This window comes from Azospirillum agricola (assembly GCF_020005195.1).
Lineage (GTDB): Bacteria > Pseudomonadota > Alphaproteobacteria > Azospirillales > Azospirillaceae > Azospirillum > Azospirillum agricola.
Window position 1 is genome coordinate 733,123 of record NZ_JAIFZR010000002.1, and the last position, 57,175, is coordinate 790,297.

General features: G+C 69.0%; 50 protein-coding genes and 3 pseudogenes (2 of these 53 running past the window's edge). 20 read left to right on the plus strand and 33 right to left on the minus strand.

Translation table 11 applies throughout. The features are described 5' to 3' along the window. The 6 genes from JN22_RS06200 to JN22_RS34790 all read right to left on the minus strand — a co-directional run. Positions 1-1,124, minus strand: the start of a protein-coding gene (locus JN22_RS06200) for a multidrug efflux RND transporter permease subunit (protein ID WP_085553076.1). Its footprint begins 1,951 nt before the window's first position; 1,124 of the gene's 3,075 nt are visible here — the first part of the coding sequence; the start codon lies at positions 1,122-1,124; its stop codon lies off the left edge, out of view. Between the two features lie 10 nt (positions 1,125-1,134). Then, the gene (locus JN22_RS06205) at positions 1,135-2,379 is read right to left on the minus strand and encodes an efflux RND transporter periplasmic adaptor subunit (protein ID WP_223677595.1); all 1,245 of its coding nucleotides are present in this window, start codon (positions 2,377-2,379) and stop codon (positions 1,135-1,137) included. 6 nt (positions 2,380-2,385) lie between these two features. After that, positions 2,386-3,105 (minus strand): TetR/AcrR family transcriptional regulator, encoded by a 720-nt coding sequence (locus tag JN22_RS06210; RefSeq protein WP_085553077.1) that lies wholly within the window; start codon positions 3,103-3,105, stop codon positions 2,386-2,388. A gap of 1,354 nt (positions 3,106-4,459) precedes the next feature. Continuing rightward, a complete protein-coding gene (locus JN22_RS06215) occupies positions 4,460-5,383 on the minus strand; it encodes a YsnF/AvaK domain-containing protein (RefSeq protein ID WP_211099581.1) in 924 nt (307 codons plus the stop codon). A gap of 4 nt (positions 5,384-5,387) precedes the next feature. Continuing rightward, entirely contained in the window at positions 5,388-5,816 is a 429-nt protein-coding gene (locus tag JN22_RS06220; protein WP_085553078.1) for a YsnF/AvaK domain-containing protein, read from the minus strand. A 9-nt stretch (positions 5,817-5,825) separates the two neighbouring features. After that, a complete protein-coding gene (locus tag JN22_RS34790; protein WP_263300732.1) occupies positions 5,826-5,954 on the minus strand; it encodes a hypothetical protein in 129 nt (42 codons plus the stop codon). A gap of 326 nt (positions 5,955-6,280) precedes the next feature. Between JN22_RS34790 and JN22_RS06225 the strand changes: the two genes are divergently transcribed. The 3 genes from JN22_RS06225 (at position 6,281) to JN22_RS06235 (ending at position 14,203) form a co-directional block, all read left to right on the plus strand. Next, positions 6,281-8,158 (plus strand): AI-2E family transporter, encoded by a 1,878-nt coding sequence (locus JN22_RS06225; protein WP_085553079.1) that lies wholly within the window; start codon positions 6,281-6,283, stop codon positions 8,156-8,158. A 384-nt stretch (positions 8,159-8,542) separates the two neighbouring features. Next, a complete protein-coding gene (locus JN22_RS06230) occupies positions 8,543-13,153 on the plus strand; it encodes a chemotaxis protein CheB (protein WP_223677596.1) in 4,611 nt (1,536 codons plus the stop codon). 240 nt (positions 13,154-13,393) lie between these two features. Continuing rightward, complete coding sequence (locus JN22_RS06235) at positions 13,394-14,203, plus strand: transglutaminase-like domain-containing protein (RefSeq protein WP_085553080.1); 810 nt, start codon at positions 13,394-13,396, stop codon at positions 14,201-14,203. Between the two features lie 451 nt (positions 14,204-14,654). Here JN22_RS06235 and JN22_RS06240 read toward each other — a convergent pair whose 3' ends face one another. From JN22_RS06240 to JN22_RS06280, 9 genes are all read right to left on the minus strand, one after another. Further along, positions 14,655-14,978, minus strand: coding sequence for a hypothetical protein (locus JN22_RS06240; RefSeq protein WP_085553083.1), 324 nt, complete (start codon positions 14,976-14,978; stop codon positions 14,655-14,657). Between the two features lie 675 nt (positions 14,979-15,653). Continuing rightward, positions 15,654-16,820 carry a sensor histidine kinase gene (locus JN22_RS06245; RefSeq protein WP_179166055.1) on the minus strand — a complete coding sequence of 389 codons (1,167 nt, stop codon included), beginning with the start codon at positions 16,818-16,820 and terminating at the stop codon, positions 15,654-15,656. Positions 16,821-17,029: 209 nt separating this feature from the next. Next, complete coding sequence (locus JN22_RS06250) at positions 17,030-17,404, minus strand: response regulator (RefSeq protein WP_179166056.1); 375 nt, start codon at positions 17,402-17,404, stop codon at positions 17,030-17,032. A 219-nt stretch (positions 17,405-17,623) separates the two neighbouring features. After that, the gene (locus JN22_RS06255; protein ID WP_085553086.1) at positions 17,624-19,837 is read right to left on the minus strand and encodes a response regulator; all 2,214 of its coding nucleotides are present in this window, start codon (positions 19,835-19,837) and stop codon (positions 17,624-17,626) included. Between the two features lie 2 nt (positions 19,838-19,839). Then, a complete protein-coding gene (locus JN22_RS06260; RefSeq protein ID WP_085553087.1) occupies positions 19,840-20,172 on the minus strand; it encodes a circadian clock KaiB family protein in 333 nt (110 codons plus the stop codon). Next, entirely contained in the window at positions 20,169-20,528 is a 360-nt protein-coding gene (locus JN22_RS06265; protein ID WP_085553088.1) for a circadian clock KaiB family protein, read from the minus strand. Before JN22_RS06265 ends, JN22_RS06260 begins: the two co-directional genes overlap by 4 nt. Then, positions 20,525-22,228: a circadian clock protein KaiC gene (gene kaiC, locus JN22_RS06270; protein ID WP_085553089.1), complete on the minus strand. Its 1,704-nt coding sequence runs from the start codon at positions 22,226-22,228 to the stop codon at positions 20,525-20,527. Before kaiC ends, JN22_RS06265 begins: the two co-directional genes overlap by 4 nt. Continuing rightward, positions 22,225-22,413: a hypothetical protein gene (locus tag JN22_RS06275; protein WP_143268158.1), complete on the minus strand. Its 189-nt coding sequence runs from the start codon at positions 22,411-22,413 to the stop codon at positions 22,225-22,227. The genes kaiC and JN22_RS06275 overlap by 4 nt, the downstream gene beginning before the upstream one ends. Before the next feature lie 249 nt (positions 22,414-22,662). Beyond that, the gene (locus tag JN22_RS06280) at positions 22,663-23,310 is read right to left on the minus strand and encodes a LuxR C-terminal-related transcriptional regulator (protein WP_085553090.1); all 648 of its coding nucleotides are present in this window, start codon (positions 23,308-23,310) and stop codon (positions 22,663-22,665) included. A 613-nt stretch (positions 23,311-23,923) separates the two neighbouring features. On the opposite strand from JN22_RS06280, the gene JN22_RS06285 reads away from it, so the two are divergent. The 6 genes and pseudogenes from JN22_RS06285 to JN22_RS06305 all read left to right on the plus strand — a co-directional run bounded on the left by JN22_RS06285 (position 23,924) and on the right by JN22_RS06305 (position 26,354). After that, on the plus strand, positions 23,924-24,136 hold the full coding sequence (locus JN22_RS06285; protein ID WP_085553091.1) for a cold-shock protein: 213 nt from the start codon (positions 23,924-23,926) through the stop codon (positions 24,134-24,136). A gap of 149 nt (positions 24,137-24,285) precedes the next feature. After that, entirely contained in the window at positions 24,286-24,423 is a 138-nt protein-coding gene (locus JN22_RS06290) for a hypothetical protein (RefSeq protein ID WP_179166083.1), read from the plus strand. A 167-nt stretch (positions 24,424-24,590) separates the two neighbouring features. After that, positions 24,591-24,779: pseudogene (locus JN22_RS34795) on the plus strand (cation:proton antiporter domain-containing protein); the annotation flags it as partial. A 109-nt stretch (positions 24,780-24,888) separates the two neighbouring features. Beyond that, positions 24,889-25,245, plus strand: a complete 357-nt coding sequence (locus JN22_RS34800; RefSeq protein WP_282183167.1) for a hypothetical protein — start codon at positions 24,889-24,891, stop codon at positions 25,243-25,245. A 20-nt stretch (positions 25,246-25,265) separates the two neighbouring features. Next, the gene (locus JN22_RS06300) at positions 25,266-25,736 is read left to right on the plus strand and encodes an NAD-binding protein (protein ID WP_247877486.1); all 471 of its coding nucleotides are present in this window, start codon (positions 25,266-25,268) and stop codon (positions 25,734-25,736) included. 144 nt (positions 25,737-25,880) lie between these two features. Continuing rightward, positions 25,881-26,354 carry a hypothetical protein gene (locus JN22_RS06305; protein WP_085553092.1) on the plus strand — a complete coding sequence of 158 codons (474 nt, stop codon included), beginning with the start codon at positions 25,881-25,883 and terminating at the stop codon, positions 26,352-26,354. A gap of 42 nt (positions 26,355-26,396) precedes the next feature. Here the strand turns inward: JN22_RS06305 and JN22_RS06310 are convergent, their stop codons facing one another. Next, complete coding sequence (locus JN22_RS06310) at positions 26,397-26,999, minus strand: class I poly(R)-hydroxyalkanoic acid synthase (protein WP_211099582.1); 603 nt, start codon at positions 26,997-26,999, stop codon at positions 26,397-26,399. A gap of 254 nt (positions 27,000-27,253) precedes the next feature. Continuing rightward, positions 27,254-27,517, minus strand: coding sequence for a hypothetical protein (locus JN22_RS06315; protein WP_085553093.1), 264 nt, complete (start codon positions 27,515-27,517; stop codon positions 27,254-27,256). 413 nt (positions 27,518-27,930) lie between these two features. On the opposite strand from JN22_RS06315, the pseudogene JN22_RS06320 reads away from it, so the two are divergent. After that, positions 27,931-28,672: pseudogene (locus JN22_RS06320) on the plus strand (IS5 family transposase). Between the two features lie 218 nt (positions 28,673-28,890). Beyond that, positions 28,891-29,406: pseudogene (locus tag JN22_RS06325) on the plus strand (oxidoreductase); the annotation flags it as partial. Positions 29,407-29,426: 20 nt separating this feature from the next. Here the strand turns inward: JN22_RS06325 and JN22_RS06330 are convergent. The 4 genes from JN22_RS06330 to JN22_RS06345 all read right to left on the minus strand — a co-directional run bounded on the left by JN22_RS06330 (position 29,427) and on the right by JN22_RS06345 (position 33,451). Further along, the gene (locus JN22_RS06330) at positions 29,427-30,644 is read right to left on the minus strand and encodes an ABC transporter substrate-binding protein (RefSeq protein WP_085553095.1); all 1,218 of its coding nucleotides are present in this window, start codon (positions 30,642-30,644) and stop codon (positions 29,427-29,429) included. Positions 30,645-30,665: 21 nt separating this feature from the next. Next, entirely contained in the window at positions 30,666-31,679 is a 1,014-nt protein-coding gene (locus JN22_RS06335) for an NAD(P)H-quinone oxidoreductase (protein ID WP_085553096.1), read from the minus strand. Between the two features lie 17 nt (positions 31,680-31,696). Continuing rightward, positions 31,697-32,473 carry an SDR family NAD(P)-dependent oxidoreductase gene (locus JN22_RS06340; protein ID WP_143268160.1) on the minus strand — a complete coding sequence of 259 codons (777 nt, stop codon included), beginning with the start codon at positions 32,471-32,473 and terminating at the stop codon, positions 31,697-31,699. Positions 32,474-32,758: 285 nt separating this feature from the next. After that, a complete protein-coding gene (locus JN22_RS06345) occupies positions 32,759-33,451 on the minus strand; it encodes a TetR/AcrR family transcriptional regulator (protein WP_179166058.1) in 693 nt (230 codons plus the stop codon). A 239-nt stretch (positions 33,452-33,690) separates the two neighbouring features. Here JN22_RS06345 and JN22_RS06350 point away from each other — a divergent pair, with 239 nt between their 5' ends. Continuing rightward, positions 33,691-35,685, plus strand: a complete 1,995-nt coding sequence (locus JN22_RS06350) for an oxidoreductase (RefSeq protein WP_085553098.1) — start codon at positions 33,691-33,693, stop codon at positions 35,683-35,685. Here JN22_RS06350 and JN22_RS06355 read toward each other — a convergent pair whose 3' ends face one another. Further along, positions 35,686-36,585 carry an IclR family transcriptional regulator gene (locus tag JN22_RS06355; RefSeq protein WP_143268161.1) on the minus strand — a complete coding sequence of 300 codons (900 nt, stop codon included), beginning with the start codon at positions 36,583-36,585 and terminating at the stop codon, positions 35,686-35,688. It abuts the gene before it with no gap. 209 nt (positions 36,586-36,794) lie between these two features. Here JN22_RS06355 and JN22_RS06360 point away from each other — a divergent pair, with 209 nt between their 5' ends. From JN22_RS06360 to JN22_RS06390, 7 genes are read left to right on the plus strand one after another with little or no spacing between them, the layout of a single operon-like run. Continuing rightward, a complete protein-coding gene (locus JN22_RS06360; RefSeq protein ID WP_085553100.1) occupies positions 36,795-37,631 on the plus strand; it encodes an enoyl-CoA hydratase/isomerase family protein in 837 nt (278 codons plus the stop codon). A gap of 18 nt (positions 37,632-37,649) precedes the next feature. Continuing rightward, complete coding sequence (locus tag JN22_RS06365) at positions 37,650-38,573, plus strand: 3-hydroxyacyl-CoA dehydrogenase (protein ID WP_085553101.1); 924 nt, start codon at positions 37,650-37,652, stop codon at positions 38,571-38,573. A 2-nt stretch (positions 38,574-38,575) separates the two neighbouring features. Continuing rightward, positions 38,576-39,763 (plus strand): thiolase family protein, encoded by a 1,188-nt coding sequence (locus JN22_RS06370; RefSeq protein WP_085553102.1) that lies wholly within the window; start codon positions 38,576-38,578, stop codon positions 39,761-39,763. Positions 39,764-39,791: 28 nt separating this feature from the next. Continuing rightward, entirely contained in the window at positions 39,792-40,985 is a 1,194-nt protein-coding gene (locus JN22_RS06375) for an acyl-CoA dehydrogenase family protein (protein ID WP_085553103.1), read from the plus strand. Further along, complete coding sequence (locus JN22_RS06380; RefSeq protein ID WP_085553104.1) at positions 40,982-42,085, plus strand: acyl-CoA dehydrogenase family protein; 1,104 nt, start codon at positions 40,982-40,984, stop codon at positions 42,083-42,085. Before JN22_RS06375 ends, JN22_RS06380 begins: the two co-directional genes overlap by 4 nt. Before the next feature lie 31 nt (positions 42,086-42,116). Then, a complete protein-coding gene (locus JN22_RS06385; RefSeq protein WP_085553105.1) occupies positions 42,117-43,265 on the plus strand; it encodes an acyl-CoA dehydrogenase family protein in 1,149 nt (382 codons plus the stop codon). A gap of 26 nt (positions 43,266-43,291) precedes the next feature. Continuing rightward, the gene (locus tag JN22_RS06390) at positions 43,292-44,092 is read left to right on the plus strand and encodes a crotonase/enoyl-CoA hydratase family protein (RefSeq protein WP_085553106.1); all 801 of its coding nucleotides are present in this window, start codon (positions 43,292-43,294) and stop codon (positions 44,090-44,092) included. 3 nt (positions 44,093-44,095) lie between these two features. Here the strand turns inward: JN22_RS06390 and JN22_RS06395 are convergent, their stop codons facing one another. The 10 genes from JN22_RS06395 to JN22_RS06440 all read right to left on the minus strand — a co-directional run bounded on the left by JN22_RS06395 (position 44,096) and on the right by JN22_RS06440 (position 55,853). Next, entirely contained in the window at positions 44,096-45,154 is a 1,059-nt protein-coding gene (locus JN22_RS06395; protein ID WP_085553107.1) for a cation diffusion facilitator family transporter, read from the minus strand. Positions 45,155-45,427: 273 nt separating this feature from the next. Next, a complete protein-coding gene (locus JN22_RS06400) occupies positions 45,428-47,842 on the minus strand; it encodes a TonB-dependent siderophore receptor (RefSeq protein WP_085553108.1) in 2,415 nt (804 codons plus the stop codon). 180 nt (positions 47,843-48,022) lie between these two features. Then, complete coding sequence (locus tag JN22_RS06405; protein ID WP_085553109.1) at positions 48,023-49,000, minus strand: FecR family protein; 978 nt, start codon at positions 48,998-49,000, stop codon at positions 48,023-48,025. 78 nt (positions 49,001-49,078) lie between these two features. Continuing rightward, entirely contained in the window at positions 49,079-49,642 is a 564-nt protein-coding gene (locus JN22_RS06410) for an RNA polymerase sigma factor (protein WP_085553110.1), read from the minus strand. Between the two features lie 271 nt (positions 49,643-49,913). Beyond that, the gene (locus JN22_RS06415) at positions 49,914-50,795 is read right to left on the minus strand and encodes a GNAT family N-acetyltransferase (protein ID WP_223677597.1); all 882 of its coding nucleotides are present in this window, start codon (positions 50,793-50,795) and stop codon (positions 49,914-49,916) included. A 15-nt stretch (positions 50,796-50,810) separates the two neighbouring features. Next, on the minus strand, positions 50,811-51,587 hold the full coding sequence (locus JN22_RS06420) for an aspartate/glutamate racemase family protein (protein ID WP_085553111.1): 777 nt from the start codon (positions 51,585-51,587) through the stop codon (positions 50,811-50,813). A 13-nt stretch (positions 51,588-51,600) separates the two neighbouring features. Next, positions 51,601-52,449 (minus strand): ABC transporter permease, encoded by an 849-nt coding sequence (locus JN22_RS06425; protein WP_085553112.1) that lies wholly within the window; start codon positions 52,447-52,449, stop codon positions 51,601-51,603. A 4-nt stretch (positions 52,450-52,453) separates the two neighbouring features. Continuing rightward, the gene (locus JN22_RS06430) at positions 52,454-53,380 is read right to left on the minus strand and encodes an ABC transporter permease (protein ID WP_179166059.1); all 927 of its coding nucleotides are present in this window, start codon (positions 53,378-53,380) and stop codon (positions 52,454-52,456) included. Between the two features lie 75 nt (positions 53,381-53,455). Beyond that, positions 53,456-54,760: an ABC transporter substrate-binding protein gene (locus tag JN22_RS06435; protein WP_085553113.1), complete on the minus strand. Its 1,305-nt coding sequence runs from the start codon at positions 54,758-54,760 to the stop codon at positions 53,456-53,458. A gap of 58 nt (positions 54,761-54,818) precedes the next feature. Further along, positions 54,819-55,853 (minus strand): ABC transporter ATP-binding protein, encoded by a 1,035-nt coding sequence (locus tag JN22_RS06440; protein ID WP_179166060.1) that lies wholly within the window; start codon positions 55,851-55,853, stop codon positions 54,819-54,821. Positions 55,854-56,134: 281 nt separating this feature from the next. On the opposite strand from JN22_RS06440, the gene JN22_RS06445 reads away from it, so the two are divergent. Further along, positions 56,135-56,932 (plus strand): GntR family transcriptional regulator, encoded by a 798-nt coding sequence (locus tag JN22_RS06445; protein WP_085553114.1) that lies wholly within the window; start codon positions 56,135-56,137, stop codon positions 56,930-56,932. Positions 56,933-56,938: 6 nt separating this feature from the next. Here the strand turns inward: JN22_RS06445 and JN22_RS06450 are convergent, their stop codons facing one another. Beyond that, positions 56,939-57,175, minus strand: the 3' end of a protein-coding gene (locus tag JN22_RS06450) for a hypothetical protein (RefSeq protein ID WP_085553115.1). The gene runs 288 nt beyond the window's last position; only the last 237 of its 525 coding nucleotides appear in the window; the start codon falls outside the window, past its right edge — the gene reads right to left on this strand; the stop codon is at positions 56,939-56,941.

Below are 57,175 nucleotides of genomic sequence, written 5' to 3' on the forward strand. Positions count from 1 at the left end.
AAGGTGCAGGCGCCGACGATGGAGAGCGGGATCGTCACCACCGGGATCAGCACCGAGCGGAAGGATCCCAGGAACAGGAAGATGACGACGATGACGATGGCGACCGCCTCGACCAGCGTCTTCACCACCTCGTCGATCGAGGATTGGATGAAGCGGGTGCTGTCGTAGACGATCTCCATCACCATGTCGGGCGGCAGGTTGCGCCGCAGCTCCGGCTCCATCTTGCGGATGTCGGCGACGATGTTCAGCGGGTTGCCGGTCGGCGTCGAATCGACGCCGATGAAGATGGCCTGCTGGCCGTTCATCGCCACGCTGGCGTTGAAGCTCTGGGCGCCCAGCTCGACGCTGCCGATGTCGCGCAGGCGCACCAGCGCGCCGTCCTTGGCCTTGACCACCATGTCGCGGAACTGCTCGACGTCGGTCAGCCCGGTGTTGGCGGTGATGTTGGTGATGACGAAGACGCCCTTGGTCTGGCCCGGCGCCGACTGGTAGTTGTTCGCCGTGATCGCCGCCGAGACGTCGGCCGGCGAGATGCCGCGCGCCGCCATCTTCACCGGGTCGAGCCACAGCCGCATGGCGAAGGTCTGGCCGCCGAGGATCTGGGCGCGCGCCACCCCCTCCACCGTCGACAGGTTGGGCTGGACGACGCGGGTCAGGTAGTCGGAGATCGCCGCCCCGGACAGCTCCGGGCTGGAGAAGCCGATGTAGAGGATCGAGGTCGTCTCGCCGGTCGATTTCAGGATGACCGGGTCGTTGGCCTCCCGCGGCAGCTGGTACTTCACCTGCTGCACCTTGGCCATCACGTCGGTCATCGCGACGTTGGGGTCGAAGTTCAGGCGGATGTAGGCGGTGACGACGCTCTGCCCCTGGGTCGAGGAGGAGGTCAGATAGTCGATGCCCTCGGCCGAGGACACCGCCTGCTCGATCGGCGTGGCGATGAAGCCCTGCATCAGGTCGGGCGAGGCGCCGGGGTAGGCGGTGGTGATGGTGATGACGGTGTTCTGGAGCTGCGGGTACTGCCGGATCGGCATTTCCAGCAGCGCCCGCAGGCCGACCAGCAGGATCAGCAGGCTGACCACGACGGACAGCACCGGCCGGCGGATGAAGATGTCGGTGAAGGTCATGACGCCGGCCTCAGTTCTGCGGCAGGGTTTTCGGCGGGGTCAGCGGGTTGCTCTCGGCCGGGACCACGGCGGCGTCGTTGGACAGCTTGAGCTGGCCCGACACCACCACGCGGTCGCCGGGCTTCAGCCCCTCGCGGATCTCCACCTTGTTCTCGGTGCGGTCGCCGACCTTGACCGGCTGGCGCTTGACGGTGAGCTGCTCCTTGCCCTCCGCGTCCTTGCCGTTGACGGCGACGAAGACGCTGTCGCCGTAGACGGTGTAGTCGACCGCCGTCTCCGGGATGGTGAGCGTGTTGGGCTGCGGCGGCAGCACGACGCGGACGTTGGCGAACATGCCGGGCCGCAACGCCCGCCCGCGGTTGTCGAGCGTCGCCTGCACCTTGATGGCGCGGGTGTCGGCGGTGATCTGCGGCTCGATCGTGGTGATGGTCGCCTCGAAATCGCGGCCGGGGTTGGCGTCGGTGTTGATCAGCACCTTCTGGCCGACCGACAGCTTGGTCAGGGTCTGCTCGGGCAGCGAGAAGTTGACGTAGAGCTGCGACAGGTCGGTCAGGGTGACGATGGTCGCCCCGGTGTTGACGTAGTCGCCGACGTTGATCTGGCGGATGCCGAGCTCGCCGTCGAAGGGCGCCTTGATCAGCTTCTGGGCGATCAGCGCCTGGGTGCGCTTCATGTTGGCGTTGGTCTCGTCGAGCTGCGCCTGGTACTGGTCGACGTTGCTCTGCGGCGTCGCCTGGCTGCGGCGCAGGTCGCGGTAGCGTTCCAGGTTCAGCTCGGCCAGCCGCGCCTGGGCGCGCAGCGCCAGCAGGTCGGCCTGCTCGGTGGCGTCGTTGAGCTGGACCAGCGGGTCGCCGGCCTTGACCGTGGCGCCCGACTCGAAGGGGATCTGGACGACGCGGCCGGCGACCTCGGGGGCGACGGTGAGCTGGCGGGCCGCCGCCACCGTGCCGATGGCGGTCAGGTATTTCGGCACCGTCTGCACCGTCGCCTCGGCCAGCGCCACCGGGGTGGGCGGCGGCTTGTTGTTGGCGAAGAAGTCGGAGATCGCCTTCGCCCGGAAGCTGTTGAAGCCGTAGAGGGCGGCGCCCAGCAGGGCCAGGATGATCACGGTGATCACCAGCCGGACGATCAGCCGGCCGCGGGTGACCGGCTTGCGCGGCGGGCCCGGCGGCTGGCCGTGCGGCGTCTGGTGGCCCGGAGCGGCCGCCGGATGGCCGAACGACGTCTCGGTCTTGGGGGGAGGGTCCAGGGTCACGATCGGCTACTCCGGAAAAGCTTGGTGTGGATTTGGCAGAGAATTGGTATCGAAAGGAACATAAGGAAAACGCGAGGCCCCCTCCTGGGCAGCGATAGCCTCGTCGCGCAGGCCGAGGCCGCGCAGGATGAACCAGATGGTCTGGCGGGCCAGCTCCGGCCGGCCGCAGGGATAGGGAACGACCGATTGGCCGGACAGGCAGACCGAAGCCATCATCGTGCAGAGATGGTCGGCCATCCACAGACCATTCTCCGCCCCCACAGGCCCGGCCACGAGGTCCCCGCCAGCAGCCGCTGCATGGACGGCGGCGGTGAAGGTTGGCAGGAAACGTTTGCGCACGCTGTCATAGACGTGGCGCATGAACTCCCCGTCCTCCAGCAGGCTGATCAGGGTCAGGCGGTGGCGCGACCGCTCCTTGGCGTTGGCCGGAACTTCGACCACGAGGTACAACACCAAACCCTGTACCATCTGTACCAACGCGGTGGTGGACGGCGGCAGCGAGAGGAGCCGGGAATATTCCGGATCGTCGTCGATACAGGTCAGGAAGATCGCCTCATAAAGCGAGGTCTTGGTCGGAAAATGCTTGAAGATCAGAGCTTCCGACACACCCGCCGCCTGAGCGATCTCCTTGGTTGTCGTCGCCGCGAACCCCTTCCGCGCGAACAGCGGCAAAGCGGCATCGAGAATGCTCCGTCGGCGAGCAGCGCTATCGAGACGCGGTGCCATGGATGATCCGTCTGAATATTTTTGACCCATATGCCGAGTGAGGCCTCACTCACCTTCCTTGCGGTGTATAATCCAGTTGCGGCACTCTGTCCAACCTCTTCAGCATGAGGCTTCAATGATGGAATGAGAGATAACGCCACGTCGGCATCAGTTTTACGACAGATTTACACGCACGATTTCAAATAATAAGGAAAGCTTATCGCCTTATACATGAATAAATCTCACCCATGCATGCGTGTCATTAGACAAGTTAAACTGTAGTATTTGCGATATATTTTGTTTGTCACTTTAGAAAATGAGTGATTCTAAAACAACTTCGGCACTCTCGGAGTAATGGAGCGAACTTGCGCCTGTCATGGGACTGAACCGAGAGTTTGGCCGGAAGCGTTCATGTTGGACGTGCGAGACTGGGAAAGCGAGCTTTCGGACTGGCTGGAGCTGTTTCTGGAGGTGTTGGACGCGCAGCGCGGCGGCGCTGGGCACCGGTCTACCTGTGCGGAGGCTGTTCGGGCGGACGGAGCGTAAGAGCATCCAGCCGATGGCGGCCGACCTGACGCCGGACGACTACGACCAACTCCACCACTTCATCGCCAGCCGCTTCTGAGACAACGTCGCGCTGGAGACGGTCCTGGCCGCCAAGTCCGATGCCCTGGTCGGCGGCCCGGACGCCATACTCATCATTGACGACGCCGCGCTGCCCAAGAAGGGCGACCGCGTTCCGCGAAGGGCTGAGCAACCGCCACTTGGCCTGGGTGGTCGGCGTGCAAAGCAGCCATTCGGTCTACGGCTTGACTGCGCGGGAAACATGGCCGGCGGCGACCCGCGGACGGCCACGCAAGCGCGGGGTCGCCAGCGAGAAGCCGGGTTGCCGCCCTGGTCTGTGATCGGTGGTCAAGCCGGTGCGGCTCGGCGATGAGTCGAGAACAAGCCCACCGGCCAGCGGAGCCCCCTCCCCTTCCCAAGAGAGGCACAAGGACGGCACGATGACCGGCCGCCAAGGGCTCCCTTCCAAAGCCTCCGTCAGAGTCTCCGCGTTCCGCCTCCATGACAATCCTGACCCTCACCCTACGCAAATCTGCATGGATTTTTCCGCCCAAATGATTCCGATGTGATTCCGGAAGCGGCCTGGAGGGGTTTAACTTCGAACAGCATAAAGCCGCTGACCTCGATGTGAGATCAACGGCTTATGATTTTTTGCGGGGGGAGGGGGGGGGGCGCAACCAACGATTCTTGCGGTTGATCGAGGCTGAAATCCCCAAGTTCGCAGCCTGACCAACCGCATCCTTGCCGACCATCTATCCGATCAGATGCTCATCATCACGTTCCAACGGCAGAAAAGCTGCCGTCATGCCTGTTACCGCTCGACGTCGTCCCGGCGCACGGTGTTCCCCATCCCGCTGCGCTGGGTCCGGTCGTCCTCGATCTCGACCTCGGTGCGGCGAACCGTGTCAGAGACGGTCTGGGCGCGCTCCTCGACGTCCTTGCGGACGACCACCTCCTCCTTGACCAGCGTGCGCTTCTGGATCACCGCCTCCTCGTCGGTCTCGCTGACCTCGATGGTCCGTTCACGGAACGCATCGGCCGGAATGTCGCCAACCTCGCGCGTGACGGGACGACGCTCGACCGTCACGGTCTCGTCGCGCAGACGGACCTGCTCCTCGACCGGTGTCTCGACCACATAGCTGCGCACACGGATGGAGCCCCGTTCCACCGCGCGCTTGCCGATGGTCAGTTCCTCCTCGGTCACCGGAAGCACCTCTTCGCGTTCGCTGCCGACCCCGCTGGGCATGGCGGTGTCCGCGGTGACGTCCGTCCTGTTCACGCCACGGAAAGCCTCGGCCGCGCTGCCGAGACGGGCATCGCCGCGCGTCCCGCCGACCGCGTAGCGCGCGCGCTCCTCGACGGCCGACGCCTCATCGTAAGGAGCGGCCGTCTCGTCGTAGCCCATCCAGCCGGTCGAACGGTACGCCTCGCCCCGCTGCCCGATGTCGATCACGGCGCCACGCTCCAGGACGGCGATGGCCCGCTCCACGTCGTCGTCATCCACCCGCAGCGTCAGGAGCGTGCCGCCGCGGCGCATGCCCTCGGCGTAGACATGGGCATCGGCCTCGGGGACGTTCCAATCGCTCAGGCGCGACAGATAGGAGCCGCTCATCCCGGCATCGTTGTGGGAAACGAGTTCGCCGACGCCGCGGTCGAAGCCCTCGGCCTCGAGATCCCGGAGCGCCGCCTCGGCGTCGGTGCGGGTGTCGTAAAGGGCGACGATGGTCTTGTTCATGGCTTTAATCCTCGATGGGTTGGTCGGAGGGGTGGTCGGACCCGGCATCCCGCCCGCCGGGCTCCTCGATGCGCTCGACGATGGCGTCCTCCGAGCGCAGCGTGACACGCTGCTCGGCCTGGACGGTGCGTGTGGTCTTGCGCAGATGGATCTCTTCACGCAGAATCAACCGGCGCTCGACCACCAGCACTTCCTCGACGATGGGGATGATCGTGGTGGAGCCGTCCTGACGGATGTCCGGACGAGCGGCGACGGCGCGGTTCACCGGCACCCGGACGATCTCGACGTCCTCACGCTCCAGCGCTTGCCGGACGGTTTCCTCGCGCTCGATCGCTTTGGTGGTCACGCGCACACGTCCGCGTTCAATCCGGTGCTTGTCGACCGAGACGGTTTCCGTGTGAAGCGGGACAACCTCTTCACGGTCGCCGGGCATGGGCAGGCCTCAGCGGAGAAAGAGATACAGAAGGACCGCCAGCACGATCAGGCCAACGGCGATCCACGTCCAGTTGAGACCGCCCGCGCTCACGGCGTCATAAACGCCGACCTTCTTGGGACCTTGATCATCAGGCATAATTCTTACTCCGGCTGGACAAGACGACAGAATCACCTTGCAAACAGATAACGCCGCCAGCCGTTCCGGCCGATAAAATGTTCATAATTGCCAACCCCATATTTGGCAAAATCATTGTTAGAAATCAGAAAAATCAACCGGCAGTTATCTTTATAAGAGATTATAGTCTTAACGTTATAATGGGTTATTATTTGAAACAATTGACCGATGCACCCATATCGAACAACAGGGAACAGGCACAGTCCCGGGCGCCGCGCCCAAGCCGCCCAAGTCCATGATCCGCGGAATCATCGCATCTGCGGGATCAACGCCAAGGAGCCAAGACCATGCCGACGCCTGGAGCCACCACGATGTCCGGGCGGCGGGGCGCCGCGGTTCCATCGGCCGTGCCGACGCGGACCTCGACGACCACCGTCCTTGCCTGCGCGGTGACGACGGTGCTTGCCCTCTATTTCGGGCACGAGGTCTTCCAGCCGCTGGCGATCGCCATCCTCCTCAGCTTCGCGCTGGCTCCGGTCATCAAGCGGCTGCAACGCTGGAAGGTCCCGAAGACCCCCGCCATCGTCGGCGTTGTGCTCCTGTCCTCCATCCTCGTGGCGGGCACCGCCGCGCTGGTCTCGCTGCAACTGGTCGATCTCGCGCAGAAGATGCCCGAGTACGAGCAGAACCTGCTCGCCAAGATCAAGAGCCTGGGCGAGGCCAACGCCGAGAGCGGGTTGGCGAAGCGGCTGATCGCGCTTGGCGGCGACCTTGAGAAGGCGATCGTCGCCGCGTCCGACGGCACGCCGGGCAGTCCCGGCGCCGACCCGAAACCCGTCGCCGTGGAGATCCACAGCAAAGCCTCGCCCTTCCAGATCCTCTCGGACTATGGCGGGCCGATCCTCAAGCCGCTGACCACCGCCGGCATCGCCGTCATCTTCACCATCTTCATACTGCTGCAGCGCGAGGATCTGCGCGACCGCCTGATTCGCCTGACCGGATCGGGCGACCTCCAGCGCACGACGGCCGCCATCGACGACGGCGTCGGCCGCCTGAGCCGCTTCCTGCTCGCGCAGGTTCTTCTGAACAGCGTGTTCGGGGTGATGGTGGGGCTCGTCCTGTGGGCGATCGGTCTGCCCAACCCCCTGCTGTGGGGCATCATCGCCGGGCTGATGCGGTTCGTGCCCTTCATCGGGTCGATGATCGCGGCGGGCCTGCCGCTCGTGGTGGCACTGGCCGTCTCGCCCGGCTGGACGGTCCCGGCCCTGACGCTGGCCAGCTTCGTCGTGCTGGAACTCGTCGCCGGCAATGTCGTCGAACCCTGGCTGTACGGGTCGAGCACCGGATTGTCCCCCTTGTCGGTGCTGGTGGCGGCGATCTTCTGGACCGTGATCTGGGGCATGGTCGGCCTTCTCCTCGCCATGCCCCTGACGGTCTGCCTGATGGTGCTGGGCCGGCATGTGCCGCAGTTGGCCTTCCTCGACGTACTCCTCGGCAACCGCCCGGCGCTATCCCCGGAAACCCGGCTTTACCAGCGCATGCTGGCGAACGATTCCAGCGAGGCCGTCGACATCGCGGAGGAGGCGGCGGAGGGCAAGCCGCTGCCCCAACTCTACGAATCCCTGCTGATTCCGGCGCTGCGGCTGGCCGAGGCGGACCGGCGCGCCGGGATCCTGCCCCTGGAGACGCGCAACGCCATCGCCGAGGTGACGGGCGACATCGTCGCGGCGCTGTCCGACCACACCGACCCTGTGCCGTCTCCGGACGCGGCCGGGGGCGCTTCCCAGGCGTCGGGCACGGCAGCGCTGCTGCGCCGCAAGGGCAGCGTGCTGTGCCTGCCCGCCCACAGCCAGATCGACGCCGCCGCCGCCGGGCTTCTCGCCCATCTCCTGCGCCGCGAGGGGCTGGTGATCGCCGAAACCGAGGCCGCCACCGCGGCTCCCCTGGTGCGGCGCATGGAAAACCTGCCGCACGAGGGGGTGGGCCTCGTCTGCCTGATCGGCATGACGCTGAACCACACGCAGACCGCCCGGCTGATCCGCCGCGTCCAGGGGCATTTCGGCAGCGGCACGCGGATCGTCGTCGCGATCCTCGGCGGGGACAACGGCGACCCGGCCGCGCCGGATGGCAACGGGTTTCCGCTGGCGACGACGCTCGGCGATGCGGTGCGGATGGTCAGGGAAGACGCCATGCGCCCGGTGTCGCCGGCTCTGGCCGGCGATTGAAGGCCAAGCCTGTTGGCCCGTACCCATGCACGATTCCAAAGCGGACCTTGTAAAGCAAGGTGGCGGCCGGAACACGGTTCAGCATGCGCCATACCGGCGCCGCGTCGACCGATTTGTGCAAGATGAGGGAGCAGAGTTGGGGACGGCGCCGAAAATATCTCTTTAAGACATAAGCAGGGGATTCTCCGATAAATCTTCCGGATCGGAAAAACATCGCGACGGAGTTTTAGTGGAACCGTGGTTTTTCCCGCATGTTTGAGATATCATGCGCTGATGTGACAATTCCAGCCGCAAGCCTGGGCCTGGAAACGTCAACCATTGCTTGCAGCCGAGCGGGCCGGAAAGCAGAACAATCTCCCAGGATGCGGAGGGGAGTTCGATATCGTGAACCGTCAGCCCGGCGAAAAGCAACGCGACACGGCGGAAACCGGCCTTGAACCGTCCGCGATCGTCGGCATCGGCGCTTCGGCCGGTGGGCTGAAGGCCATCACAGCCCTGCTCGCCGTCGTGCCGAAGGACAGCCGCCTCGCCTTCGTCGTGATCCAGCACCGGACTCCGGACAATGAGGAGTTGTTCACCGATCTCCTGTCCAAGATCACGCCCTTGCCCGTCCACGCGGCGGAGGACGGGATTGCCCTGAAGACGGATCACATCTACGTCGCCCCGGCCGGCCGGCTGACGACCATGAAGGACGGCCGTCTGCGCATCCGCATGCCCCAACCGTCCGACAACGCGGCGCTGCCCATCGACCTCTTCCTCCGCACGCTGGCGGCCGACCAGCGGGAGAAGGCCATCGGTGTCGTCCTGTCGGGCAACGGGGCGGACGGAACCTACGGGCTGCGATCGATCAAGGAGTATGGCGGACTGGTGGTCGTGCAGGATCCGGCGACCGCCGCCTTCGATGGCATGCCGCGCAACGCCATCGCCACCGGGATGGCCGATTATGTCCTGGCGCCGCCCTCGATCCCGGCCGCCCTGATCGATTACGTCCGGCAACCCTATCTTGGGCCCGTGACGAACCGGAAGAACGCGGATGACGACGGCGACGACGCCGCGAACCCGGTCTTCCAGCGGATCCTCACCCTGCTCGCCGCCCAGACCAAGCGCGATCATCGCGCCTACAAGGCCAAGACCCTGGCGCGGCAGATCGAGCGGCGAATGGGCATCCACAAGATCGCCGGCATGGCGGAGTATCTGGTCTTCCTGGGCAGCCATCCCGCCGAGATCGAGCAGTTGTCGCGCGATGTCCTGATCAGCGTCACCCGTTTCTTCCGCGACGTTTCGGCGTTCGAAGCGCTGGCCACGGACGTCATCGGCCCGCTGGTCGGCGAGCGGGAGGCCGGGCGGCCGGTGCGCGTCTGGGTTCCGGCCTGCGCCACCGGCGAAGAGGTCTATTCCATCGCGATCCTGCTGATGGAGGCCTGCGCCCGATCCGCGAAATCCCTCGACGTCAAGGTGTTTGGCAGCGACGTCGACAGCCGGGCGCTGACCGTCGCCCGCACCGGCCTGTATCCCGAAACCATCGCCTCCGACGTATCGCGCGAACGGCTCGACCGCTTCTTCACTCCGGCCGAGGGCGGCTATCGGGTCTCCAAGGCCCTGCGCGACACGGTCACCTTCGCCCAGCACAACCTGCTCAGCGACCCACCCTTTTCCAACCTCGACCTGATCAGTTGCCGCAACGCGCTGATCTACATCGAGCCGGACGCGCAGAAGACCATCTTCGTGATGTTCCATTTCGGTCTGGCGGAGGATGGCGTCCTTTTCCTCGGCTCGGCCGAGACCGTGAACGGACGCTCCGACCTCTTCGGCCCGCTGTCCCAGAAATGGCGGATCTACCGCAAGATCGGCAGCAGCCGCGGAACCGCGTTGACGCTTCCGCCGGCCAACGGACTGCCCGCGGCGATGGCGGTTCCCCCGCTCTTCCCCACACGCGGCCACAGCCCGGCCGAGATCACCCGGCAGGCCCTGTTGCTCGAATACGCCCCGGCGGCCGCGCTGATCGACCCCCAGCACCGGGTCCAGTATCTTTTCGGCCCGACCAGTGATTTCCTCGAGCTGCCGATGGGGGAGCCGCCCTGGGATCTGACGGCGATGACGCGTGGGGAGCTGCGTCTGAAACTGCGCGAGGCCATCGCCCGGGCGGCAGGCTCGCACGGCAGCGTCCGGATCGCCGGGATTCGTCACAAGCACCACGGTGCGTCCCGGCTGGTGGCCGTCACGGCGATTCCGGTCCGTTTCCCCAAGGACAAGAGCGACCTGCTGGTGGTGACCTTCGCCGCCGACGATCCGCCCCGGACCGCTCCCCCCGGCGAGGCGGTGCCGGTGCCGGTGCCGGTGCCGGTCGAAAGCGCACAGCTCGATCAGCTCGAATACGAACTCCGCATCACCCAGAAGGAGTTGAACGTCAAGGTCGAGGAGCTCGGCGCCGCCCACGAAGCCCTGAGGGTCGCCGGCGAGGAGGTGTTGTCGATCGGCGAGAAGTATCAATCGACCACCGAGGAGCTGGAGACCTCCAAGGAGGAGTTGCAGTCCCTCAACGAGGAACTCAGCACCCTGAACGCCCAGCTCCACGAAAAGGTCGAGGAACTGGAGGCGACCACCAACGACCTGACCAACCTGCTGAGCAGCTCCGACATCGCCACGATCTTCCTGTCGCCCGATCTGCGGATCAAGCGCTTCACGCCGACGGCAACCCGGCTGTTCTCCCTGCTGCCTCAGGACATCGGACGGCCGATCGTCGATATTTCCCGCCATTTCGCCGATCCCGACCTGATCGAGGACACCCACGCCTCGCTGGCCAGCCTGGCCAGCCTGGCCAGCCTGGAACGCGAGGTGGCGGCGACCGGGGACGCCACCTTCCTGCGCCGCATCCAGCCCTACCGCACCCAGGACGGCCGCATCGAGGGCACCGTCATCACCTTCAGCGACGTGACGGCGTTGAAGCGGACCAGCCTGACGCTGGCCCTGCGCGCCCGCCAGCACAAGCTGATCGCCGATCTCGGCCGCCTGGAGCCGGTCGGGCCGGATGGGCCGGACCGGCTGGCGGACGCCGCCCGGCTCATCGCCGAGGGGCTGGCCGTGGACGGGGTCGCGATTCTCGGGGGTTCCGGGATTCCCGGATCCGGGGAGCCGTCCGGCGATGCGACCGGCCTTGCCGGGGGCCTGACCCTGCTCGGCGCCGCCGGGTTGCCCGCCTCGCCGGACGGCGCGGGGAGCCTTTTCCCTCCCGACCCGGCGACGTTGGTCGGCCGCGCCTTCCTGTCCCGGCAGCCGCTGATCGTCGCCGATTTCGCCGCCGATCCACGGATCCGATCGACCGGGCCTTGGCCGGACGGACGGACGGCCAGCGGTCTGGGGGTCGTGTTCGGCGACCGGAACCGGGGCCCGTTCGTTCTCGCGCTGTCCAGCCGGAAGCGCGATCGTTTTTCCGAAAGCGACATCGACTTCGCGCAGGCCGTCGCCAGCATGCTGGGCGTCGTCCTGGAGCGCGCCCGCATCCTCGACGAGGCGCGCGCGGACCGCGACTTCGCCGAGGCCATCGTCAACACGGTGCGCGAACCGCTGCTCGTGCTCGACGACACGCTGCGCGTGGTGGCCGCCAGCACGGCCTTCCATCGGGCCTTCGGAAGCACGCCGGCCACCACGCTCGCCCATCCCCTCTGGACCGTCGCGGCCGGCAGCTTCGCCGATCCGGCCCTCCGGACGGCGCTGGAACGGGTCATTCCCGACGATTCCGCGATCGAAGCGCTGGAGATCGTCATCGGCCCCGGTCCCGGCGAGCAGCGCATCCTCCTGAACGCGCGCCGCATGAGCCAAGGCAATCTGATTCTCCTCGCCATGGAGGATGTCACCGAACGGACCCGCGTCCGCGAGGCCCTGGCGGCCGCCAAGCTGGCCGCGGAGCAGGCCAGCGCCAGCAAGACCCGCTTCCTTGCCGCCGCCAGTCATGACCTTCGGCAACCGGCCCAGGCTCTGATGATGTTCCAGCATCTGCTGAGCCTGCAACCCATGACCGACGCCGCCACCCGGCTGCTGTCGGACATGGGGCATTCGTTGGGGGCGCTGACCTCCATGCTGGACGACATTCTGGACGTGTCGCGTCTGGACGCCGGCATCATCGAGGTGTCGCCCCGTTCCTGCCGTCTTCACCCGATGCTCGCCGCCTTGTGCGCCGAAACCGCGCCGCTGGCCGAGGCCGCCGGACTGGCGTTGCGGTGTGTTCCCACCAGCCTGATCGTGCGCAGCGATCCGGCGCTGCTGGTGCGCATCCTCCGGAATTTCCTCGCCAACGCCGTCAAGTATACGGACAGCGGACGCATCCTGATGGGGTGCCGGCGCTCCGGCCATGCCCTGCGCATCCAGGTGTGGGACACCGGACAGGGCATTCCCCACGACCAGCTCTCCGTCATTTTCGAGGAGTTCCATCAGGTCGGCAACCTGGAGCGCGACCGTCGGAAGGGGCTGGGGCTGGGCTTGGCCATCGTCGAACGCCTTGCAGGGCTGCTTGGTCATCCCATCCAGGTCCGCTCGCGCGTGGGGGCGGGATCGGTCTTCGAGGTTCTCGTCCCCTTGGCCAACCCGGAGGATCCCGTTCCCGCGGACGACGAAGCGGTGCTGTACAACGCCGGGAACGGCGAGCGGGTGCTGGTGATCGACGACGATCCCGCCATTCTCGCCGGCATCCGCGCGTTTCTCACGGAGGAGGGCTACCATGTGATCGCCGCGCCGGACGGCGACACGGCCATGGATCGGCTTGAGGACCATCCTCCGGACCTGGTCATCGCCGACTTCCGGCTGAAGGGCGCGGAGAATGGCGCGGAAGCCATCCGTCGCCTGGAACGGTGGCTGCAAACCAGCCTGCCCGGCATTCTCCTGACCGGCGACACCTCTCCCATGCGGATCCGGGAAGCGATCGACAGTGGTTTCCTTCTTATGCACAAGCCGCTCAGTCCGGAGGGTTTGCTGAGAGCGGTCCGGCGGGCGCTGTCCTGATCCCCGGTGTTCCCAACCGAGGTGGGAACATCCCGGCATCCCGAGGCGACGGGCGAGACGACGGTCCCGGCCTCGAACGGCTTCCGAACGGTTCCGGCCGAACATGAATTCCAGGCCAAAGCCCGAAATCCCGCCCCCCACACACCGACGGGGCCACCGTGACCGTGCATGTCATGGTCCGAGCCCCGCGTCCTCCGGCCCCGGGCCGGCTCCACCACAGTTTTTCCTCGGAGAGCCTTCATGCGCATACGCCTGGGTTACCAGCTGAACTTCCGCTTTCCCGCCCCCACCCCGATGATCGTGATGCTGAACGTGCATTATTCGCGCGTCGGCGACCTGGAGCGGCCCGACCACATCGTCACCAGCGTGCCGGCGGCGATCCAGGGCTACCGCGACAGCTTCGGCAACTGGTGCAGCCGGCTGGTGGCGCCCGCCGGCTCCGTCACCATCGGCGCCGACAGCATCATCCGGGACAGCGGAACCCCCGACACGGCCGAGCCCGGCGCCGAGCAGCACCGCGTCGACGCGTTGCCGGCCGACACGCTGCTGTTCCTGCTGGGCAGCCGCTATTGCGAAACCGACGTGCTGTCGGACGAGGCGTGGCGGCTGTTCGCGGGCACCCCGCCGGGCTGGGCGCGGGTGCAGGCGATCTGCGACTTCGTCCACACGCATGTGAGTTTCGGCTACGAGCATTCGCGCCCGACCCGCACCGCCGCCCAGACCTACGCCGAGAAGCGCGGGGTCTGCCGCGACTACGCCCATCTCGCCATCGCCTTCTGCCGCGCCATGAACATTCCCGCGCGCTACTGCACCGGCTACATCAGCGACATCGGCCTGCCGCCGCCCTACGCCCCGATGGATTTCGCCGCCTGGATGGAGGTCTATCTCGGCGGCCGCTGGCATGTCTTCGACCCGCGGAACAACGCCCCCCGGATCGGACGCATCCTGATCGCGCAAGGGCGCGACGCGGCCGACGTGCCGCTCACCCACACCTTCGGCCCCAACACGCTGACAGGCTTCCGCGTTTGGACGGACGAAGTGGCCGCTTGATCCGGCGAGCCCGGTTCCGGCGGCGGCGGCTCACGCCGGCCCGAGCACCGTCATTTCCGGCTTGATTGGCAGCCTGCACCGCGGCGATGAGGGCGCCGGCCGATCCGTTGGCAATGGGACCGTAACGTTGCCCTTCCAGACCGATGAACCAGCCGCTCGCTTGGCACGACACCACGTAATGGGCTGAAAGACTCATGATTTTCCTACAGGGCGCTTGCGCCGGCTGCGGCGCAGGCTGTGGTGAAACGGGTCAGCAGGGCGCCCCGCGGCAGACTGGCATGGTCCGGCGGCAAACAGGCGGGGGGAGGATCTCCCTGTGGCGGGCTATGATGTGGTGGGCCGTGACGGGCCGCCGGATGCCAGCGCCGCTCCGCCTCCTCCCAGCGCATGTGCTCGCGCAGCAGGTCGGAGCCATGGGGGCACCGTCCTTCGATGGACCGGAACAGGGCGGTCATGGCCGTTTCTCCGATCGGGATGCGAGCGGCGGAATGCCGGCCATGACCGGAACCACCGGGTGCGGAGCGTCCGTGATCGCCTGCGCGGCTCCGCCGTCGCCCCCGCAGGACCAATGGACATGGCCGCGGTCCCCCGCCGCCGACAGCGTCAGCACGACGCTGGCGAAGCCGAGACGTTCCGCCGCCCGGGCTTCGCGAATGGCCATGGCGAGCGCATCGGCTTGGCTGATGCAAGGCGGATACATGAATCCGTCCACCCGAATGGTCCAACCGGCGCGGGTCTTGAAGATGAAGAAGGCAAGCCTTGTCCTGGCGTCCATGGGAGATCCTCCGATCTGAACCGGAAGACCGTTCATCCGGCCCGCCGGACAACCGCCTTCCGCATGCTGTTTTGGCGGCGCTCCCAACCGGCTTGAAGCCTTCATCAAGCTCCTGAAAGGGAGATACATGTTTGCGGACTTTGCTTTCGTGAGCCCCGGCCCACACGGCCGTGGTCGCGACCGTCACCAAGCTCAGAAAATTCCGGTTTTGAGCTTGCCTTTTGATCTTGCCACCACGCCAGGACGGGCTCTGACCCATGATCCTCGGAAAAATGAGCGGACCAGGAATGGTTTCAACAGACCTTAACTGGTTGGCGGCAGAATAATTTCAATGACTATTATGAATTTTCCTTGATCCATAATGTGACCGGCATGCAGCAACACACCCGATCCTTCAGAATATTTCCGAAATTGCGGGCCGTTTCCACAGCGGGTTCCCCACGCCCCTGGGTCGTGCGCTGCTGGAATCGACGGTGACGGGCGATGGCCGACAGAGGGGACCGTCGGCGCCGTGCCATCCTCCCCCATCCACTCTTTCCGTCTCCTCGGGCTCGCGCTCAGCGTCTTCGCGGTGCTGCGCCACCATGCCGGCCCCGCCGCAGCGGTCCAACTTTTCAAAAGGCACAGGGGCCGACTGGCGTCAAAGCCCTACGCCGATCCGCATGTGTCCGGCTGTCAGGAACCTGGCAGAAGCGGAAAGCGGACTTTCCAACAGGTTCCGCGTTCGATCGGACGCTGGAGCGCTGTTCCGCCGATCTGTCCCGCCAACGATTGCACCAGCATGGTGCCGAGGCTTCCCTTGCGCGGCGGTCCCATGCCGACTCCGTCATCGGCGACCGTCAGCACCGCCTCATGGTGCGATGGCTCGGCGGCCAGGGCGATCCGCACGGTTCCGTTGGCGCTCGTGGGAAATGCGTACTTCGCCGCGTTGGTCAGCAGTTCGTTGACGATCAAGCCGAGCGGCACGGCCTGATCGAGCGGCACCAGGAGCGGCTCCACATCCGCCAGGATGGTGATGCCCTCATGCTGAAGAGCGAGGTTGCCAGCCAGCCGATCCATATAGGGAGCGAGTTCCACCATCGTCGTCTCCTGCGTGGCGCTGAGCTGCTCGTGCGCCATGGCGATCGCCCCGATGCGGGCCATCAAGCCGTTGAACCGCTCCTTGATGCGCTTGTCCTCCTGCTGGTGCCCTTCGAGCTGGACCATGGCGGCGATGACCGCCAGATTGTTCTTCATGCGGTGCTGGAGTTCGTTCAGCCGCATCTCCCGCTCGGCCAAGGCCGCCGCCGCCTCTTTCGCCGTCCGCTGTGCCGTCTGACGAGCCGCCTCGTGATCGGCCGCCCGCTCCACCGCCACGCCCAGGATGTTGGCCATCACCTGTAGAAACCGCGCGTCCGTCCCGGTAAAGACGTGCGGCTGCGTGCTGGCGATCTTCAACACCCCCCAGACCATGCCGCCGCTGAGCACCGGGGCGTCGACCAGGGAACGGATCCCGTGCTCCCGCTGGAAAGCCGAGACGTGGTGCGCCTCATCGCACAACAGATCCCCGACCACCGTCGCATGCCGCGTCAGGTAGCTTCGCCCGGCCGGCGAGTTGGCGTCGATGGGGAAATGCTTGGTCCCCACAAGGCCCGGTCCCCAACCGGTTCCCGCCTCCAGAACGAGATTGCTCCGATCGCCGTCGTAACGCAGCACCATGGTGTGGGAGACACCGCTCCCGCGCGCCAACCGCAGCGCCGTCAGAGGCAACAGCCGCTCCACGGGGATGTAGCTGGCCAGCAGCCGGGTGAAGTCGAGCAGGGCGCTCTGCTGCCGATCGCCTTTGTCGGCCGTCTCGCCCATCCAAGTGTTCTCGGAAAAATCACTCGGCATGAAACGTCCCGCGGAAAGAAAAAGCTGCCCAACGCAGACGCCGGGCTCTCACAGCTTAAGATACTCGAGACCGGATTTCCCTGTCCCAGGATAAGGGAGGATACGGCAAAACCGAAGCGGCCCGCTCCGGTTCCGGTAACCCGCCGCACGGCGCCCGGGCGGGCCTCGGCAGCGGGCAATCATGGGACGGCGGGTTCAAGCGGTGCCCGGCCGTCATCGCTCAGGGTTTGCCGCAAAATCCGCACCAGCCTCTCCGAAGAAAAAGGTTTTGGGAGAAACACGGTGGTGAAGGGAACAGCCGCGGCCGGCAGCGGCAGGGCGCTCATGAAGATGACCGGAATCACGCCGATCCCCGGACGGTCGCGCGCGGCCGCGACCCAGTCGGTCCCCGTCATCCCCGGCATCATCACGTCGCTGACGATCACGCCGACATCGGGCGCCAGGGCCTCGGCGCCGTCGGCGGCCTCGATCACCTCATAGCCGGCCTCGCTGAGCACCTCCGCCAACAGCATCCGCACAACCGCCTCGTCTTCGGCCAGGAGGATCTTTCCCACGCGCGCTACCTTCTGCCTGTTGAGGGCGTTCCATTCCGCTCGAGGCACCACCGATGAGACGCGCGTCAAACCATGCTCCGCGTTTCCAACAGATCCTGCGGTCCTTCGTTGCGCACCATCGAGCGCACGGCGTGTCGGGTTGGCGGAGGGATCGGGCCGCGCGATCGCGGGCATCCCGCGACGAACCGCCGGCTTCGGCACCGGATGCGTGGACGACGCTCAGGCGACAGGCCGATGGTCTCCACGCCTTACAACAGGTCCGGCCAACAGGCTGCTCATGAGCTGAGCCAACTGCTCGACCCCATAGGGCTTGCCCAGCGTCGGTGCCGCCGTGTACGGCTCCGGGTGGGAGCCGGCGCCATAGCCGGTGGCAAACGCCACCGGCACCCCATGCGCGGCCAGGACGTCGGCAACCGGGTAGGACAGCACCCCGCGCAGGCTGACGTCGAGGAGCGCCGCGTCCAGCGGTTCCCCACCGGCCATCGCCAGAGCGTCGGCGAGCGTCGCCGCCGGACCGACCACCTCGAACCCCAGATCCTCCAGCATCGCCCCGACCGCCATCGCCACCAGGGCCTCATCCTCGACCAGCAGGACACGCGGAGACCGCCGGCCGGCGGCGGCCGGCTCCAGCGCGGGCACCGTCTCCGATCCGCTCACCGGGATCGCAACCGCCGGGATCACGCTCGCCGGGGCGCTGGCCGAAACAAGAGCCCGGCGGATCGCCTCGCCCAGTTCCTCGTGGCGGTAGGGTTTGCGCAGAATGGGGAACTCCACCTCCAGCAGAGGATCGCGCACCCGTTCCCCGGCGGTGAAGCCGGAGGTCAGCAGGACGCCCATGCCGGAACACCGGTGGCGCACCGCGCGCGCCAGATCGATGCCGCTCATCCCCTGCGGCATCACCACGTCGGAGAACAGGAGGTCGATGCCCTCCCCCCGGTCGAGCACCGCCAGAGCCGCCGGGCCGCTCTCCGCCTCGATCACCGTGTAGCCCAGTGCCTGCACGAGCTGCACCACCAGCCGCCGCACATCGACGTCGTCCTCCACGACCAGCACGGTGCCGTGGCCATCGCCCTGCGCCGGCTGCGGGACGGCCGCCACCTCCGCCGAAGCCTGCGCCTCGGCCCAGGGCAGATGCAGACTGACCCGCGTGCCCTCCCCCGGCGCGCTGCGCAGGGTGACGAAGCCCCCCGACTGGCGGACGAAGCCGTAGATCATGCTCAGCCCCAGCCCGGATCCCTTGCCGATCTCCTTGGTGGTGAAGAAGGGCTCCAGCGCCCGCGCCAGCGTGTCGGCGTCCATGCCGTGACCGGTGTCGGCAACCGAGACGGCGACGTAGCGGCCGGGCTGGGCGCCGGCGATGCCGGCCGCCGCCGCCTCGTCCAGCGTGAGGTTGTCCGTCGCGACCGTCAGGCGCCCACCGTCCGGCATCGCGTCGCGTGCGTTGATGGCGAGGTTGAGCAGAGCGTTTTCGAACTGATGGGGATCGATCCGGCAATGCCAGAGCTCCGCCGCTTCGGCCATCTCCACCGTGATGGCGGCGCCGACGGCGTGATGGATCAGCGACGCCAGGGTGGGCAGAAGCGTGTTGATGTTCAGGACCTGGGGCTGGAGGTTCTGCCGGCGGGAGAAGGCGAGGAGCTGCCGGGTCAGCCGGGCGCCGCGCTCGGCGGCCCCCATCGCCTGGGCGACGAGCGGCCGCGCCTCCCCGTCGGCCGGCAGCCGCCCCTGGGCGAGTTCGAGGTTGCCGGAGATGATCATCAGCAGGTTGTTGAAATCATGGGCGATGCCGCCGGTCAACTGGCCGACCGCCTCCATCTTCTGGGCTTGCCGCAGTTTCGCCTCGGTGCGCTCGCGCTCGGCGATCTCGGCGGTCAGCCGGGCGTTGGTCTCCGCCAGTTCCGTGTTGCGCCGGCGCTGCTGGGTGAGGTCGGTGACGACGCCGCACAGGATGCGCTCCTCGCCGCCCGGCAGCACGGCGAAGGACAGATGGGCCGGCACCAGGACGCCGCCCGCCGCCAGCAGCGTGACCTCGCCGCGCCCGCCCGCCCCGGCGCTGCCGGACAGCAGCGCGGCGAAGGTCGCGCGGTCCTCGTCGGGCACGAAGCGGTCGAAAGTGCCGCCGACGATGCGCTCCTGGGGCCGGCCGAGCAGGGTGGCGAGCCGATGGTTGCAATAGAGCACGACGCCGTCGGGATTCAGCGTCACCGCCCCTTCCTGCATCTGCTCGATCAGCACCCGGTAGGGGCGGTCGGCGCTTTCCAGCGTGTAGACCTGATGGCCGTCGACGCCTCCGACGACGACGGCGTCGACCTCGCCGCCGCGGATCGCCTCGATGGTCTCCTCCGCCTCGCGCAGCCGGGCCCGCGCCTCCGCCAACTCGCGCCGGAGATCGGCGATCGCATCATCGTGCCGGGAGATGGGGCTGGACGGCATGTTCAGGGACCATCACCGGCGTGGGCGGGCGGGCGCGGCCGGATGCCCAGCCCGGCCAGGACCTTGTCGCCGTCCGAGAGATCGCCGACCACCCGGCGCGGCGGCAGGGGCAGCAGTTTCACCAGCGTCGGAGCGGCGATGATCTGCTGCTCGACCGCCGCCGTGGGGGTCCGGTAGATGTCGATCACCTCGAGGTCGTAGCGCCCCTCCAGATGGGTGGCGCAAAGGCGGCGCAGATTCTCGATGGCCCGGGTGGAACGGGGGGTCGAACCGGTCACGTAGAGGCGGAGCGTGTAGTGGGGCTCCCCGGGAGGGGAGCCCGGATCATCGCTCATGAAATCTCCTTGCGCCGGATGTCGAGGCCGACGAGGACCTTCTCCGTGTTCGACAGGTTGCCGATGATCCGCTTCAGCGGCTGCGGCAGGTGGCGCACCAGCGTCGGAATGGCGACGATCTGGTCGCCCGCGGCGAGTTGCGGATTCACCAGGAGGTCGATCACCTCGATGGTGTAGCGGCCGGCCAGATGTTCCTCGCAGATGCGCTTGAGGTTGGCGATGGCGGCCAGGGACTTGGCGGTCTGCCCCGCCACGTAGAGCCGCAGGCTGTAGGGCCCATCGGGCGAACCGGTGTCGGCGGAGAGGTCCGGCGTCTCGGCGGGGTGCAGGGGCGCATGGCCGTCGTTCCCGTTCATTCCGCCGCGCCCCGCATCGCCGCCATCGTCTGGCGGTCCTGTTGGAGCGTGCGCTCGCGCAGCGCCGCCTGTTCGTCCAGCATTGCCACCTCCGCCGTCTCGGCCTCCAGCGCCGCCCGCAGCTCGGCGATCTGCCGTTCCATGGCGGCGGTCTTGCGATCCAGCTCGCGGCGGCGCAGCGCGCGCTCGCGGTCCCGGCGCAAGGCCTCGGCCCGCTCGCGCACCTCCTCCATGACCCGCGCCGATCCGGTCATGACGCCGCCCGGACCGATGTAGGGTTCGGTCAGGACGACCCCTTCCCCGGTCAGGCGGTATTCGCGGATCTGGTTGGAATGGCTCATGCCGCGCGCCTTGAGGACATAAAGACCGCGGTTGCGTTCGCCCGTCTCCTCGATGCAGCGCAGCGAGATCCAGATGTCCATCAGCGAGGACACCATATGCTCGGTGTCGCTCAACTGGGTCGAGGCCGTCAGCCCGGTGAACAGGGCGGTGATCCCGCCATCCTTCAGGATGTCGATCAGCCGCAGCAGCGCCGCCTGGATCTCGGAGTTCGGCCCGTGAAAGGCGGAGATCGGATCGACCACCACGGCGGTCGGCCGGAACCGCAGCACGTCGCGGACGATGCGGGCCAGATGCATCTCGAAGCCGAACAGGCTGGGGCGCGCCGATTCGACCCGCAACAGCCCGGCCGCGATGTGGGGCCGCAGATCGGTGCCGACGGAGGACAGGTTGCGGACGAGCTGTTCGGGCGATTCCTCGAAGGTGAAGAGCAGGCAGCGCTCGCCCCGCTCGCAGGTCGCGGCGGCGAAGCGCGCACCGAAGATGGTCTTGCCGGTGCCCGAGCCGCCGGTGACCAGGACGCTCGACCCGCGGTAGAAGCCGCCGGCGCCCAGCATGGCGTCGAGCCCGGGCACACCGCTCGACACCGGTTCGTTCGAGATCGTGTGGGCGAGGCCGGCCGAGGTGATCGGCACGACGCTGATGCCCTGGCCGTCGATGAGGAACGGGTACTCGTTGGTGCCGTGGGCCGATCCGCGGTACTTGACGATGCGCAGCCGCCGGGTGGTGATCTGCTCCTCGACCCGGTTGTCGAGCAGGATCACGCAGTCCGAGACATACTCCTCCAGCCCGTGCCGGGTGAGCTGGCCCTCGCCGCGCTCGCCGGTGATGACGGCGGTGACGCCCTGCTCCTTGAGCCAGCCGAACAGGCGCCGCAACTCGGCGCGCAGGACCGCCGTGTCGGTGAAGCCGGAGAACAGGGCCTCCAGCGTGTCCAGCACGACGCGCCTGGCGCCGACGGTCTTGATCGCGTGGCCGAGGCGGACGAACAGCCCCTCCAGGTCATACTCGCCGCTCTCCTCGATCTCGCTGCGCTCGACACGGACATGGTCGATCGCCAGCTTTTTCGCGGCAACGAGGCCGGGCACGTCGATGCCGAGCGAGGCGATGTTGGCCGCCAGATCCTCGGCCCGCTCCTCGAAGCTCATGAAGACGCCGGGCTCGTCGAAGCGGAGCGCGCCGTTGACCAGGAAGGTCATGGCGAACAGCGTCTTGCCGCAGCCGGCGCCGCCGCAGACCAGGGTCGGCCGCCCGGCGGGCAGGCCGCCCAGCGTGACGTCGTCGAACCCGTCGATGCCGCTGGGGGTCTTGGGAAGGGACTGGAAAGCGCTGTCCAGCGCCGTGGCGGCGTGCATCGTCATGGAGCCTGGGACACCTTGGGCGTGTTGGTGACGTGGCGCCTGCGCGGATCGGGACCGCCCTTTCGAGCGGTCCGGTGCCTCGGCACGGTTTCGATCAGGCTGGCGTGCGTGCGGTTTTCCTGTTCGGCGCAACGCCGAGCTGCGAGCCGTTCCGGGTCGATCCGCACCGTGATCGCCGTTTTCATGACAGCCCACCTTTTGGAAGTGGAGGCACCCTACGCCTTCGGCGGTCGGCTCCGCAATACACCCTACGCTGGATGCGCCATGCCGAACGTCAGAACCGCTCGCCTCCGGGACGGCGCTTCGCCGTCGGCGGCGGCCCAGCGTCGCACTGTGACGATGGTGCCGTCGGCGTATGGCTGTGGCCGCGCGATGATGACGCCCCAAACCCTGCTCCAACAGGAAGCGGCCCCTCCAAGCGGCCGGAACGGCGTTCAGACGGTCGCCGGAACGACCGACGCCTGGCCGATGCCGTTGTTCATCGCCCAGATCGCCGCCTGGGTGCGGTTCGTGGCGTTGATCTTGCGCAGCAGGCTCTTCAGGTGGACCTTCACCGTCGCCTCGGTGATCTTCAGGTGGTTGGCGATCGTCTTGTTGCTGCTGCCGGCGAGCAAGCAATGCAGGATCTGGGTTTCACGCGGAGACAGCCCCTTGCGCTGAGACTGCGGCTCGTCCACCGCCGTCTGGCCACCGAGCAGCAACGCGGCCAGCTCGGTCGGGAAAACCGTCTCGCCCATCATCACCAGCGTCAGCGACTGCATCAGGGATTCGCTGGCGATGTCCTTGCGCAGATAGCCGTTGGCGCCGGCCCGCAGGGCCGCCGCCAGATGCCGGGCATCGAGTTCCGAGGTCAGAACCACGATGCGGGCCTTGGGATGAGCGAGGCGCAGGGTCTGGAACGCTCTTTCCGTGATGTCGCCCGCTGCGGGATCGATCAGCATCAGGTCGGCCTCGGATGCGGTGATCTCATGGAGGCTGGCGGCCTCGCCGACCACCTCGAAGTGCGCGCCGTCGAGAACGCGCTTCAACCCCGCCCGGAACAGGCGGTTCGGGTCGATGAGGAAGACAGTCAGCGTGGTCATGATCGGGCATCCGCTCTGCAAAGCCAAAAGACCTGGACCATTCGGCGAATGGCCGCTCTCCGTTGGCATCATCCCGAAATAATTATCTGCTCGCTAAAATGAAACTGGCTCTTGGTAACACGGAGCTCCGCTGTTGATGCTAGTACATATGGCTCTTTTTCCGTGCCGAACCGCCTCTGCGGCCCCGCTATGACTGAGGCGTTAGAAGGAATCGCCGAACCCGGCGAGACGGAGGCGAGCCGGATCGGCTCTCGACATTGAGGCCATATGTGAATCGGCGCGGGAACGCGTTCAAAATGACGACAAAATCAGGAAGGTCCGGACGGGCGCTCCTTCACACGATGGCGTTCATCGGCGCTTTCCGGAAGCAACGCCGCACCATCAGCGCCAAATAATTTCCGACAATGATTCCTGATGCATAAATAAAATTTCAGATTTTCCTTGCAACATTGCAATAAAATCCCTATATTCCGCAGGTCGATGGACGGGCATACGACTTGAGATGGCGCAGTAAAGCGCGGACGAGTCGAAGAATATGATCACCTGAAAATGCGAATTCGACGGCCCGCGGTTTCGCGGGCAAGCCAAATCCATGTTTGAAAAGGAGGTTTCCATGACGACGGGAACCGTGAAATGGTTCCACGCCCAAAAGGGCTTCGGCTTCATCGCGCCGGACAATGGAGGCAACGACGCCTTCGTTCACATCAGCGCGGTCGAGCGGGCCGGGCTGGGTGATCTGCGCGAAGGCCAGAAGCTGGGCTTCGAACTGGTGTCCGACCAGCGCAGCGGCAAGATGTCCGCCGACAACCTGAAGTTCCTGGACTGAGCATGATGCCGGAGGTGTCGGGTCATCCCCAAACCTCCGGCACTCGTCCGGGCGCCTCCGGGCCTCGCGCCAAAGACCGGCCCCGGGGCCTTTTTCCTTTCCACCGCACCGCACCGCACCCGCCGACCGGGTGCCGAGGAGACCACGCCATGGCCAAGGGACAGAAACGCGGCAACCGCGAAATCCGCAAGCCGAAGGCAGCCAAGCCGGTCGCCGCCATGTCGGTGGCGACCTTCCTGAACAAGAAGGAAACCACCAGCGAGAGGTCTCCCCGGAAGAAGGGCTGAGCGGAAGAAGGGCTGAGGCCGCCCCAGGAAACACCCGCGCATGCTTCCGCGGCAGATCCCTATGGCGAAACCGCCCCATCGCCGAGCCCCGTTTCATCACCCTGTCTTCGATCAGCCACACCGCGCTCCCTGACTGGTGGTGCAACGAGGAGCTGTTCACGCTCTCGGTGCTGGCGATCGCGCTCGGCATCGCCTTCGGCTCGGCCGAACTGTTCAGCGTCTCCTTCGCGCTCGGGGCCTTTTCCGCCGGTGCCGTCCTGAGCGAAAGCGACTTCAGCCATCAGGCCGCGGCCGACGCGCTGCCGCTTCAGGACGCCTTCGCGGTGCTGTTCTTCGTCTCGGTCGGCATGCTGTTCGACCCGACGATCCTGCTCCGCGAGCCATTCGCGGTGCTCGCGGTCCTCTTGGTCATCGTCCCCGGCAAATCGCTGGCTCCCCGGCAAATCGCTGGCGGCCTTCGGCATCGTGCTGGCGTTCGGCCATCCGGCCTCGACCGCGCTCACGGTGTCGGCCAGTCTGGCGCAGATCGGCGAGTTCTCGTTCATCCTGGCCGGGCTCGGGGTGACGCTGGGGCTTCTGCCGCCAGAGGGACGCGACCTGATCCTCGCGGGCGCGCTGCTGTCGATCACCCTCAACCCGCTGGTGTCCGCCGGTCTCGACCGGCTGGCAGGCTGGCTGCGCCTGCGGCCGGGGATGCTGGGCCGGCTCGAGCGCCGGAGAGCCGACAGCCTGTCGGCGTTGCCTCCGGCCGACGAGGGCCCGCGGAATCATGCCGTCATCGTTGGCTACGGACGGTCGGCAGCGTCGTCGGCAAGGGCCTGACGAGCCAGAATCTGCCGATCATGGTCATCGACCAGAACCGCCGGCGGGTCGAGGCGTTGCGGGAACGCGGCGTGCCGGCCGTCTATGGGGACGCGACGACACCGGGCGTTCTGGACGCCGCCGGCACCCGGCGGGCCCGGCTGATCGTGGTCGCCACGCCCGAGGGCTACCAGACGCGGCGCGTTCTCGAGCTGGCGTGCCGGATCAACCCCGGCATCGACACGGCGGTGCGGACCCACCGCGAAGCCGAGGTCGCCCACCTGGAGAGGCAGGGCGTGGGCGTGGCGATCATGGGGGAGCGCGAACTCGCCTTCGGGCTGATGGACTATGCCCTGCGCAGCCTCGGCGCCTCGGACGACAGGGCCCGGCGCGTGGTCCAGGGGGTTCGGGTCGCGGGCGACGGCGGCGTCTACGAGCGGCGGCACGGCGAGCCCTCACATGGCGCCCCGGAACTGCGCCAGCACCGCGACGAAGCTCTGCCACCCGTTTGACACCATTCCTCTGCATGGCGTGATGATGAATTCCGCCGGTCCGCTCATCGCCGAACTGATGAGAAAGATATTTCTTAATACATGATCGCGCACCTTCCGATACCGTCTACAGTCTTTGATTCTTCTTACGAAATTTTCGGATGAATGTTCGACGAAACGCCATACATAAGAGTCAGTCACATGATTTTGTGGGAGGACAAGATGCCTCTGCGCGCCGAATACACCCTGCATCATTCCGATTTGAGCGAATTTCTGTCCGCCCCGCTGTGGGAGGAAACGAACGGAACCCCGCTCAGTGTCCTCTCGGCGCTGGCGCGGCTCGACATCGATCCCTGGGCCGAGGCGGCCCGCTTGGCGGCGTTGCCGAGGGACGCCGCCGCATCGGCGCTTGCCGTCATCCTGCGTCGGCTTCCCACGCAACAGGCCGGGTCTCCGGACGCCGGCACGGTCGCGGACCGCCTGGTGACGCTGCTGCCCGAGGGCGGCTCCGCCACGTCGGTGGACGGAAACGCGGTCGGCGGGAACGCCGGACCAGCTCTTGGCATGGGCACCACCGGCCTCTGGATTGCCCTGGCGCTGTTGGCGGTCCTCGTTGTTTGGACGATGGCGGGGTTGTGACCCTGACATCCGCTTCTGGAGACCACATGGGGCGGGGCGGCATCATTTTTCCAGCACGCAGGCGCCGGGCGCGTCCGCGAGCGGGGGATGCGCCGTACTGCCCAGAGCCGGCGGCTTTCCGGTTCGCCCCGACCGCTTGGCCAGCCACGCCGTCCAATCCGTCCACCAACTGCCGCTGTGCGCGGTGGCCTGCCCGCGCCACGCCTGAGCGGTCGCGCCGGGTTGACCGGCGTCCCGCCCGGCGGCGTCGGCCCAATAGGTGCCCTTGCCGCCGGGCGGGTTGATGATGCCGGCGATGTGCCCGCTGGACGCCAGCACATAACGCACCTTGCCCCCCTTGAGCAGGCGGGTGACGCGCCACGCGGCGTCCCGGGGAACGATGTGGTCCTTCTCGGCGCCGACCGCGTAGACGTCCTGCGGGATACGCCCGAGGTCGAAGGCCGGCGCCTTGTCGCCCATGAGGCAGTTGTTGACGACGTTCGACCAGATCAGGTCGTTGGAGCGCAGGAGGTTGAACATGTTGCTCATCTCCCGGCTGTCGAGATAGCCGCGCTCCATCATCTGCTGCTCGATGAAGTCCACCGTCGGCTCGCCCGGGAACACCGCCGTGTCGCCGACCTGGGAGAAGTCCTGGAGCGACACCATGAAGGTGGCGGCGTTGAAGCGGGCGTCGCCCTTCGCCGCGAGCCAGGACCGCCCTGATCGCCTTCGCCTATCTGGAGGAGGACGGCGCGCTGCTCTGCGCCGCCCCGGCCGGGGTCTTCCTGCTGTCCGCAACCGTTCTGACGGCCACCTGGGAAGCGATGAGCGCCATCGGCTGGCTGCCGAACATTCTGTGAAAGACCTTCACTCCTGGGCAGACCGAAGGCGTCGCCAGTGGCCATCCGGGTGAGGGCAGCCTATGCGAGGGCGGCGTCGGCCCGCTCGGCCTGCTCGAGTTCCACGGGATCGATCGTGGCGGCCTGGAAGCGGACCGGGCCACCGACGGGCGCCGGCAGCAGGATCACCGTCGCGACACGCCGGTAAACGGGAAAGGACAAGCCTTCGATCAGCTCCTCGTCGGTTTCGACCGTGTAGGTCCCCGCCGGCTGGACGCCGTCGATCCCCGTCAACACGAAGGGGTGCGAGAACTTCACCATTCTGCTGCTGGTGCGTGAGAACATCAGACGTCTCCTCGGGCTCGATCCATCGCGAGCGATGTCGGGAGCGATGCGGGGGGCGAAGGCCAACCTTCCGACACGGCGGCGCCCCACGACCGCTCATCCTCGGCCCCGTTCCGCAGACCGCCCGCGGGAGCCGCCGGAACACCGGCACCCGTCGCGCCCCTGTCCGGAAACCCGGTCATTTCGTGGGCTCCACGCGGAAGCCTCTCGGTGCAGGTGTCAACCATCACGTCCTCCATGGCTGCGGCGGCAGAGAGTTTTCAAAGTGCCGCATCAGGACTCATATGAGCACGACTGCGGAATTCCGCTCCCATGGGATCTAGGGTCTGTTGACATTCGAAGAACGAAAGGGGATTCCGCTGGCTTGTGAAATCTGATTCGAGGCTGCCAAATAGGAGGTGGCCTTGGATCGGATGGTTCTGCGGGATGATCAGTGGGAGCGGATAGCGCGGCATCTTCCCGGCAAAGTGGGCGATCCCGGCCGCTCGGCGGCGGACAATCGCCTGTTTTTGGAGGCGGTCCTGTGGATTGTCCGCGTTGGAGCGCCCTGGCGGGACTTGCCCGCAGCGTTCGGCAATTGGAACTCGGTGTTCCAGCGCTTTCGGCGATGGGCCAAGGCTGGTGTCTTCAACGAGGTCTTCACCGCCTTATCGAGCGACGCGGACTTCGAGTACGCGATCATCGATGGAACGATTGTCCGGGTGCATCAGCACGGCACCGGCGCAAGGGGGGACTCAGGCTCAGGCCATCGGTCGCTCTCGCGGCGGGCTGACGACCAAGATCCTGGCCGTGGCCGATGCGCTGGGCAACCTTGTGCGGTTCATCCCGCTGCCGGGCCAGCGGCATGACAGCGTCGGCGTCGCGCCGGTCTTGAAGGGCATCGAGTTCTCCGCCTTGCTGGCCGACAAAGCCTTCGACAGCAACGCCATCCGCGCTTTGGTCGCCGAGCGTGGGGCGGTCGCCGTCATTCCATCCAAGGCCGACCGCACCACTCCGATTCCCCATGACGCCGAGATGTACAAGCGGCGCCATCTGGTTGAGCATTTCTTCTGCAAGATCAAAGGATTCCGCCGTATCGCCACGCGATACGACAAAACCGACACCAGTTTCGCGGCGGCCATCCACCTCGTAGCAACCGTCTTGGAAACTCAATGAATGTCAACAGACCCCAGCCCAGCGCCTTCAGCTTCAGCATCGCCGACACGTCATCCGCGCCTTCATCACGTCCCTCCGCGGTTCAATGCCCCGCGGAAGAACCTCGTTCAAGCTCGGCATCCCTCAAGTCCCCTTCCCTCCCTCGTGTCGCCAGGGGGGCAGTTTGACGTGTCGCCTGACAGGCGCCGAGCGCCATCCCGCAGGACGACGGCTACCCGATGCCGCGCGCGATGACCCGCCAGGACATCGCCGACTGCGTGGAGGCCTGGAGCAGCGCCGCCGCGCGCGCCGACCGCGCCGGCTATGAGGTGCTCGAACTGCACGCCGCGCACGGCTACCTGATCCACGAGTTCCTGTCGCCCGCCTCCAACCGGCGGACCGACGCCTATGGCGGCTCCTTCGGGAACCGCATCCGTTTCGCGCTGGAGATGGTGGAGCGGGTCCGCGCCTCCTGGCCGGAGCACAAGCCGCTGGTCCCGCGCGTCTCCACCGAGGACGACGGCGGCTGGGCGGTCGAGGACAGCGTGGCGCTCGTCCGCATCCTGAAGCGCTGGGGGGACAGTTTCGGCTGCTCGTCGGGCGGCATCACCGGCGCTTCGCCGATCGAGACGCGGATCTCGCTCGCCTACGGCTATCAGGTCGGCTTCGCCGAGCGGGTGCGCCGCGAGGCGGAGATGCCGACCATGGCGGTCGGCCTTGTCATCCACGCCGACCAGGCCGAGGCGATCGTCCGCGACGGCCGCGCCGAACCGCCTCAGCTCTTCAGGTGGCACTCGGGGCTGATCGGGCCGAAGGCCTCGTCCGGCGGCACGGTCCTCACCAGATCGACGAGGTCGAGCGGACCGCTCATCGCCGCGCGCGCCTTGGCCCGCATCACATACATGTCGTACATCACCCGGCCGTCGGCGCGGACCCAGCCCTTGCCGGTGACGGGATCCTCGACCGGAATTTTCTGCATCTCGGCGATGACCTTCGGGGAGTCGGTGGTCCCCGCCGCCTTCACCGCCTTCAGGTAATGCAGCACGCTGGAATAGGTCGCCGCCTGGCTCTGCGACGGCAGCACGCCGCGCTGGTCCATGAAGCGCTTGGCCCAGGCCGTCGCCTGCGCGTCGCGGTTCCAGTAGAAGCTCGAGGTGTAGGTCAGGCCCTTGACCGCCTCGTCCTCCAGCGCCTTGATCTGGGTGGTGTCGAAATAGAGCCCGACGATGCTCATGCCGCCGTCGCGGATGCCGAACTCGTTGGCCTGCTTCAAGGCGGTCAGCGTGTCGGCGCCGGTGTTCGACAGCGCCAGCACCTTCGCCCCCGAGCTTTGCGCCTGGAGCAGGAAGGACGAGAAGTCGGCGTTGTTGAAGGGGTGGCGGGCGGTGCCGGCGACGGTGGCGCCCCTAGCCTTCAGCACCTCGACCGCCGCCGCCTCCAGCGACTTGCCGCCCGAATAGTCGACGGTCAGCATGAACCAGGATTTCTCGGTCTGCGACACCACCGCCGCCGTGGTGCCGGCGATGGCGCGGGCGGTCGCCGTCCACAGGATGCCGGTCGGCGAGCAGTCGGCGCCGATCAGCGAATCCGCCGTGCCGCCGGCGATGACGTCGACCTTGCCGCGCTCGCGGGCGATGGCGCGGACGGCGAGCGCCACGGCCGAGTTCGACATGCCGGTGATCATGTCCACCCCGTCGCGGTCGTACCATTCGCGCGCCTGGGTGCTGGCGATCTCCGGCTTGTTCTGGTGGTCGGAGGCGAGAAGCCGGACCGGCTTGCCGAGCACGCTGCCGCCGAAATCGTCGATCGCCATCTGGGCGGCGACCACCTTGCCCTTGCCCGACAAATCGGCGGTCGGACCCGACAGGTCGTCGAGCAGCCCGACGATCACCGCGTCGCCGGACGCTTGGGCGGTGCCGGTGCCGGCGGCCAGCAGGCCGCAGACGGCGGCGGCGATCAACGCACGCTGTTTGGTCATGCCGTGCTTGGTCATGTCGCTTCTCCCTCCCCAGGGTCAGTTTTGAGTGTCGGTCCTGGACGGCCGCCAACCGGTGTGGAGCAGGATCTTGCCCTTGTGGCGGCCCTCATGCATGAAACGGTGGGCGTCGGCGGCCTCGGTCAGCGCGAAGCCGCGATCGAGCACGGCGCGCAGGGTCCCGTCGGCAACGCGCGGCCACAGCGATGCCTGCACCCCGGCGACGATGGCCGCCTTGTCGGCGGCATCGCGCCCGCGCAGAGTCGAGCCGGTGATGGTCAACCGCTTGGTCATCACCGGGCGAAGCTCGGCGCAGCCCCGCGAGCCGGCGATGAAGGAGATGTGGACGAGGCGCCCCTCGACCGCCAGCGCCTCGATGTTGCGCTCCAGATAATCGCCGCCGACCATGTCGAGAATCACGTCCACCCCATGCCCGCCGGTGGCGTCCCGGACGACGCGGACGAAATCCTCGTTGCGGTGGTCGATGGCGCGGTCGGCGCCGAGATCCGCGCAGAGCGCCAGCTTGTCCGGGCTGCCGGCGGTGGCGAAGACCTGGGCGGCGCCGAGGAGGCGGGCGGCCTGGATGGCGATGGTGCCGATGCCGCTGGCCCCGCCATGGATCAGCACGCGGTCGCCGGGGCGCAGATTCCCGCGCTCGGCCAGATTGGTCCAGACGGTGCAGAGCGCCTCCGGCAACGCCGCCGCCGTCGCGAGGTCGAGGCCGTCCGGGACCGGCAGGCATTGCGCCGCCGGCGCCGCGCAGAACTCGGCGTAGCCGCCCCCGGCGACCAGGGCGCAAACGCGGTCTCCCACGGCAAGCCCCTGCACCCCGGCGCCGAGCGCCACCACCAGCCCCGAAACCTCCAGCCCCGGCAGGTCGGAGGCGCCGGGCGGCGGCGGGTAGAGCCCCTGCCGTTGCAGCAGGTCGCCCCGGTTCATCCCGGCGGCGGCGACCCGGATCAGCGCCTCCCCCGCCGCCGGGACCGGCAGCGGGCGCGTCACCGCGCGCAGCACCTCCGGCCCGCCGGGCTCGCGGATCGCGATGGCGGCCATGCGGCCGGGAAGGCCGCTCACCGCCCCCGCCCCGGGAAGGCGGCGGCGTGGCGGTGGGTCACCGGCGGGCGGCCCTCCGGGTCCTTGAAGGCGATGGAGGTGCCGCCGCAGACGAACAGCACCTGCCCGGTGACGAAGCGCGCGGCGTCGCTGGCGAAGAAGGACACGGCGTGGGCGACGTCGTCCGGCGTGCCGATGAAGCCGACCGGCACGCCGTGCAGCAGCTTCTCGGTCATCGGGTGGCCGGGCGGGTTGGAGACGTCGAACAGCGGGGTGCGCACCGGGCCGGGCGCCACCACGTTGACGGTGACGCCGTCGCCGCCCAGCTCCAGCGCCCAGGTTCGCACCAGGCCGGACAGCGCCGCCTTGCTGGCGGCGTAGGCGGTCCGCCCCTCCTTGCCCAGCGCGGCGCGGCTGCCGATGGCGACGATCCGCCCGACGCCCTGGCGGCGCATCGACGGCAGCAGCGCCTGCGTCAGCGCGACGAAGGCGCCGACATTAACCGCGTAGACGCGGGCGAGTTCGGCGGCCGACACGGCATCCCCCGGCGCCAGCGGGGCGACGGCGGCGTTGTGGACGAAGCGCGTCACCGGACGCTCGCCGATGAACCCGGCCAGCGCCGCCGCCGACGCCTCCGGATCGGCCAGATCCATCGGCACGTAGCCGGCGTGGAAGTCGTGCTCCGGCGGGGTGCGCGACGCCACGATCACCCGATAGCCGTCCTCGGTCAGCCGGCGGGCGATGCCCGCGCCGATGTTCCGGTTGCCGCCGGTGACGACCGCCCATTCCGTCATGATGTGTGTCCCGGTTGGATGCGAAGGGTTCGGAAAGACGCGCTCGGGAAAGCGGGGCCGGCGCCGCCGGCATCGGTTCGGCGGGCGGGCCGGACGGCGCCGCTGACGACGCCGCCACCGCTGACGGCGGAGCCCCGGAAAAAAATGGGTGGACGAACGCACGCGAAGCGCTGGGGAGGCACCGGACGGCGGGCCGGCGCGTCACGCATCCCGATCATTCGTCAGCGATACGAACTATAGGAAAGACCGGCCGGCCCCGCAACAGAAATTATTCATCCGTGATTTTTATGTGGGATCCGGTTCGGCGGTGCGCGGAGCCGGCTGGAGCACGCCGACGAGGAAGCCCTTCAGGAGCGTCAGCTCCGGCCGGAAATCCACCTCCGGCCCCTCCTGGATTTTGCGCAGGGCGAAGCCGCGCAGCGTGTCCAGCACCATGCGGCGCAGCCGCACCACGGTCGCCGTGTCGGCCGAGGAATCGGCGAACAGCCGCACCCATTCCAGGTCGCGGGTTTCCGTCACCTTGCCCAGCGTGGTGCGGATGCTCTGGTGCAGCCAGTCGTTGAAGCGCTCGTAGAGGCGGATTTCCAGCGCCGCCACGTAATCGTCGCTGCCGAAGACCTCCCAATGCTGGTTGACCACCCGCTCCACCCGCTCGGCGATGGGCAGCCCGACAAAGACCGCCAGGTTCATCTCCTTGTCCATCCAGGCGGTGATCTCCTGGATGGCGGCGAAGTAGATCTCCTCCTTGCCGGCGAAATGATACTGGAGCGCGCCGCGCGACACCCCGGCGCGGTCGGCGATGTCCGGCGTGGTGACGCTGGCGTAGCCGCGCTCGCGCAGCAGGTCGATGGTGGCGCGCACCAGCTTGCGGCGCGTCGCGTTGCTCCGCTCCTGCCGGGGCTTGCGCTGGGCCTTGCGCCCCTCCTCGTCGCCGGCCCCGACCGTCTCGTCCGTCTCGTCCTGGATCGCCCGCACCATGCCCGACCGTCCCCCTCCTGCCTGGACCAAAAGCCGCTCGCGCGGACAGGCGCCGCGCGCCGCCGGTCCGCGACCGTCGTGGATCCTAGCACAGTTCGCAAAAGACCGTTGACGGCAAAAAAAGTCATATATGATTGTATTTGACGTTGACGGCCCGTTTGCCGCCCCGCGCCACCCCGGCCCGCCCCTCCGGGCCCCCTTCCGGCCCATGGCCCCGGCCCACAGCATTGGACGCGACGATGGATCCCGCATTTCCCCACCTCTTCTCCCCCGGCCGTCTGCGCAACCTCGAACTGCCGAACCGGCTGGTCATGGCGCCGATGGAATCCAACATGGCGGCCGAGGACGGCTCCGTATCCGACGCGATGCTCGCCTACTACGCCGCCCGCGCCGCCGGCGGGGTGGGGATGGTGATCGTCGAGTACGCCTGTGTCGACCGCCCGACCGGGCTCGGCGGCGCGCCGCAGCTCGGGATCGACGACGACTCCCTGATCGCCAGCCACCGCCGGCTGACCGCCGCCATCGCCGCGCACGGCGCGCGCTCCTGCCTCCAGCTCTTCCACGCCGGGCGGCAGACGCTGCGCCGCTTCACCGGCGGGCGGGCCCCGGTCGCCGCCTCGGCCATCGCCTGCCGCGTCTACCGCGAGGAACCGCGCGCGATCACCGTGCCGGAAATCGAGGAGCTGGTGCGGAAGTTCGGCGACGCGGCGGCGCGCGCCATCGCCGCCGGCTACGACGCGGTGGAGATCCACGGCGCCCACGGCTACCTGATCGGCGGCTTCCTGTCGGGCGCCGCCAACCGGCGCACCGATGCTTATGGCGGCTCGCTGGAGAACCGGATGCGTTTCCCTCTGGCGGTCGTCTCGGCGGTCCGCCACGGGGCCGGCGAGGCGCCGGTGATCGTCCGCCTGTCCGCCGAGGAGTTCATCGAGGGCGGCACCACCCTGGACGAGGCGGAGCGGATCGCCCCGCGCCTCGTCGCCGCCGGAGCCGACGCCCTGCACGTCTCGACCGGCACGGCCGAGCGCATGGACCGCAACGTCGATCCGGTTTCCGCCCCGCAGGGCTGGCGCATTCCGCTGGCCAGCCGGATTCGGGCGGTGGCCGGGGTGCCGGTGCTGACCGTCGGCGTCATCCGCCAGCCCGAGATCGCCGAGCGGGCCATCGCCGACGGCTCCGCCGACTTCGTGGCGCTCGGCCGCGCCCTGCTGGCCGACCCGCAATGGCCGGACAAGGCGCGGCGCGGCGCCGTGGCGGACATCCGCCCCTGCACCTCCTGCAACTGGTGCGTCGACCAGCTTCTCGCCCACAAGCGGTTGGGCTGCGCCGAGAACCCCCGCGCCGGCCGCGAGACCGAACCGCCGATCCTGCGCAGCGGCGCCGGCCGCGCCGCCGCCGTGGTGGGCGGCGGTCCCGGCGGCATGGTGGCGGCGCTGCTGCTTCAGGACGCCGGCTTCCGCGTCACCCTGTTCGAGAAGGCGGCCACGCTGGGCCTCGGGCTGGTCGCCTCGGCGACGCCGCCCGGCAAGGACAAATTCTTCTGGTACCGCGACTATCTGGTGCGCCGTCTGGCGGACTCCGGGGTCGAGCTGCGGCTCGGCGCCGCCGCCACGGCCGACGACGTGCTGGCCCTGCGCCCGGCGCTCGCGGTCGTCGCCACCGGGGCGGCCAACCGGGCGTTTCCCCTCGCCGGAAGCGCCTCCGTCCCGGTCGGCTTCGCCCACGACCTGCTGACCGGGGAGACGACGCTGGGGAACGGTCCCGTGGTGATCGCCGGCAGCGGCGAGACCGGCTGCGAGTGCGCCGAACACGTCGCGGAGTCGGGCCGCGACGTGATCCTGGTCAGCCGCTCGCCGGAACGGCGGCTGGCCCGCCGGGCGCAGTATGTCTACCGCCGGCAGCTTGTCGCCCGGCTGGAGAGCAACCCGCGCATCCGCATCGAAACCGGCATGCAGGTCGCCGCCGTCGGCGACGGACGGGTCGTCCTGCGCGACCAGGAGGGGGCCGACCACAGCCATGCGGCGGGGCAGGTGCTGCTGGCGCTGGGCCGGGTGCCGGAGAACGGGCTGGCGGACGCGCTGCGCGCCGCCGGGGTGCCGACCCATGTGATCGGCGACAGCCGCGAGGTCGGCCGCATCGGCGACGCGGTGCACGACGCCTACGCGGCGGTGCGTTCCGTCACCCGCGCCGGGGGCGATGGACGGGCCGAGCCGGTTTTGGCGCTCGCCTGCTGATCAGAGATGCGGCAGCGCCGGGGCCAGCGCGCGGGCGACCTCGCCGAGCGCCTCGGCGATGCCGGCGGCGCGCGCCTCGTCGAACCGGCTGAGGAACATGGTGGCGGTGCAGGCCATCAGCGGCCCGCCCTGGGCGTTGACGATCGGCACGGCGATGGACGCGGTGCCCAGCGCGTAGTTGCCGTTGTCCAGCGCCCAGCCGCGCCGTTCCGTTTCCGCCACCTCGACCATGAAGTCCTCGAAGGACAGCGGCCGGTCCCAGCGCAGCGCGGCGAACTGGCGGCGCAGCTCGGCTTCCGGCAGGCCGGCGTGCGGCACCATGGCGCGCCCGGCGGCGCCGATCGTCAGCGGCAGCCGCTGCCCGACGTCCATCCGGATGCGCATGTTGCCGGTGCCCTGCGCCTCCAGCACCAGCATCATGCGGTCGGCCGCGATCCGCCGCCACAGCGTCACCGTCACGCCATGGTCGCGGGCGACGCGTTCCATCAGCGGGCGCACGAGGTTGATGTCGCCGGCCACCGTCGCCGCCCCGCGCGCCAGCTCCATCACGCCGAGCCCGATGGAATAGACCTTGGCCTGCGGGTCGAAGCGCACGTAATCCTCCTGGACCAGCGTGCGCAGGATGTTGAAGCCGGTGCTGGTGTTCATCCCCAGCTCCTGCACGATGTGGGTCAGGCTGACCGGCGCGGCGGCGCGGCTGAGCAGCTTCAGGATTTTCACGCAGTTCAGCACGGCGCCGACCGGCTTGCCGGCGGCCTCCGCGTCGGCCGGGTCCTCCTCCATTCCCTCCGCCGTCACGGGCGGAGCTTTCGGCGGCCGGCCGCGCGGGCGCGACGGCTTGGACGCCTCCGGTCCGCCGCTCTCCGCCACCGGCGCTGTTCCCTGTGCCTTAGCCCGCAAGGTGATGCTCCCCTCGTCTCTTCCGGAATTAATTTATATCGTCAGAAAAACTTTCTCCATGGAGAAAAATCACTTGCGCCACTCCGTTCGCCGGCTTAGCGTAACGGTGGCGGCACGGACAATCCGCGCCCCGCAGCGCCTTTGAAACCCGCAGCCCGCGGCAGCGCGCCACCCCCCGCCGACCCTCACGGTTTTCCGGGAAATCCCCCATGCCCAGCGACCCAGAGTCCCACGCCGGCGAGTCCCATGGCGACGGCTCCCACGGCGACGGCGCCGTCCTCGTCGAACGGCGCAACGGCGTCGGCATCGTCACGCTCAACCGGCCGGACGCGCTGAACGCCATCAACATGGCGGTGCGCGGCGGCCTGACCCGCGCCTGCCGCGCGCTTGAGGCCGATCCGGAGATCCGAGCCGTGCTGATCCGCGCGGCCGGCGAGCGCGGCTTCTGCGTCGGCGCCGACATCAAGGAGTTCCGGCCCGTCACCTCCGCCGTCGCCGCCCGCCGGACCGATCCGGCCATCGCCTATGTCGAGGCCGTGGCGGCGCTGAGCAAGCCGACCATCGCCGCCATCCACGGCTTCTGCCTGGGCGGCGGCTTCGAGATCGCGCTGGCCTGCGACATCCGCGTCGCGTCGGCCGACGCGCTGTTCGGCCTGCCGGAGATCAACCTCGGCCTGATCCCCGGCGCCGGGGGGACCCAGCGGCTGCCCCGCCTGATCGGGACCGGACGCGCGCTCGACCTGATGCTGACGGGCGAGCGGTTCGGCGCGGAGGAGGCGCTGCGGCTCGGCGTCGTCTCCCGGCTGGCGCCGTCCCGCGAGGCGCTGGCCGAACAGTCCCTGGCGCTGGCCGAGACGATCGCCGCCAAATCGCCGACCGCTGCCGCCTACGTCAAGGAGGCGGTGACGACCGGCGCCGACCTCGACCTCAAGGACGGCATCGCGCTGGAAAAGAACCTCTTCACGCTGCTGCTGACCACCGAGGACCGGATGGAAGCCGCCGCCGCCTTCCGCGAAAAGCGCCGCCCCGTCTTCACGGGACGCTGAGACAAGGTGAACCGACCGATGAACGCCCCCACCCCCACCACAAGCATTCCCGAAAACTCGAAGGTCACGGTCGTCGGCGCCGGCATCATGGGCCGCGGCATCGCCCACGCCTTCGCCGTGCGCGGCTACACCACCACGCTGTTCGACGTGAAGGCCGCCGTGCTGGACGACGCGCTCGGCAACATCCGCAGGATCGTCGCCGACGCGGTCGGGCTCGGCAAGCTGACGGAGGAGACGGCGGCGCGCACCCTGTCGCTCATCACCCCTGCCAGCGACCTCGCCGCCGCCGCCTCGGGCGCCGATCTGGTGGTGGAGACCGCGTCGGAGCAGCTCGCCGTCAAGATCGACGTCATCCGCGCCATCGACCCGGTGGTGGCGGAGGGCGCGATCATCGCCACCAACACCTCGGCGCTGAGCATCACCGAGATCGCCGCCGCCTCCGCCCGGCCGGAGCGCGTCGCCGGCATGCATTTCTTCAACCCCGTCCACAAGATGAAGCTGGTCGAGATCATCCGTGGGCTCGCCACCGACGACACGGTGGTCGATCGGCTGAAGGCGTGGTCGGACGCGCTGGGCAAGACCTCCATCGTCGTCAACGAGGCGCCCGGCTTCACCACCAGCCGCATGTCGGCGATGCTCGGCAACGAGGCGATGTACATGCTGGAATCCGGCGTCGCCAGCGCCGAGGACATCGACACCGCGCTGCGCCTCGGGCTCGGCCACCCGATGGGGCCGCTGGAGCTGGGCGACATGACCGGCTGGGACACGCGGCTTGCCGTGCTGCAATACCTCCACCAGTCGCTGGGCGAGAAGTTCCGGCCCTGCCCGCTGATCGCCAAGATGGTCAAGTCGGGCCGCACCGGCCGCAAGGTCGGCCACGGCGTCTACAAGTACGAGAACGGGACGAAGGTCCCCGGTTCCGGCCTGCTGGGGAGCAACTGAACATGCCCCCCTTGAACGCACGCGATGTCGTCATCGTCGAGGCCGTCCGCACCCCGATCGGCCGCTTCCGCGGCGCGCTGGCCCCGGTGCGGGCCGACCATCTGGGCGCACTGGTCCTGCGGGAGATCGTCCGCCGCGCCGGCATCGCGCCGGAGCTGGTCGACGACGTGGTGTTCGGCTGCGTCACCCAGGTCGGCGAGCAGTCCACCAACCCGGCGCGCACCGCGCTGCTCGGCGCCGGCTGGCCGGCGACGATCCCCGGCATGACGGTGGACCGCAAATGCGGCTCGGCGGAGGCGGCGGTCCACGCCGCGCTCGGCTCCATCGCGTCGGGCGAGTACGACGTGGTGGTGGCCGGCGGGGTGGAGAGCATGAGCCGCGTGCCGATGGGCGGCAACCGCGACGTCCACGGCAAGCCCTTCGGCTGGCGGCTGCTGGAGGCCCACCCGCAGATCTCCCAGGGCGAGGCGGCGGAGCGCATCACCGATGCCTGGGGCCTGACCCGCGACGCCATCGACGACTACGCCATCGCCAGCCACCGCAAGGCGGCGGCCGCCGCCGACGCCGGTTTCTTCGACCGCGAGATCGTGCCGGTGCCGGTGGACGACTGGCGCGAGCGCGACCTGCCGGAAACCGGCGCGACGCTGGCCAGGGACGAGACGATCCGCCGCGACACCAGCCGCGAGAAGCTGTCCACCCTGAAGACCAGCTTCCGCGAGAACGGGCGGATCACCGCCGGCAACTCGTCGCAGATCGCCGACGGCGCCTCCGCGCTGCTGCTGATGGCGGCGGAGGTCGCCAAGGCGCATGGGCTGACGCCGCGCGCCCGCTTCCGCGCGGTGACGACTCTCGGCTCCGACCCGACGCTGATGCTGACCGGGCCGATCCCGGCGACCCGCCGGGTGCTGGAGCGGTCCGGGCTGGCGCTCGGCGACATCGACCTGTTCGAGGTGAACGAGGCCTTCGCCCCGGTGCCGATGGTCTGGCAGCGCGAGCTGGGCGCCGATCCGGAGCGGCTGAACGTCAACGGCGGCGCCATCGCGCTGGGCCACCCGCTGGGCGCGTCGGGGGCGCGGCTGATGACCACGCTGCTGCACGAGCTGGAGCGGCGCGACGCGACCTTCGGCTTGCAGACCATGTGCTGCGCCGGCGGGCTCGGCACCGCCACCATCCTCGAACGGCTGGGCTGAGCCCCCGTCTCCCCCGCAGGAGTCCCCCATGAAACCCTGGCCGCTTTGGGACACCCCCTTCTTCGAGGACCGTCACCGCGCCTTCGCCCGGACGCTGCTCGACCTGGAGCTTCCGGAGATCGACGAGGACAGCCGCGACCTCGGCGCCGTCAGCCGCGTCCTGGCCCGCGCCATGGGGGCCCAGGGGCTGCTCGGCGTCGTCGTGCCGCCCGGCGCCGAGACGGGGGACGCCCGCATCGACCTGCGCGGCGTGTGCCTGGCGCGCGAGGTGCTGGCCTACCGCTTCGGCGATCTGGCGGATTCGGTCTTCGTCATGCAGGGCATCGGCACCGCCGCCCTGTGGCAGACCGGCTCGGCCGCGCTGTGCCAACGCTATCTCCCCCCCGCCCGGCGCGGCGAGGCCATCGCGGCGCTGGCGCTGACCGAGCCGGAGACCGGCTCCGACGTCGCCAACATCACGACCTCGGCCGAGCGCGACGGCGAAGGCTGGCGCATCACCGGCGAGAAGACCTTCATCTCAAACGCCGGCTTCGCCGACCATTACGTCGTCATCGCCCGCACCGGCGAGGCGCCGGGGGCGCGCGGCCTGACCGCCTTCCTGGTCGATGCCGACGCGGCCGGCCTGAGCGCCGGCCCGCCCATCGACTTCATGGCCCCCCACCCCGCCGCCCCGCTGCGGCTCGACGCCGTGCGCGTCGGCCCCGACCGGCTGGTCGGCGCGCCCGGCCAGGGCTTCAAGGTGGCGATGGCGACCTTCGACGTCTTCCGCGCCTCGGTCGGCGCCGCCGGCATCGGCGCCGGGCGCCGGGCGCTCGACGAGAGCCTGGACCGCGTCACCGGCCGCCGCCTGTTCGGCAAGGCGATGGCCGAGATGAACGGCGTGCAGACCAAGCTGGCCGAGATGGCGACCACGCTGGAACAGGCGGCGCTCTGCGTCTACCGCGCCGCCTGGGCCAAGGACACGACCGGCGGACGCTGCACCCGCGACGTCTCGATGGCCAAGCTGACCGGCAGCGAGGCCGCCGCCAGCGTGGTCGATTCCGCCGTCCAGCTCTTCGGCGGCGCCGGCGTCGCGCGCGGCAGCGTGGTGGAGAAGCTGTACCGCGAAGTGCGGCCGATGCGCATCTACGAGGGCGCCTCGGAGGTGCAGAAGCTCGTCATCGCCCGCGACCTCATCAAGAGCCACCAGCCCAAGGGCCACCAGCGGGAATCCGGCCAATGACCGACAGCATGACCGACGGCATCCTGGCCGACACCGCCCGGCGCCTGTTCGCCGACCGCGTCACGCCCGAGGTGCTGCGGCTGGCCGACGAGGGCCATTGGCCGGCCGGGCTGTGGGCCGCCGTCGAGGAGATGGGCCTGCCGCTGGCCCTGGTGCCGGAGGAGGCCGGCGGCTTCGGCCTCGGCATGGTCGAGGCGCTGGGGCTGGTCCGCATCGCCGGCTCCTTCGCCGCCCCGCTGCCGCTGGCCGACAGCATGCTGGCCGCCTGGCTGCTGGCCGGCGCCGGGCTGGAGGTGCCGGCCGGGCCGCTGACCGTGGCGCCGCCCAAGGCGGCCGGAAGCGACGCGCCGTCGCTGACCCGCGACGGCGACGGCTGGCGCCTGTCCGGGACCGCCCGCCGGGTTCCCTGGGGCCGCGACGCGGCGGCCGTCGTCCTGCTGGCCGAGCAGGATGGCCGGTCCCACATCGTCCGGCTCGACTCCGGGGAATGGCGCGTCGCCGAGGCGGGCCGCAACATCGCCGGCGAGCCGCGCGACGACCTGCGCCTCGACCTCGCCCTGCCCGGCCGCCGCGTCGCCCCGGCGCCGACGGGGCTCGACGCCGACAGCCTGCACGCCATGGGCGCCACCCTGCGCGGCCTCGCCATGGCCGGCGCCGTCGAGCGCGTGCTCGACCTGACGGTGCAATACGCCGGGGAGCGCGTGCAGTTCGGCCGGCCGCTCGGCAAGTTCCAGGCGGTGCAGCAGAATCTGGCGGTGCTCGCCGGTCAGGCCGCCGCCGCCGGGGCCGCCGCCGACGGCGCGGCCGAAGCCTTCGCCGAACTGGCGGCCGGCGGCGCCTGCCCTCCGCCTGTTGGCCCACTGCCCATCGCCGCCGCCAAGATGCGCTGCGGCGAGGCCGCCGGGATCGCCTGTTCCATCGCCCACCAGATGCACGGCGCCATCGGCTTCACCCACGAGCATGCGCTGCACCATCTGACCCGCCGGCTGTGGTCCTGGCGCGACGAGTACGGCAACGACGCGTCCTGGGCGCGCGGGATCGGCCATGCGGTCGCGGCGGCCGGGGCCGACGGTCTCTGGCCGCTCGTCACCGCCGCCTGACCCGCCCGCGCTCCGTCCGAAAGAGACAGACATGCCCCGCATCGCCTTCCCGCCCCCGCCCGCCAGCGACGCCACCGAGGCGCTGCGCGCGGAGGTCCGCGATTTCCTGAGGACCGAGCTGGCCGACCGCCCGCCGCGCCGGCGCGCCGACTCCTGGAACGGCTTCGACCGCGCGTTCAGCCGCAAGATGGGCGCGCGCGGCTGGATCGCCATGACCTGGCCCAAGCGCTATGGCGGGCACGAGCGCGGCGCGCTGGAGCGCTACGTCGTGCTGGAGGAGATGCTGGCCGCCGGGGCGCCCGTCGCCGCCCACTGGATCGCCGACCGCCAGAGCGGCCCGCTGCTGCTGAGGAACGGCACCGAGGAACAGCGCCAAGCCATCCTGCCGCGCATCGCGTCGGGCGACTGCACCTTCTGCATCGGCATGAGCGAGCCGGATTCGGGATCGGACCTCGCCGCCGTGCGCACCCGCGCGGTGCCTATGGAAGGCGGCTGGCTGGTCAACGGCACCAAGCTGTGGACGACCTACGCCCACGAGGCCCAGTACATGATCCTGTTCTGCCGCACCGACGGCGGAACCGAGGACCGCCAGGGCGGCACCAGCCAGCTTCTGGTCGATCTCTCCACCCCCGGCATCACCATCCGCCCGGTCCTCGACCTGTCCGGCGCGCACCATTTCAACGAGGTGGTGTTCGAGGACGTCGTGCTGCCGGCCGACGCGCTGATCGGCCGGCGCGGCGACGGCTGGAATCAGGTGATGAGCGAACTGGCCTTCGAGCGCAGCGGGCCGGAGCGCTTCCTGTCCTCGATGGCGCTGCTGACCGAACTGGTGCGGGCGCTGGGGCCGGAACCCTCGGGCCACGCCGCCATCGCGGTCGGCCGGCTGGTCGGCCACCTGATCGTGCTGCGCCGCCTGTCGCGCTCGGTCGCCGGCATGCTCGACAAGGGCGAGAACCCGACCTTGCAGGCCTCGCTGGTCAAGGATCTGGGCGCCCTGTTCGAGCAGGAGATCCCGGAGATCGCCCGCCAGCTGGTCGAGGCCGAGCCGGACCTCGACTCCACCCGCGAGTTCTCCGCCGTGCTGGCCCACACGGTGATGAACGCGCCGGCCTTCTCGCTACGCGGCGGCACGCGGGAGATCCTGCGCGGCATCATCGCGCGCGGCCTCGGCCTGCGCTGACCGACAAGAACCAGAGGACACGACCGATGAGCGACCCCGTCCTGTACGAGCTGGAAGACGGCATCGTCACCCTGACGCTGAACCGCCCGGAACTGCGCAACCCCATCTCCGACCCCGACATGGTCGAGGCGGTGGTGGACGCGCTCGACCGGCTGAACGGGGATCCGGCGGTGCGCGTCGCCATCCTGACCGGCACCGGCAGCGCCTTCTCCTCCGGCGGGAACCTGCACACCATGCGCGAGGGCGGCGGCCTCAACGATCCCCTGCCGGCGCGCACCCGCCATAACTACCAGCGCGGCATCCAGCGCATCCCGCTGGCCTTCGAGCGGCTGGAGGTGCCGGTGGTCGCGGCGGTCAACGGCCCGGCGATCGGCGCCGGCTGCGACCTCGCCTGCATGTGCGACCTGCGCATCGCCTCGGAGACGGCCCGCTTCGCCGAGAGCTTCGTCAAGGTCGGAATCGTGCCGGGCGACGGCGGGGCGTGGCTGCTGCCGCGCGTCGTCGGCTTCTCGAAGGCGTGCGAGATGGCCTTCACCGGCGATCCCATCGACGCCGCCGAGGCGCTGGCCTGCGGGCTGGTCTCCAAGGTGGTGCCGGCCGGGGAGCTGCTGACGGCGGCCCGCACGCTCGCCCGGCGGATCGCCGTCAACCCGCCGCACGCCGTGCGCATGACCAAGCGGCTGCTGCGCGAGGGCCGGCACGTCCGCATCGACACGCTGCTGGAGATGTCGGCGGCCATGCAGGCGCTGGCCCACGCCACCGCCGACCACCGCGAGGCGGTCGACGCCATGCTGTCCAAGCGCCCGCCCAGCTTCACCGGCGAGTGAGCGTCAGCAGGCGGCCTCGCCGGGGCAGCGGCGCACCTCGACGACCGGATGCACCAGCCCCAGCCCGGCGGGCAGCAGCGCCTTGTAATGGTCCGGGCTGCGCGGCTCGTGGCTGACCACCGACAGCACCGTCGTGAACAGCCCCGGACCGATCGACCAGACATGCAGGTCGGCGACGCGGGTGTCGCCGTCGGCCTCGATGGCGCCGCGCACCGCCTCGCGCACCGCGTCGGGCGCCTCCTGGTCGAGCAGCACCTTGCCGGTGTCGCGCAGCAGCCCCCAGGACCAGCGGGCGATCATCACGGCGCCGACGATGCCGATGGCGGGATCGAGCCAGGAGGCGCCGAGATGCTTGCCGCCCAGCAGCGCCAGCACCGCCAGCACCGACGTCGCGATGTCGGCCAGCACATGCAGGATGGCGCCCCGCAGGTTGTGGTCCTGGTGATCGTGGCCGCCATGGCCGTGGTGATGGTGGCCGTGGTCGTGGTCGTGGTCGTGACGATGATGCGCGTGGGCATCGCCATGGTCGCGATGGGCGTGCTCATGGTGATCGTGGTGATCGTGATCGTGGTGACGGTGGGAGTGGCCGGCGGCGGCGCCGGACGGGCGGTGCATCAGGATGGCGGCGCTCGCCACGTTGACGGCCAGCCCGATCAGCGTGACGACCAGCGCCTGGTCGAAGGCGATCGCCACCGGATCGACCAGCCGGTGCAGGCTTTCCCACAGCATCAGCAGCGTGACGAAGACCAGCAGCAGCGCGCTGGCGAAGCCGGCCAGCGCGTTCACCTTGCCGGTGCCGAAGCTGAAGGCCCGGTTGCGGGCGTGGCGGCGGGCGAAGATGTAGGCGAGCAGCGCGATGCCCAGCGCCGCCGCGTGCGAGGCCATGTGCAGCCCGTCGGTCAGCAGCGCGATCGATCCGAAGGCGATGCCCGCCCCCACCTCCGCCACCATGGTCACGGCGGTCAGCACCACCACCAGGAGCGTGCGGAACTCGGCCGGACGGACCCGATCCTGGCCGAAGCCGTGGTCGTGGGTCCAGGCGTCGATCGTCTTGGTGTGCATCGCGGACGGCTTTCTTCCTGATGAGGACCGGATTGGTCCAGAATGCTCCCGGCTCCGCGCCTCCGCAACGGAATTGCGGCCGGAGACGCCGCCAATACAGCGCCTTGGCGCCGTGGAGCTTGTCCTGGGACAGCCGGCGCCCCCGAACTCCGAAACGAATCCTGAAACATCGCGACCGGACCGTCACGGCCCGGAAACACGGCCGGAAGCCCGCCCCCCCGACCTGGGGAGACGGGCCTCGGGCACGATGGGCTGGAAAGGACCGGGCGGCTTTCAGAACTTGCGGGACACGCGGGCGGTGACCGTCAGCGGTTCGTTGAGGTAGCACATCTCCTGGATCGCGTTGCGGGTGCAGGAATACTCGACCTCGCGGTCGAACAGGTTCCGCACGTTGACCGACAGGCGCCACGCCTCGGTGCCGTAGCGCACCATCATCTCGTCCATCACATAGGCGGCGGTGGTGACGTTGCTGCTGTTGTTGGTCGTCTTGCCGACGAAGCGCAGGCCGCCGCCCAGCCCGAAGCCGGCGAGCGGGCCATCCTGGACGCCGTAATCCAGCCACAGCGAGGCGGTGTGGACCGGCTGGTCGGACTGCTGGCGGCCGATCTCGCTCGGGGTGTTGCTCTTGCTCACCTTGATGGGGTTGTAGGTGTAGGCGGCCACGCCCTTCAGCCCCTGGGCCAGCTCCATGGTCAGGCCCAGCTCGACGCCCTGCGACTTGACCTCGCCGGTCTGCACGTTGCACCGGGCGCCGTTGCACAGGTGGGTGACGTCGGGATCCGGCGTCAGGGCGTTCTGCTTGCGCAGATCGAACAGGGCGACGGTCGCCAGCAGGTTGCTGCCCGGCGGCTCGTACTTGACGCCGACCTCGTACTGGCGGCCGGTGGTCGGAACGAAGCGGGTGCCGCCCCAGCCGGTGCCCGACTGCGGCTCGAAGGATTCGGCGTAGCTGGCGTAGGGGACGACGCCGATGTCGGTCTTGTAGGCGACGCCGAAGCGGCCGGTGTAGGCGTTCTGGTAGGCGAGGCCGCTCGACAGGCCGGGGAGGTCCCGGCGGCCGCCCAGCATGACGATCAGGTTGTCGGTGACCGCGATCTGGTCCTGGAGGTAGAGGCCCAGCATGCGGGATTTCAGGGTGTCGATCGCCATCGCCGGCTCGGACCCGTAGCGCCCGTAGATCGGGTTGAACGGGTTGATGGCGGTCTCCACCGCCCGCGACCCGAAACCGTCCTTCATGTCCTGGTACGAATAATCGACGCCGCCGACCAGCGTGTGCTCGGTGGACAGGACGGAGAATTTCCCTTCGGCGCGGGCGTCGAATGACCAGATCTCGGCGTCCTGGCCGTAGACATACTGGGCGCGGTTCAGCGTCAGGCCGTTCGCCTGGAAGCTGCCGGGCCAGACCTGCCGGTAATCCAGGTCGTATTTGGCGTAGCGGCCGCCGACGATGAACGTCAGGCTGTCGTTGACCGCGTGCTCGGCCAGCAGCGTCACCTGGGTCTGTTCCTGCTGGTAGCGGTCGTAATCCGGCTCGCCGAGATAGGTCTTGGGGTTGGTCGTTCCGCCGGCCGCCGTGCTCCAGCGCCGGCGCGGCGTCCATCCCCGGCTGTCGTCCATCTGGTAGAGGGCGGCGAGCGTGACGCTGGTTCCCGGCTGCGGGTTCCAGGTCAGCGCGGGGGCGATCATCTTGCGGTCGGCCCGGTCGTGGTCGATGCCGTTCAGGCCGTTGCTGTCCTGGACGGCGGCGGTGATCCGGTAGAGCAGTTCCCTGTCCTGGTTCAGCGGGCCGGTGATGTCGCCCTCCACCCGCTTCCAGTCGTTGGATCCGTACTCCACCGCGACCTCGGCCGACTGAACGTCCTGGGGACGCTTGGTCACCATGTTGATGAGGCCGCCGGGAACGCTCTGGCCGTACATGACCGAGGCCGGGCCGCGCAGGATCTCGACGCGCTCGATCAGGGAGGGATCGATCCGCTGCCAGCTCTGGCCGCCGACCTTCAGGCCGTCGCGGTAATAGGTGGTGGTCACCGGGAAACCGCGCACCTTGTACCAGGAGCTGCGCGAATCGCCGACCGAGCCGTAGGACAGCACGACGCCCGGCGTGTATTTGATGGCGTCCTCCAGCGTCTGGGCGCCGCGCGCCTTCAGCTCCTCGGCGCCGACGACGCTGATGCTCTGCGGCGTCTCGACCAGCGGCGTGTCGGACTTGGTGGCGCCCGACGCGCGCTTGGCGACGTAGCCCGGAACCGGACCGTAGGCGTTCTCGCGCCCGGCGCCCTGCACCGTCACCGGATCGAGAACGACGGCGCCGGTGGCGGCGACCTTCTCCAGCGTGACGGTCTTCGGGCCGGTGAAGCGCCAGGTGAAGCCGCTGCCCGACAGCAGCTGGTTGAGGGCGTCGACCGGGGTGGCGGTGACGTTCAGGCCGGGGCTGCGCAGGCCCTGCACCGCCGGGGCCGAGAAGAGCAGGCGGAAGCCGGCCTGGTCGGCGAAGGCGGTCAGCGCGCTGTCGAGCGACTGCGGCGGAACGGCAAAGCGCACCGCCGTCTCCGGACCGGCCTGGGCGACGGCGACGGTGCCGGCCGCGGCGTGAGCCGCCGGCAGGACGGCCACGGCGGCGCAGGCGGTGGACAGAAGCAGAAAGCGGCGAAACCCTCGCCCGACGATGCGAACCGCCTGAACGGCCATATGAAATCCCCTTGGTGACGCTCGTTCCGAAGCGGGGCGCCCCCAATCAGCAAATGCAAATCATTCGCGCCCCACCAAAGGACGGATGACGAATGGCCGAGCGACAGCGGCCGCCGCAAAAAATCCGAGATATTTTCGAGCGAGCGGAAAAGGCCCGCGGCGGCCCCGTCGACGAAGCCCCTACCGCAGCAGGGTCAGCAGCGGCAGGTGCAGCACCTTGACCGGCAGGGCCTGCTCGATGGCGCGCAGCGTGCCGTCCTGGTCGTCCAGTTCGAAGACGCCGGTCACCGGCAGCCGCTCCAGATCCGGGTTGGCGACCATGACGCGGCCGGAGCGGTAGCGGCTCATCTCCGCCGCCACCTCGACCAGCGGGCGCTGGTTGAAGATCAGCTTGCCGCGCCGCCACGCCGTCGCCACCGCCTCGTTCACCGCGTGGGGCCGGGTCGCCGGGTCGCGGCCGTCCCCGCCATAGCTCACCCCCTGCCCGGCGAGCAGGCGCATCGGCTCGCCGGACGCAGCCGTCACCTCGACGATTCCCTCGCTGACCGTGACCTGCACCGCGTCGCCGTCGGCGCGGACGGTGAAGGCGGTTCCGACGGCCCGCGTCTCCCCGCCGCGCGCCACCACCAGGAAGGGGCGGTCGGGATCCTTGGCGACCTCGAAGAAGGCCTCGCCGGCCTTCAGGGCGATGCGGCGCTCGCCGTCGCCGAAATCCACCGACAGGGCGGTGGCGGTGTTGAGCAGCACCGTGGATCCGTCGGGCAGGGCGACCGCGCGGCGCTCCCCCGGCCGGGTGGCGTGGTCGGCCGTCAGACCGGCCAGCGGGCCGAACGCCCCCGACCCGGCCACAAGCGCGGCGGCCGACGCGGCGATGGCGCCGCCCAGCGCGGCGCGGCGCCCCATGACGGGACGCCGGCCGGTCCGCTGCGGCAGGCGCGCCACCGGGCCGCGCACCGCCTCGCGGCAGGCGAAGGCCGCCGCCGTTTCCGTCTGGCCGATCTCGCGCCACAGCGTTTCCGCCGCGCGGGCGGCGGTTTCGTGTGCCGGGCTGCGGGCGCGCCAGGCGGCGAACTCGGCCGGACGCGCCGTGCCGAAGCTCACGCGCACCAGCCAGTCCAGCGCTTCCTCGTCGAGGACGGAGTGGTTCGGGTCAGACATCGGCGGGCAGCCTGCGGCGGGAGGAACGGACGTCTCTACCACAAGACGTTTCCCAGAAGTCGCAGCGACAGGGGCGCATCACAATTTTTCCTTATCCAGCCCCGCCCGCCGCTCCGCCCCCTGCTCCGCATCGAGGCGCCGGCGCCATGTCCGGCAATGGAGCATGGCCTGGGCCACGTATTTCGTGACCATGCTTTCCGACACCCCGAGGCGGGCGGCGATCTCGGCCTGCGACAGCCCGGCGACCCGGTGCAGCAGCAGGGCCTCGCGCGGCTTGGCCGGCAGCGCCTGCAACGCCTCGTCGAGCAGGCGCAGCCGTTCCTTGGCCAGCAGCGCCTCGTCCTGGGGGACGGAGTCGTCGGCGACAACCGCGACCTCCTCGGCGACCGTCTCGGCCGAGACCTCCCATTTCTCGCGGCGCAGCCGGTCGATCGACAGGTTGCGGGCGACCCGCAGGATGTAGGCGCGGACGTTTCCGATCGGCTTTTCCGGTTCCGGATGCGCCGCGAGCCGGAAATAGGTGTCCTGCGCCACGTCGGCCGCGTGGTCGGGGTCGCCGGTGCGCCAGATCAGGAAGCGCAGCAGATCGCCGTAATGCTCCTGGAAACCCGCGACCAGACCGGGCTTTTCCCTGTCCCCCATACCCCGCCTTCCCGCTCCCCATCCGGCCGCATCCCGGCGGAAACCGCACCGTCCCGCCGGGATGAAGGCCAAGCCTAGCGGAATTGATAATCATTCTCAAAACAGAATCGTAGGGCACAGGGCCGGGAAACCAGATCAACGGGGCGTCCCCGCAAAAGGATTTCGACACGGATGAACACGGATGCCGGCTGCGCCGGCTCACGGATGACACGGATCGACGGCGATACACCCATCCGTGTCTCAAGACGCCTCCCCCCCCACGGGCTGCTTATCAGCCCAGCTCGAAGGTCGTGATGCCGAACAGCCGCGCGGTGTCGAGGACCGGCGCCAGGCCGAGATACATGCGGGCGGTCTCGAACTGCGGCGTCAGGCCCAACTCCCTGGCCAGTTCCACCGCCGGTCCGTTGCACTCCGGCACGTCGAGGAACAGCGGCGTCTCCCCCTCCTCCTCCCCGACCGCGGCCGCCAGCCCCAGCAGCAGATCGCGCGCGACGGCGGCATCGGCGGCGTAGAGTGGGCCGACCTTGAAGCCCTCGTGGCAAGGGCGGATCACGCCGAAGCCGCGCAACGCGTCGCCGTCCACCGCCGCCAGCGCGACGGCGCCCGGCAGGGCGATCCAGTTGGCGAGGAAGCCGGCGCGCGGCGCCGGGAACAGGGCGCCGTCGAGCGCCAGCAATTCGTCGAAGGGAATGTGGCGGGCGTCCACCAGCGACGTTCCACCGATGGTGCCACGCGGCGCCGATCCGCCGAAGCGGATGTTGCGGTGGGCCAGCGCGAAGCCGGACCTGCGGTAATTCTCCTGCTGGGCGACGACGCCGTCGAGGCCGACGGTGCGGCCCTCCAGACGGCGCAGCCCGGCCTGCCACAGCCGCCAGCCATAGCCGCGCCCGCGCGCCTCCGGCCGCACGATGTAGAAGCCGAGGAAGCCGAAGTTGCCCGGCCCCTCATGCCCCGGATAGCGGACGACGGAAATGGACGCGATCGGTTCGCCGTCGAGCAGGCCGACCAGGAAGCCGCCCGGATCGACCGCGTGGAAGGCCCCGGCGTCATGCAGGCCGGGGTTCCAGCCCTCGTCCCGCGCCCAGTCCACCGCCCGATCCAGCTCGGCCCGGCTCATCACCCGGATGCGATACCCGTCCTGTTCCTGCTCCACCCGCCGCCCCTCCCGTCACTCCACCGCAGGCGGGGCGAAGCGCGCCAGCTCGCCCGCGTACGCCTTCGGCAGCGGGGCAGCGTAGCCGCCGGCCTTGCTGGTGCGCAATCCCAGCGACACCAGCCCCTCGACCAGCTTCACGGCGGCCGACACGCCGTCCACCACCGGGACGCCGGTCTCCTGCCCGAGCGCGCGGGCGAGGTCAGCCATGCCGGCGCAGCCGAGCACGATGCTCTCCGCCCCGTCCTCGTCCACCGCGCGGCGGATCTCGGCGCGCACCCGCTCCACCGCGCCCGAGCCCGGATCCTCCAGCGCCAGCACCGGCACCCCGGCCGCGCGGATGCGGCAGCGGCCGGCGACGCCGTAGCGCTCGGCCAGCCGCTCCAGCGCCGGCACCGAGCGGTGCAGGGTGGTGACCACGGCGAAGCGCCCGCCGAGCAGGCCGGCGGTCTGCATCGCCGCCTCGCAGATGCCGACGACCGGGCCGATGGCGACGCTGCGGGCGGCGTCGAGCCCGACGTCGTCGAAGCAGGCGATCACCGTGCCGTCGATGCCGGCCCCATCAATGCCGGCCCCATCAATGCCGTTTGGCCCGCCCTGGTGGCGGAGGATCTCCTCCAGCAGGCCGGGCACGGCCAGCGCCTCGTCGTAATAGCCCTCGATGCTGGCCGGTCCCATGGCCGGGTTGACGGCGAGAATGTCGGTGCCGGGAAAGGCGGCGGCCCTCGCGGCGGCCCCGATGCGGGCGGTCATCGAGGCGGTGGTGTTGGGGTTGACGACCAGGATGCGCATTGTCGGTCCCTCCTCAGCCGGCTGTCGCGGCGCGCCGCAGCCGGCGGCGCCGCAAGCCGACCAGACCGAGCAGGAACAGCCCGATCACGGTGAAGGAGAACAGGGTCGTCAGGGACCCCAGCGCGTAGAGCACCGGCGTCGTGACGTTGGTGGTCATGCCGTAGATCTCCAGCGGCAGCGTGTTGAAGGAGCCGGCGGTCATCAGCGTGCGGGCGAACTCGTCGTAGGACAGGGTGAAGCCGAACAGCCCGACGCCGATCAGGCTGGGCAGCAGGATCGGCAGCACCACATGGCGCACCGTCTGCCACGGCCCGGCGCCGAGGTCGCGCGCCGCCTCCTCATAGGCCGGGTTGAAGCGGTTGAAGATGGCGAAGACGATCAGCAGCCCGAAGGGCAGCGTCCAGGTCAGATGCGCCCCCAGCGCCGAGCCGTACCAGGTCGGCTCCAGCCCGAGGATGTTGAACAGCAGGCCGATGCCCAGGCTGACCAGGATCGACGGCACGATCAGGCTGGCGACCGCCAGATAGAACAGCGCCCCGCTGCCGGCGAAGCGGCGGCGGAAGGCGAAGCCGGCCAGCAGCGAGAAGACCACCGTCAGCACCATCACCGCCAGCCCCAAGGCGATGGAGCGGCGGAAGGAGCCGCCGAAATCGCCGACCGCCTGCTGTTCGAACAGGTTGCGGAACCAGTGGGTGGAGACGCCGTTCATCGGGAAGGTCAGCCCGCCGTCGGGCCCCTGGAAGGACAGGACCAGGATGGTGGCGATCGGCCCGTAGAGGAACAGCACGAACAGGCCGAAGAAAGCGGCGAGCAGGTAGAAGGACAGGCCGCGCCGGGAGTCGCGTGTGTGGTTTCCACTCATGGGGCTACAGCTCCTTGCGGATGTCGACGACGCGCAGCATCGCCACCACCATGATGAGGACGACGGCGAGCAGCACGACCGCGTTGGCCGCCGCCGCCGGGTATTGCAGAAGCGAAATCTCGTTGGCGATCATCAGCCCGATCGACGCGCTCTGCCCGCCGCTCATCAGGCGCACGGTGATGAAGTCGCCCATCACCAGCGTGACGACGAAGATCGAGCCGATGGCGATGCCGGGCTTGGACAGCGGCAGGATGACCTCGCGCAGCACCTGGAAGCCGCTGGCCCCGCCGTCGCGCGCCGCCTCGACCAGCGCGCGGTCGATGCGCATCATCGAGTTGAAGATCGGCACCACCATGAACAGCGCGTAGAGATGCACGAAGGCCAGCACCACCGAGAAGTCGGAGAAGAGCAGGAACTCCAGCGGCTGGTCGATGATGCCCGCCGAGATCAGCCCGGAGTTCAGCAGCCCGTTGCGGCCGAGGAACGGAATCCAGGAGATCATGCGGATGATGTTGGAGGTCCAGAACGGGATGGTGCAGACCAGGAACAGCACCATCTGCCACGTCGTCGAACGGACATGGAAGGCCAGGAAATAGGCGACCGTGAAGCCGATCGACAGGGTGATCGCCCAGGTCAGCGCCGCGAATTTCAGGGTGTTGAGGTAGGTCTTCCAGGTGACCGGCGAGGTCAGCAGCTCGATATAGTTGGTCAGCACGAAATCCGGGTAGATGCGGATGCTGTCGTAGTCCCAGAAGCTGACGGCGACGATGGTCAGGATCGGCACCAGCAGGAACACCAGCAGCGTCAGCGCCAGCGGCGCCGCCTGGAGGTAGGGAGCGGCCCGGCGCAGCAGCGGCGCGCGGACCCGGCCGCCGCTCCGCGCGGAGGCGGACACGCGCGACGGCTCGGGTGGGGCGGCGGTCATGGTCATGGGCGGGTTGCTCCCGGATGATCGGTTCGAAACCCTCTCCCGGGACGGGAGAGGGTCTGAAAAAGCGTCGGCCCCTTACGCCGCGACGAACTCGTTCCACTTGCGGACCATGTAGCGGTCCTCGTCCATCACCGCGTTCCAGCAGGCGACGCGGCCCATGCGCTCCTCGAAGGAGCCGCCGTCGCGCACGGCGCCGGCCTTCTCCATCACCTTGCCCTCGGGGCTGAGGATGTCGGTCTTGGCCGGCTTGCCCTCCATCCAGAAGGCCCACTCGTCGGCGCTCATGTGCTGCTTGGCGGTGTCGAGCACGGCCGAGTAGTAGCCCTGGCGGTTCAGATAGGCGCCGACCCAGCCCGACAGATACCAGTTGATGTATTCGTAGGCCGCGTCCAGCTCCAGCCCGCTCAGATGCTTGGCGATGCCGAGACCGCCGCCCCAGGCGCGGTAACCCTCCGTCAGCGGCTGGTAGACGCACTGGATGCCCTTGGCGCGCACGGCGGCGACGGCCGGCGACCACATCGACTGGATGATGACCTCGCCCGACGACATCAGGTTGACGCTCTCGTCGAAGGTCTTCCAGAAGGCGCGGAACTGGCCGGCCTTCTTGGCCTCGGTCATGATCTTGAGGGTCTTGTCGATCTCCTCCTTGGTCATGTTGCCCTTGTCGCCGTACTTCACCTCGCCCATCGCCTCGCAGACCATGGCGGCGTCCATGATGCCGATGGAGGGGATGTTCAGCAGCGACGCCTTGCCCTTGAAGGCCGGGTCGAGCAGATCCTTCCAGCTGGAGATCGGGCGGCCGACCAGATCGGGGCGGATGCCCAGCGTGTCGGCGTTGTAGATGGTCGGGATCAGGGTCATCCACTGGGTCTGGCCCTTGGCGAACTTGACCGAATCCTTGCCCTCGACAAAGCCGACGGTGTGCGGCGCGGTGCCCTGGGCGATGGCGCTGGAGGGCGTCAGCTTGCCGTTGATGAAGATCGGGACGATCTTGTCGAAATTCTTGATGCGGGTGACGTCCATCGGCTGCATGACGCCGGCCGGGAAGATCTTCTTGCCGATCCAGTATTCGATGTCGGCGATGTCGTAGGATTTCGGCTGCGTCACCGCGCGCTGGGCGACCGCGTCGGAATCGAGCGCGGTCATTTGCAGGGTGAAGCCGAGATCCTCCTTCACCTTGTCGGCGACGGCGTTGAGGTTCGACACGCCGGTGCCGAACTGGCGCAGCGTCACGTTCTTGATGTTCTGCGCCCAGATGGTCGGGAAGCCGGTGATCGCCCCGGACCCGACGGCGGCACCCGCGACGGCGGCCGTCCCCTTGAGCAGCGAGCGGCGGCTGACGCCCTTCGGGGCGGGGGAGCCGGAACGCGTGTCGGACATGCTGAGCCTCCAGTTCTGATTGGTTGTCTTGGTCGTCGCGAAAGGGAAGAGGGGACGATCACGCCACCAGCGGGTGGGTGTCGCGCCGGCTCCAGCCGGCGAGCACGCGGTCGCCGATGGACAGCGGGGAATCGAAGAATCGCGCCTCGTCGAGAATCACGGCGAAATCGTCCGCGCCCGGCACGTCGAGGCTGAGATGGACCGAGGAGCCGTGATACTCCAGCATCCGGACCGTGCCCTCGACGCTGACATCAGCGCTCCCGTCGCCCAGCCGGATGCGGTCGGCGCGCACGGCGTCCTGCCCGCCCGCGCCGGCGATGACGTTGTGGCCGCCGATGAAGCGGGCGACGAAGGCGGTGCGCGGCCGGTTGAACAGCTCGCGCGGCGGCCCGGCCTGCTCGATGCGGCCCTGGTTCATCACCACCGCGAGGTCGGCGAGCGCCATCGCCTCGGTCTGGCTGTGGGTGACGTGGACGAAGGTGATGCCCAGTTCGCGGTGCAGGCGCTTCAGCTCCTCGCGCATGCGCACCCGCAGGAAGGGGTCGAGCGCCGACAGCGGCTCGTCGAGCAGCAGCACGCCCGGCCGGGTGATCAGCGCGCGGGCCAGCGCCACGCGCTGCTGCTGCCCGCCGGAAAGCTGCGCCGGCAGGCGGGCGGCATACTTGCCCATGTCGACCAGCTCCAGCATCTCGCCGGCGCGGCGGCGGCGCTCCTCCTTGGGAACCCCCTTCATCTTCAGGCTGAAGGCGACGTTGTCGGTGCAGTCGAGGTGCGGGAACAGGGCGTAGCTCTGGAACATCATCGCGGTACCGCGCTTGGCCGGCGGCTCGCCGTTCATCACCGAATCGCCGATCAGCAGGTCGCCGTCACTGATGTCCTCGTGCCCGGCGATCATCCGCAGGGTGGAGGTCTTGCCGCAGCCGCTCGGCCCCAGCAGGCAGCAGTAGGAGCCGGCGGCGATGCGCAGGTCGATGCCGTCCACCGCGACGGTGGCGCCGTAGGCCTTGCGCAGCTTCACCAGTTCGACCGGCAGCCCGGTGGCCGTGATGGCGGTGGCTGTGATGCCGGTGGCCGTGATGGCGGTGGCGGTCATCCCTGTCGCTCCCCTTCTTGTGCACAATCCAGGCGCCGATCCGGCACAAGGCGGAATTTGCAGGATGCATGCCAGGGATGAAGGGCAGGCTTTCCGCCAGCGCTCAAACGCCCGAAAGGGGAGCAATGACCGCTTGCGCGGCGTGTTGCCGCCCTTTTGGGCAGAGGGGAGGCCGGCGCGGTCCCGGCGGCGGCGCCAACCGATTGCGGTTCAATCCTGGCGCATTTTGTGCACAATCCCGTGACCATGCACGCCCGTCAGCCACCGTCCCCCATCCGGCCATGAAGACAGCCCCGACCGCCCCCCCGCCCCGCCGCGCCAGCCGTGGCCGCAGCGGCGCCGAAGCCCGCATCGTCCAGAGCATCGGCGAGGCCATCGCCGACCGCCGGCTGCCGCCCGGCACCAAGCTGGCGGAGGAAAGCCTCGCCCAGGTCTTCGGGGTCAGCCGCGAACGGGTGCGCAAGGTGCTGCTGCTGCTGGCGCAGCGCCGGGTGGTGACGCTGATCCCGAACCGGGGCGCCTTCGTCGCCAAGCCGACCGCGCGGGAGGCGCGCGAGGTGTTCGAGGCCCGCCGGGTCATCGAACGGGCGATCATGGAGACGCTGGACCGCCTCGCCCGGCCGCTGCCGCCCGGCGTCCTGGCGCGGCTGAACGAGCACCGCGCCCGCGAGGAGGCGGCGGAGGCCGCCGGCGACCGCAAGGCGCTGATCCGCCTGTCCGGGCAGTTCCACCTGCTGCTGGCGGAGTTCGCCGGCAACGCGACGCTGGCCGGCATCCTCGGCGACCTGATCGACCGCTCCGGCCTTGCCATCGCCGCCTTCGAGCGGCGCTCGTCGCACAGCTGCTCGGCCGAGGATCATCGGCGGCTGATCGACGCGCTCGCCAATCCGCAGGGGGCCAATCCGCAGGGGGCCAATCCAGGTCGGGCCGGTCCCGGATCGGATGGAGAGCGGACGGGCGAGGCGGTGCGCCTGATGATGGAGCATCTCGACACCATCGAACGCCAGCTCGACCTGGAGGCCAAACCGGAACCGCAGATCGATCTGAAAAGCGTCTTCGCCGGTGCGGACGGCGAGTAGGGCGGCCTATCCGCCGGGCCGTCGGGCGTCGGTCCCCTTCCTGTCGTCCGCCTCCTCGGCGGCGGAGACGGCGGGATCGATGCGGATGCTCTCGGCCCGGCGGCCGATCCACTGGAAGCTGGCCAGCCCGACCACCATCAGCACCACCACCGCCAGCAGCAGCGACGGGTAGACGATGGCGGAGATCTCGGAGGTCCGCGCCTCGAACACCAGCACCAGCCCTTCCAGGCTGGCGGCGACGAT

Coding starts and splice junctions, on each gene's coding strand:
- JN22_RS06210 (WP_085553077.1), bottom strand. CDS start 3,105: ATGGCACCGCGTCTCGATAGCGCTGCTCGCCGACGGAGCATTCTCGAT.
- JN22_RS06215 (WP_211099581.1), bottom strand. CDS start 5,383: ATGAACAAGACCATCGTCGCCCTTTACGACACCCGCACCGACGCCGAG.
- JN22_RS06220 (WP_085553078.1), bottom strand. CDS start 5,816: ATGCCCGGCGACCGTGAAGAGGTTGTCCCGCTTCACACGGAAACCGTC.
- JN22_RS34790 (WP_263300732.1), bottom strand. CDS start 5,954: ATGCCTGATGATCAAGGTCCCAAGAAGGTCGGCGTTTATGACGCCGTG.
- JN22_RS06225 (WP_085553079.1), top strand. CDS start 6,281: ATGCCGACGCCTGGAGCCACCACGATGTCCGGGCGGCGGGGCGCCGCG.
- JN22_RS06235 (WP_085553080.1), top strand. CDS start 13,394: ATGCGCATACGCCTGGGTTACCAGCTGAACTTCCGCTTTCCCGCCCCC.
- JN22_RS06240 (WP_085553083.1), bottom strand. CDS start 14,978: ATGGACGCCAGGACAAGGCTTGCCTTCTTCATCTTCAAGACCCGCGCC.
- JN22_RS06245 (WP_179166055.1), bottom strand. CDS start 16,820: ATGGGCGAGACGGCCGACAAAGGCGATCGGCAGCAGAGCGCCCTGCTC.
- JN22_RS06255 (WP_085553086.1), bottom strand. CDS start 19,837: ATGCCGTCCAGCCCCATCTCCCGGCACGATGATGCGATCGCCGATCTC.
- JN22_RS06260 (WP_085553087.1), bottom strand. CDS start 20,172: ATGAGCGATGATCCGGGCTCCCCTCCCGGGGAGCCCCACTACACGCTC.
- JN22_RS06265 (WP_085553088.1), bottom strand. CDS start 20,528: ATGAACGGGAACGACGGCCATGCGCCCCTGCACCCCGCCGAGACGCCG.
- kaiC (WP_085553089.1), bottom strand. CDS start 22,228: ATGACGATGCACGCCGCCACGGCGCTGGACAGCGCTTTCCAGTCCCTT.
- JN22_RS06275 (WP_143268158.1), bottom strand. CDS start 22,413: ATGAAAACGGCGATCACGGTGCGGATCGACCCGGAACGGCTCGCAGCT.
- JN22_RS06280 (WP_085553090.1), bottom strand. CDS start 23,310: ATGACCACGCTGACTGTCTTCCTCATCGACCCGAACCGCCTGTTCCGG.
- JN22_RS06285 (WP_085553091.1), top strand. CDS start 23,924: ATGACGACGGGAACCGTGAAATGGTTCCACGCCCAAAAGGGCTTCGGC.
- JN22_RS06290 (WP_179166083.1), top strand. CDS start 24,286: ATGGCCAAGGGACAGAAACGCGGCAACCGCGAAATCCGCAAGCCGAAG.
- JN22_RS06300 (WP_247877486.1), top strand. CDS start 25,266: ATGGTCATCGACCAGAACCGCCGGCGGGTCGAGGCGTTGCGGGAACGC.
- JN22_RS06305 (WP_085553092.1), top strand. CDS start 25,881: ATGTTCGACGAAACGCCATACATAAGAGTCAGTCACATGATTTTGTGG.
- JN22_RS06310 (WP_211099582.1), bottom strand. CDS start 26,999: ATGGTGTCGCTCCAGGACTTCTCCCAGGTCGGCGACACGGCGGTGTTC.
- JN22_RS06315 (WP_085553093.1), bottom strand. CDS start 27,517: ATGTTCTCACGCACCAGCAGCAGAATGGTGAAGTTCTCGCACCCCTTC.
- JN22_RS06330 (WP_085553095.1), bottom strand. CDS start 30,644: ATGACCAAGCACGGCATGACCAAACAGCGTGCGTTGATCGCCGCCGCC.
- JN22_RS06335 (WP_085553096.1), bottom strand. CDS start 31,679: ATGGCCGCCATCGCGATCCGCGAGCCCGGCGGGCCGGAGGTGCTGCGC.
- JN22_RS06340 (WP_143268160.1), bottom strand. CDS start 32,473: ATGACGGAATGGGCGGTCGTCACCGGCGGCAACCGGAACATCGGCGCG.
- JN22_RS06345 (WP_179166058.1), bottom strand. CDS start 33,451: ATGGTGCGGGCGATCCAGGACGAGACGGACGAGACGGTCGGGGCCGGC.
- JN22_RS06350 (WP_085553098.1), top strand. CDS start 33,691: ATGGATCCCGCATTTCCCCACCTCTTCTCCCCCGGCCGTCTGCGCAAC.
- JN22_RS06360 (WP_085553100.1), top strand. CDS start 36,795: ATGCCCAGCGACCCAGAGTCCCACGCCGGCGAGTCCCATGGCGACGGC.
- JN22_RS06365 (WP_085553101.1), top strand. CDS start 37,650: ATGAACGCCCCCACCCCCACCACAAGCATTCCCGAAAACTCGAAGGTC.
- JN22_RS06370 (WP_085553102.1), top strand. CDS start 38,576: ATGCCCCCCTTGAACGCACGCGATGTCGTCATCGTCGAGGCCGTCCGC.
- JN22_RS06375 (WP_085553103.1), top strand. CDS start 39,792: ATGAAACCCTGGCCGCTTTGGGACACCCCCTTCTTCGAGGACCGTCAC.
- JN22_RS06380 (WP_085553104.1), top strand. CDS start 40,982: ATGACCGACAGCATGACCGACGGCATCCTGGCCGACACCGCCCGGCGC.
- JN22_RS06385 (WP_085553105.1), top strand. CDS start 42,117: ATGCCCCGCATCGCCTTCCCGCCCCCGCCCGCCAGCGACGCCACCGAG.
- JN22_RS06390 (WP_085553106.1), top strand. CDS start 43,292: ATGAGCGACCCCGTCCTGTACGAGCTGGAAGACGGCATCGTCACCCTG.
- JN22_RS06395 (WP_085553107.1), bottom strand. CDS start 45,154: ATGCACACCAAGACGATCGACGCCTGGACCCACGACCACGGCTTCGGC.
- JN22_RS06400 (WP_085553108.1), bottom strand. CDS start 47,842: ATGGCCGTTCAGGCGGTTCGCATCGTCGGGCGAGGGTTTCGCCGCTTT.
- JN22_RS06405 (WP_085553109.1), bottom strand. CDS start 49,000: ATGTCTGACCCGAACCACTCCGTCCTCGACGAGGAAGCGCTGGACTGG.
- JN22_RS06410 (WP_085553110.1), bottom strand. CDS start 49,642: ATGGGGGACAGGGAAAAGCCCGGTCTGGTCGCGGGTTTCCAGGAGCAT.
- JN22_RS06420 (WP_085553111.1), bottom strand. CDS start 51,587: ATGCGCATCCTGGTCGTCAACCCCAACACCACCGCCTCGATGACCGCC.
- JN22_RS06425 (WP_085553112.1), bottom strand. CDS start 52,449: ATGAGTGGAAACCACACACGCGACTCCCGGCGCGGCCTGTCCTTCTAC.
- JN22_RS06430 (WP_179166059.1), bottom strand. CDS start 53,380: ATGACCATGACCGCCGCCCCACCCGAGCCGTCGCGCGTGTCCGCCTCC.
- JN22_RS06435 (WP_085553113.1), bottom strand. CDS start 54,760: ATGTCCGACACGCGTTCCGGCTCCCCCGCCCCGAAGGGCGTCAGCCGC.
- JN22_RS06440 (WP_179166060.1), bottom strand. CDS start 55,853: ATGACCGCCACCGCCATCACGGCCACCGGCATCACAGCCACCGCCATC.
- JN22_RS06445 (WP_085553114.1), top strand. CDS start 56,135: ATGAAGACAGCCCCGACCGCCCCCCCGCCCCGCCGCGCCAGCCGTGGC.